Raw genomic sequence first — 57,516 nt, forward strand, 5'->3', positions numbered from 1 at the left:
CCTCCCCCATCAGGGGCAGGGCATCGGTACGGAGATGCGGGCCGCCGTCCTCCATCTGGCCTTCGAGGGGCTCGGCGCCCGGTACGCCGTCTCCGAGGCCACGACGGACAACGCCGGTTCGCTCGGCGTCTCGCGGCGGCTCGGGTACGAGCCCGACGGCCTCCAGATCCAGGTGATCCGCGGGGCGGCCACCACCATGCAGCGGCTGCGGCTGGACCGGGCCGGGTGGGAGAAGCACCGGAGCACCGACGTCACCGTGGCGGGACTCGACGCCTGCCGGGCCGACTTCGGGGTGTAGCCCTCGGAGGCCCCCGGCCCCGGACACACATGACCCCGGGGGCGGGGCCCGGGGCAGCCGCCCGTGCAGCCGGAACCCGGCGCAGCCGCGTATGGCGTCGGGAGCCCAGCGCAGAGGCGCGTGAAGCCGAGCGTCAGGGCCCGGCAAACGCGCAGGAAGCCGACGCCCGGCGCACCCGCGCACAGCGCAGGAAGCCGGTGCCGTGAGGGTCGGGCATCCGCCCCCGTCGCGCTGTCAGGGCCGACACCGCTGATCCCGGCCCCCACGACACCGTGACCGCCTAGCAAGGTTAGGCTAACCTTCCTTCGGACTGCCCTCGCCGGAGCCGGGCCCGTCCGCCCGCTGCTCCTGGCCTGTTCCGGAGGAGCCCTCGTTGACGACGACTGCCGCTGTCCCCCATGTCGCCCCGTTCCGCTTCTTCGACCTGACCGTCCTGCGGGTCAGGCGGCTCGGCCCCTCCATGCTCCGGATCACCCTGGGCGGGCCGGGGGCCGCCGGGTTCAGCGGCGGGGGGCGCGACCAGAGCCTGTCCATCTTCCTGCCGCACCCCGGGCAGAGCGAGGCCGTGGTGCCGGAGGGCGAGGACGGGGCCTGGTACCCGAAGTGGCGGGCGCTGCCCGAGGACGTACGGGCGGTGATGCGCTCGTACACCGTACGGGCCCAGCGCACATCGGCCGACGGCTCCACCGAGGTGGACATCGACTTCGCGCTCCACGGCGACGGCGGCCCCGCCTCCCGCTGGGCGCTCACGGCCGCGTCGGGCGACCGGCTCAAGGTGCTGGGGCCCGCCGTCCGGGACAACACCTCCGTGCGCTTCCGGCCGCCGAAGGACACCGACTGGGTGCTGATCTGGGCCGACGAGACGGCCCTGCCCGCCGCCTCCGCCGCGCTGGAGTGGCTGCCGGCGGGGATGCCGGCCCAGGTCTGGCTGGAGGTGCCGAAGACGGAGGACCGGCAGGCGCTCAACACCGCCGCCAAGGCCCGTATCCGCTGGCTCGTCCGGAGCGAGGGGGCCCTGCCCGCCGTGGACGCCGTACGCGCCGCCGAACTGCCGGAGGGCACCCCGTACGTCTGGATCGCGGGCGAGTCGTCCGAGGTGCGGGCGCTCCGCCGCCACCTGGTCCAGGAGCGCGGCTTCGACCGCAAGCGGGTGACCTTCGTCGGGTACTGGCGGCGCGGGCTCAGCGAGGAGCAGCTGCGGGCGGAGACGATCGCGCGGGGCGGGGCCCTGGACTAGGGCATGTCCGGCCCTGATCCGCCGGACACGCCCCAGGCCGTGTCGGCCCAGGGAGCCCGGCGAAGCCTCCCGCGCGCGGGGCAAGGCACTGGACCAGGAGGACCGGGCCAGCCCCGGCGGACCCGAGGCTCTGGGCCAGGAGGCCCGGCGGAGCCCCCGGCGGACCGGGCCCCCGGAGCAGCCACCCGACCCTCGCCCGAGGTGGCCCCAAAGCCCCCATAAAGGCACCCCCAGAAGGCCACCAAAGCGGACAAGCCCCGCACTCACCAAGGGGCAAGGGCAACGCGTGATCGAGTTAGGTTAGGCTAACCTCACTTCGACATCGCGTTCCTCGTCCCCCCTTTCTTCCCTGCCCGGAGGGACGCGATGAAGTTCCCCTCACCCGGGAGGACCCCTTCATGCGTTCGCACCTGCTCAACAACACGACTGCGGAGCACTACCGTCGCACCGTCACCGCAGGAGTGGAACGGGTCGCGGCCAAACTCGCCGCCACCGAGCGCCCCTTCAGCGGGGTCGGTGTCGACGAGCTCTCCCCCGTCGTCGACGCGATCGACCTCGACCGGCCGCTGGGCGATGCCACCGCCGCCCTCGACGAGCTCGGCGAGGTCTACCTCCGTGACGCCGTCTACTTCCACCACCCCCGTTACCTGGGCCACCTCAACTGCCCCGTCGTCATCCCCGCCGTGCTCGGCGAGGCCGTGCTCTCCGCGGTCAACTCCTCCCTGGACACCTGGGACCAGAGCGCGGGCGGCACCCTCATCGAGCGGCGGCTGATCGACTGGACGAACGAGCGCACCGGCCTCGGACCGGCCGCCGACGGGATCTTCACCAGCGGTGGTTCGCAGTCCAACCTCCAGGCCCTGCTGCTGGCCCGGGAGGAGGCGAAGGTCCGGCCCGAGCACCACACCCGGCTGCGGATCTTCACCTCCGAATGCAGCCACTTCAGCGTGCAGAAGTCCGCCAAACTGCTGGGCCTCGGGCCGGACGCGGTGGTCACCGTCCCCGTCGACAGCAACAAGCGCATGCAGACCCTGGCCCTCGCCCGCGCCCTGGAACAGTGCGTCGCCGAAGGCGCCGTGCCGATGGCCGTCGTCGCGACCGCCGGCACCACGGACTTCGGCTCCATCGACCCGCTGCCCGAGATCGCCGCCCTGTGCGAGCGGTTCGCCACCTGGATGCATGTGGACGCGGCGTACGGCTGCGGGCTGCTGGCCTCCCCTGAGCGGCGCGGGATGCTCGAAGGCATCGAGCACGCCGACTCGGTGACCGTCGACTACCACAAGTCCTTCTTCCAGCCCGTGAGTTCCTCGGCCCTGCTGGTCCGCGACCGGGCCACCCTGCGCCACGCCACGTACCACGCGGAGTATCTGAACCCGCGCCGGATGGCCGAGGAGCGGATACCCAACCAGGTCGACAAGTCCCTCCAGACGACCCGCCGGTTCGACGCGCTCAAGCTGTGGATGACGCTGCGCGTCATGGGCGCCGACGGCATCGGCGAGCTGTTCGACGAGGTCTGCGACCTGGCCGCCGAGGGGTGGAAGCTGCTCGCCGCCGACCCGCGCTTCGACGTGGTGGTGCAGCCGCAGCTCTCCACGCTCGTCTTCCGGTACATCCCGTCCGGGATCACGTCCCCGGACGGGATCGACCGCGCCAACCTCTACGCCCGCAAGGCCCTGTTCGCCTCCGGTGAGGCGATCGTCGCGGGCACGAAGGTCGGCGACCGCCAGTACCTGAAGTTCACCCTCCTCAACCCCGAAACGACCGTGGACGACATGGCCGCGGTCCTCGACCTAATCTCCGGCCACGCCGAGAAGTACCTGGGAGACTCCCTTGACCGCGCTTCCTGACCCCCACGACTTCATCGGGATCGGGCTCGGCCCGTTCAATCTCGGGCTGGCCTGCCTGACCGAGCCGATCGACGAACTCAACGGTGTCTTCCTGGAGTCCAAGCCGGACTTCGAGTGGCACTCCGGGATGTTCCTCGAAGGGGCCCATCTCCAGACGCCGTTCATGTCGGACCTGGTCACGATGGCCGACCCGACCTCGCCGTACTCGTTCCTCAACTACCTCAAAGAGCGCGGCAGGCTCTACTCGTTCTACATCCGGGAGAACTTCTACCCGCTGCGGACCGAGTACAACGACTACTGCCGCTGGGCCGCCGCCAAACTGAGCAGCATCCGGTTCAACGAGACCGTCGAGGCGGTGACGTACGACGAGGCTGACGAGCTCTACACCGTGACCACCGCCGCCGGTACCGTCCTGCGCTCCCGCCACCTCGTGCTCGGCACCGGGACCCCGCCGTACGTCCCCGAGGCGTGTCAGGGTCTCGGCGGGGACTTCCTGCACAACTCCCGTTATCTGGAGGGGAAAGCCGAGCTCCAGAAGAAGAAGTCGATCACCCTGGTCGGCAGCGGGCAGAGCGCGGCGGAGATCTACTACGACCTGCTCTCCGAGATCGACACCTACGGCTACCGGCTCAACTGGGTGACGCGTTCGCCGCGCTTCTTCCCGCTGGAGTACACGAAGCTCACGCTGGAGATGACCTCTCCGGAGTACATCGACTACTTCCACGCACTGCCCGAGGAGACCCGCTACCGGCTGGAGACCGGGCAGAAGGGGCTGTTCAAGGGCATCGACGGGGAGCTGATCGACGCGATCTTCGACCTGCTCTACCAGAAGAACCTGCCCGGCCCCGTGCCGACCCGGCTGCTCACCAACTCCGCCCTCGTCAGCGCGCGTTACGACGAGGAGGGCGGCGCGTACAACCTGGAGCTGCGCCAGGAGGAGCAGGGCAAGGAGTACGAGCTCGCCACCGAGGGGCTCATCCTCGCCACCGGCTACCGCTACGAGGCGCCCGCCTTCCTGGACCCGGTCCAGGGCCGGCTGCGCCACGACAGCAGGGGCCGCTTCGACGTGGCCCGCAACTACAGCATCGACACCACCGGGCGCGGGATCTTCCTCCAGAACGCCGGGGTGCACACCCACTCGATCACCTCGCCCGACCTGGGCATGGGTGCCTACCGCAACGCGTACATCATCGGCGAACTGCTCGGCCGTGAGTACTACCCGGTCGAGAAGTCCATCGCCTTCCAGGAGTTCGCGATATGAACCACCCCCACAGCAACGAAAACCCGGGAAAAATCGGTGACTTCACCGTCCGCCCGCTCGATCCCACCTCCGACGCCGAGCTGGTGCACGGCTGGGTGACCCACCCCAAAGCCGCCTTCTGGCTGATGGGCGGGGCGAAACTCCAGGACGTGGAGCGGGAGTACATGGCGATCGCCGCCCACCCGCACCACGAGGCGTTCATCGGTCTGCACGACGGTGAGCCCGCGTTCCTGATCGAGCGGTACGACCCCACCGAGGTGGAGCTGAAGGGGCTGTACGAGGCGGAGCCCGGCGATGTCGGGATGCACTTCCTGGTCGCGCCGTCCGGCACCCCGATCCACGGCTTCACCCGGGCCGTGATCACCGCCGTGATGCGCTTCCTCTTCGCCGATCCGTCGGTGCGCCGGGTCGTCGTCGAGCCCGATGTGACCAACAGCGCCGTACAGGCCCTCAACAAGGCCGTCGGCTTCGAGGTGGTGCGGGAGATCACCAAACCGGAGAAGACCGCGCTGCTCAGCGCCTGCACCCGCGAGCAGTTCGAAGCAGCAACCGGAGGAACCGACCGATGACGACCGCCCTCACCGACAGCGTCGCCCACCTCTCCCCGGGCCGCTGGGCCACCGCAAACCGACTGCTGGTGCGCAAAGCACTGGCGGAATTCAGCCACGAGCGACTTCTGGCCCCTGTGCCGCTCGGCGAGGACCGCTACACCCTCCGTAGTGACGACGCGGGGACGGAGTACCGTTTCACCGCACGCCTCTTCGCCCTGGACCACTGGCAGATCGAGGCCAAATCAATCACCCGGCACCGGCACGGGTCCGAAGTCCCGCTGGACGCGCTGGAGTTCTTCATCGAGCTGCGGACCGCGCTCGGGCTGAGCGAGGACATCCTGCCGGTCTACCTGGAGGAGGTCTCCTCCACCCTGGCCGGAACCGCCTACAAACTCACCAAGGAACCGGCCACCTCCGGCCAGCTCGTCGCCGCCGGTTTCCAGGCCATCGAGACCGGGATGACCGAGGGCCACCCCTGTTTCGTGGCCAACAACGGCCGGCTCGGTTTCGGGGTCGACGAGTACCGTGCGTACGCCCCCGAGACCGCCTCCCCGATCCGGCTGGTGTGGCTGGCCGCCCGCCGTGACCGGGCGACCTTCACGGCAGGCGTGGGACTGGACTACGACACGCTGGTCGAGGGCGAGTTGAGCGAGGAGACCCGGGAGCGGTTCGCCGCCGCCCTGCGCTCCCTGGGCCTGGACCCCGACGCGTACTTCCTCCTGCCCGTACACCCCTGGCAGTGGTGGAACAAACTCGCCGTCACCTTCGCCGGGGAGCTCGCCGAACGCCACCTCGTGGTGCTCGGCGAGGGCGAGGACGCCTACCTGGCCCAGCAGTCGATCCGTACGTTCTTCAACACCGACCACCCCGAGAAGCACTACGTCAAAACGGCCCTGTCCGTTCTGAACATGGGCTTCATGCGCGGCCTCTCCGCCGCCTACATGGAGGCCACGCCCGCCATCAACGACTGGCTGGCCGGGCTCATCGAGCGGGACAGCCTGCTGAGCGGGGCCCGGTTCTCGATCATCCGGGAGCGGGCCGCGATCGGCTACCACCACCGGGCGTACGAGGCGGCCACCGTCAAGGGTTCCCCGTACCGGAAGATGCTGGCCGCGCTCTGGCGCGAGAGCCCCGTCGCGGGTCTGGCGCCGGGCGAGCGGGTCGCGACCATGGCCTCCCTGCTCCACACCGACCACGAGGGCCGCTCGGTGGCCTCGGCGCTGATCGAGGAGTCGGGGCTCGACCCGCAGGTGTGGCTGCGGCACTACCTGGACGCCTATCTGGTGCCGGTGCTGCACAGCTTCTACGCCTACGACCTGGTCTACATGCCGCACGGCGAGAACGTGATCCTGGTCGTGGAGGACGGGGTCGTCACCCGCACGATCTTCAAGGACATCGCCGAGGAGATCGCGGTCATGGACCCGGACGCGGTGCTGCCGCCGAAGGTCGACCGCATCCGGGCCGATGTCCCCGACGACATGAAGCTGCTGTCGGTCTTCACCGATGTCTTCGACTGCTTCTTCCGCTTCCTGGGCGCGGGCCTGGCCACCGAAGGGGTCCTGGACGAGGACACCTTCTGGCGGACGGTCGCCGCCTGTGTGCGCGACTACCAGGAGTCGGTGCCCTACCTCGCGGAGAAGTTCCAGCAGTACGACCTGTTCGAGCCGGAGTTCGCGCTCTCCTGCCTCAACCGCCTCCAGCTGCGCGACAACCAGCAGATGGTCGACCTCAACGACCCTGCCGGAGCGCTCCAGTTGGTGGGCCGTCTGAAGAACCCGATCGCGAAGTTCTGAGCGGTCCCGATGAGCCGGTGAGCGCCCGGGGACGGTCCCCCGGGCGCTCACCCCTGTCACCATCAGCTCCAGGGCACCTGCGGGGAGCGGTGGAAGCCGATACCCAGCGCGGTCAGCCGGGGCCCCTGGGCGGCGAGCCGCTCCTTGTACGTCTCCCAGTCGCGGGCCTCCTCCGGTGACCAGCCGATCTCGGCGGCGCTCAACAGCCGCGGGAAAGCCATCTGTTCGAGCTCCGCGCGCGTGGCCAGCGTCTCGGTCCAGAGCGGCGCCTCGACCCCGAGGACGGCGTCCTGCGGGAGCCCCTCCAGATACGCCGCCGGGTCCCAGTCGTACGAGCGCTCCACCTCCACCAGACCGGCCCAGCGCAGGCCCAGCTCGGTCTCCTCGGTGTACTTCATGTCCAGGTAGATCCGGTCGGCCGGGGAGAGCACCACCTTGGCCCCGTTCCTGGCCGCGTCCACCACCTGCTGCCGCTCGGTGGGGCCCGTGCGGTCGAACCCCCAGTACTGCACCACCGCGCCTTCCACCGGCTCCGCGCGGGTCAGCTCGTGCCAGGCCATCACCGTCTTCCCGTGCCTGCCCACGATCGCCTGGGCCCTCGCCATGAAGAGCGCGTAGTCCTCGTCGCTGGTGGCGTCCGCCTCGTCGCCCCCGATGTGGAGGTACGGCCCCGGGGTCAGCTCCGCCACCTCGCGCAGCACGTCGTCCACGAAGTCGTACGTCACCGGCTTGTCCACGCAGAGCGAGCTGAAGCCGACCTCGATGCCGGTGTGGAGCGGCGGGGCGGTGCCGTCGCAGTTCAGCTCGGGGTAGGAGGCGAGGGCAGCGTTGGTGTGGCCGGGCAGGCCGATCTCCGGGACGACCTCCAGGAAGCGGGCGGAGGCGTAGCGGACGATCTCGCGGTACTGGTCCTTGGTGTAGTACCCGCCGGGGCCGCCCCCGACCTCGGTGGAGCCGCCGTATGCGGCGAGCCGGGGCCAGGAGTCGATGGCGATGCGCCAGCCCTGGTCGTCGGAGAGGTGCAGATGCAGCTTGTTGATCTTGTAGAGGGCGAGCCGGTCGATGTACCGCTTCACCTCCGCGACCGGGAAGAAGTGGCGCGAGACGTCCAGCATCGCGCCCCGGTAGCCGTAGCGCGGCGCGTCCGTGATCGTGCCGCCCGCCACCTTCCAGGGCCCCTCCTGGCGGCTCTGCGCCTCCACCCGGTCCGGGAGGAGCTGGCGCAGGGTCTGGACGCCGTGGAAGAGCCCCGCCGGGGCGCGGGCGGTGATGGTGAGCGCGGCAGGTGTGGAGTGCAGCCGGTACCCCTCCTCGCCCAGGCTCCGGTCCCGGGAGCCCAGCTCCAGCCGGATGCCGCCGGGGCCCGGCCGGTCGGTGACGGGCAGCGCGTAGCCGGTGGCGGGGCGCAGGAGCTCCGCCAGGTACGTTCCGATCCGCCGCACCTCGTCGGAGGCGGAGGCAGAGGCCGAGCCGGTGCCGGAGCCTGGTCCCGCGCCGGTGCCGGAACCTGGTCCTCCGGTCACCCTGATCGGGGTCGTGGAGGTGATGGCGTACGGGGAACCGCCCGGCACCACCTCGGCGGGGACGGGCACGAGCTGCCCCAGGGGCCGGGGCGCGGCGGCTTCCGTCCCGGCCCGGGCGGGGACCGCGCCCGGAGCGGAGAGCCCGACCGCGACGACGATCAGCAGGATGCCGAGGAGCCGGGGCAGAGGGATGGGCAGGGGCAGGGGTCCGCGCCGGGGCGTACGCCGTTCCCCCGGGGTCGTCCGTCGCTGTCGCACAAGCCTGTCCTTTCCGGCGGGTCCTCCCTGTGGGGCTCCGGGCAGTCGAACGCCGACCATCCGTTTCGCGGGGCCGCGTACGGGTCGAGGACCCGCCCCGCCCCCCTGCGCCCGGCTGGCAGAATCGCAGGTATGGCAGAAATCATCCAGCGTGACGGAACGTGGACGTTCGACGGGGACACGGTACGCATCGTGCCGGGGGGCAAGGCGCATCCGGTCCGGCTGGCGCTGGGTGAACTGTCCGTCCCCGTACAGGCTTTGGCGGGCATCGCGTTCGAGCCGGACCGCAAGGGGGGCCGGCTGCGGCTCCGACTGCGCGGTGGCGCCTGCCCGGTGCTCCAGGCTGCCGACGGCCGCCTCAAGGACGGCTCCGACCCGTACGTCCTGACCGTGGAGAAGAGCCGTACGGGGGTCGCGGAGTACTTCGTCGACGAGGTCCGCAACGCGCTGCTGATCGAACAGGTCCCCGAGGGTCCGGTGGACCGCTTCCTGCTGCCGGGACCCTCGCTGCCGGTCTCCGGCGGGGGCGGCGACGGCACCGCGTCCTTCGACGGCGAGACGGTCCGGCTCACCTGGAACTGGAAGGCCGAGGAGTCCAAGACCGCGAGCGGACCGGCGACCCTGCCGCTGGCGCGGATCGCGGGGGTGCGGTGGCTGCCCTCGATCGGCCTGGAGAACGGCTACCTGCGGTTCGAGCCGGTCGACGCACCGGTCTCGGCCCCGCCGAAGTACGACCCGTACTCCCTGGAGCTGTGGGGGCTCTCCAAGAAGGAGTACACGGCGGTCGCGGTTGCGGCGGCGGTGCTGGCCCGGCTGCCCCAGGCCCGCGCGGCGGTGGAGCCGCCCGCCGGACGTCCGGCCCTCACCAAGGAGCCCGCGCCCGCCGCTCCGGCCGCCGACGATCACGACGCGCTGCTGCGGCGGCTGCGGGAGCTGGGCGAGCTGCACCGGGCCGGGGTCCTCACCGACGAGGAGTTCAGCACGGCGAAGCAGGCGGTCCTGAGCCGTATGTGAGCCGGGCCACCCGTCCGTACACCCCGCATGCGACCGATTCGAGCAGCTTTCCTGGCCCTCCCTGCCCGATATCGGGCAGATTTCTTGCGTAAGGGCGCGCCGACCCGCAATATCGACGGGTGCTTGAACGCCGCTCGTCGCACGACGACCTCATCGACCATCTCGTACGCTCCACCGCGCTCCAGCGCGGCGAGGCGGCCCGGGTGGTCCTCGACGTGCTGGCGTACTTCGACGAGAGCACCGACGACTTCGTCCGGCGCCGCCACCGCGAACTGCAGTCCGGCGGCCTGGTCAACACGGAGATCTTCGAGCGGATCGCGGCCGAGCTGCCGCACCGCGCCGTGGCGCCGCCGGAGCTCTCGCTCCGCCAGCTGCGCCGCATCGTCTACGGCTGAGCGGGCCGGGGCGCCCATGTGCGGGGCGCCGGACGCAGGCAGGTACGGAATGTGTACGTCGATGGAGGGGCAGAGAATCCATGTGCGGGATCGTCGGATATATCGGGAAGCGTGACGTCGCACCGCTGCTGCTGGAGGGGCTGCAGCGGCTGGAGTACCGGGGGTACGACTCCGCGGGCATCGTGATCACCGGGAAGGCCGCGGCGGGCAGGCCGGGCACGCTGAAGATGGTCAAGGCCAAGGGCCGGGTCCGGGAGCTGGAGGCCAGGGTCCCCAAGCGGTTCGCCGGTACCACCGGTATCGCGCACACCCGCTGGGCCACCCACGGCGCCCCGAGCGACGAGAACGCCCACCCGCACCTGGACGCGGAGAACAAGGTCGCCGTCGTCCACAACGGGATCATCGACAACGCCTCCGAGCTGCGCGACAGGCTCACCGCCGACGGCGTCGTCTTCCTCTCCGAGACCGACACCGAGGTGCTGACCCACCTGATCGCCCGCGCCCAGGCCGACACCCTGGAGGAGAAGGTCCGCGAGGCGCTGCGCTCGGTCGAGGGCACGTACGGCATCGCCGTCCTGCACGCCGACTTCAACGACCGCATCGTGGTCGCCCGCAACGGCTCCCCGGTCGTCCTCGGCATCGGCGAGAAGGAGATGTTCGTCGCCTCCGACGTCGCCGCCCTGGTCACCCACACCCGCCAGGTCGTCACGCTGGACGACGGCGAGATGGCCACCCTGAAGGCCGACGACTTCCGTACGTACACGACGGAGGGCTCGACCACGACGGCCACGCCGACCACCGTGGAGTGGGAGGCCGAGTCGTACGACATGGGCGGCCACGACACGTACATGCACAAGGAGATCTCCGAGCAGGCCGACGCGGTGGACCGGGTGCTGCGCGGCCGGATCGACGACCGGTTCTCCACCGTGCACCTGGGCGGCCTCAACCTGGACGCCCGGGAGGCGCGCGGGGTGCGCCGGATCAAGATCCTCGGCTGCGGCACCTCGTACCACGCGGGCCAGATCGGCGCCCAGCTGATCGAGGAGCTCGCCCGTATCCCCGCCGATGCCGAGCCGGCCTCCGAGTTCCGCTACCGCAACCCGGTCGTGGACCCCGACACCCTGTACGTGGCGGTCTCCCAGTCGGGCGAGACGTACGACGTGCTGGCCGCCGTCCAGGAGCTGAAGCGCAAGGGCGCCCGCGTCCTCGGCGTGGTCAACGTGGTCGGCTCCGCCATCGCCCGGGAGGCCGACGGCGGTACGTACGTCCACGCGGGCCCGGAGGTCTGCGTGGTCTCCACCAAGTGCTTCACCAACACCGTGGTCGCCTTCGCGCTGCTCGCCCTGCACCTGGGCCGCATCCGGGACCTCTCGGTCGCCGACGGCAAGCGGATCATCGACGGGCTGCGCCGGCTGCCGGAGCAGATCAGCGAGATCCTGGCGGGCGAGGACGAGATCAAGCGGCTCGCGGCGGAGTACGCGGACGCCAAGTCGATGATGTTCATCGGCCGGGTGCGCGGCTACCCGGTGGCCCGTGAGGCGTCGCTGAAGCTCAAGGAGGTCTCGTACATCCACGCCGAGGCGTACCCCGCCTCCGAGCTGAAGCACGGCCCGCTGGCGCTCATCGAGCCCGCGATGCCGACGGTGGCGATCGTGCCGGACGACGAGCTGCTGGAGAAGAACCGGGCCGCGATGGAGGAGATCAAGGCGCGCAGCGGCCGCATCCTCGCCGTGGCGCACCAGGTCCAGGAGAAGGCCGACCACACCATCGTCGTACCGAAGAACGAGAACGAGCTGGACCCGATCCTGATGGGCATCCCGCTCCAGCTCTTCGCGTACCACACGGCCCTCGCGATGGGCCGGGACATCGACAAGCCGCGGAACCTGGCGAAGTCGGTCACGGTCGAGTAGTCGGCGTTACGTGAGTGAGTTGGGCCCCGGACTGTCGCGATGACGGTACGGGGCCCAACTCGTCGCTTCGCGGGGCCTTCTGGCCGACCGTCAGGAGCTGTTCAGGGGGTTCAGGGGCAGGTGGTTCAGGGGATCACGACGACGGGGCGCTGGGCGCGGCGGGCGAGGCGGCCCGCGACCGAGCCGAAGATGCGGCCGACGATGCCGTGGGTGGAGCCGACGACGATGGCGTCGGCGGAATACTCGCGGCCGACCTCCTCCAGCTCGTGGCAGATGTCGCCGCCGCGCTCCACCAGCACCCAGGGCACCTCGGAGAGGTAGTCCGCGCAGGCCAGCTCCAGGCCGAGGACCTCGGTGCGGTGGTCGGGGACATCGACGAAGACGGGGGGCTCGCAGCCCGCCCAGACCGTCGTGGGGAGCCGGTTGGCGACATGGACGATGATCAGGCCCGAGCCCGACCTGCCGGCCATGCCGATCGCGTAGGCGAGGGCCCGCTCGCTGGAGGTGGAGCCGTCGAAACCGACCACGACTCCGTGCCGGAAGGCGGGATCGCACGCATGGCGCGCTTCTTCGACCGCCTGCGGCTCCGACCAGGGGTCGGCGACCTGCTTGCGGTCTGCGGGTTCAGGGATTTCGTGACCGGCCATCGGTGTCTCGGCGAAGAGAGTCCTCGTGAGGAGGGAGCGGTTTCGAGAGGTGCGTCAGCAGAGGTGCGTCAGTACATCGGTGCATGGGCCACTCGGTGCATCGGCCAGGGATGCGTCGGGCGGGTGGTGAGCTCTGTCCGGGAATCATCTTCCCAACCCCATACCCACCAGGATACGACGCCACTCCCCCATCGCCCAGACCCCCGCAAAAGCACGCGTGACGCTGGATGGAGCATGCCCGAGGCGGTCCGGGATGGCAATGCCGGATGTGTCGTACACGGGCCTCGGCCGGGCCGGGCGGGGGTGATCGCCCTGTTTTCCACGGCACCCGGCGGCGGTGCGCCCCTCCGGGCGGACGCATCCGGTCGCATCCGGCAGGCGGTCCCCGTTGGCCACGCCGTCGCCGGACCGTCACCCCGGTGGGCGATGCTGCGACGGCCCCGCCGCGACACCCGACCGCAGGGGCGGTTCTCCGGATCGCGGTCCGCACCGGTCGGTAATCGGAACACCCCCTCCCCGGTGGCCGGCCGTGCGCCGACGGACCCCTGCCTCCCGCTCCGGCGGCCCGAACCCGCCATGCGCCGGGGCCGACCGGGAGAGCGCACGGGCGCAGCCGCCAAACGGCAGTTGTGCGCCCGGCGTGACTGGAACCAGCACACACAACCGGCGATTTTCAGCCAACTTCGCATCCCGGTCGGACCCTTCGCGGAATGGCCGGACAACCCACCTCCCGCCAGGCAGGAAGAGACCGGGCGGTACGCTTTCACCCGACGCGGACGGGCCACGTTGGCGAAGAGCACTTCCCTGTGCGCTTCACGGGTGAAACGCTTCGTGATCGAACGCTTCACGCCACGTTTCCTTATCGACATAACGCCGGTGGGGGAAGGTGTCACGGCAGGACCACGGGACGCAGTAGATTCGATCTTGAAAATCGGGGACTGGGGAAACGTGCGAAACCGAGGGGAAACGTGCAGGAGCGGCAGGCCCGTAAGGACCAGGGAGACGCGAACACCGAGGGGGGCTTAGCGTCATGAGCCAGGACTCCGCCACCGCGACGGAGGCCGCACGCAAGCTGACCGGGCGGCGACGCCGGGAAGTCGTTGCCGTGCTGCTCTTCAGCGGCGGCCCTATCTTCGAGAGCTCCATCCCGCTCTCCGTTTTCGGAATCGACCGGCAGGACGCGGGAGTTCCCCGCTACCGCCTGCTGGTCTGTGGTGGTGAGGACGGACCACTCCGCACCACCGGCGGGCTCGAACTGACCACGCCGTACGGCCTGGAGGCGATCAGCAGGGCAGGCACCGTGGTGGTGCCCGCCTGGCGGTCGATCACCTCGCCGCCGCCGGCCGAGGCACTGGACGCGCTGCGGCGCGCCCATGAGGAGGGTGCCCGCATCGTCGGCCTGTGCACGGGAGCCTTCGTGCTCGCGGCGGCGGGCCTGCTGGACGGCCGCCCCGCCACCACGCACTGGATGTACGCGCCGACGCTGGCCAAGCGCTATCCGTCGGTGCACGTCGATCCGCGCGAACTCTTCGTGGACGACGGCGATGTGCTCACCTCCGCCGGTACGGCCGCCGGCATCGATCTCTGCCTCCATATAGTCCGCACCGACCACGGCACCGAGGCGGCGGGCGCGCTCGCCCGCAGGCTCGTCGTACCGCCGCGGCGCAGTGGCGGACAGGAGCGCTACCTGGACAGGTCTTTACCGGAAGAGATCGGCTCCGACCCGCTCGCCGAGGTCGTGGCCTGGGCGCTGGAGCATCTGCACGAGCAGTTCGACGTGGAGACGCTCGCGGCGCGCGCCTACATGAGCAGGCGGACCTTCGACCGCAGGTTCCGCTCGCTCACGGGGAGCGCACCGCTCCAGTGGCTGATCACCCAGCGGGTGCTTCAGGCACAGCGGCTGCTGGAGACCTCCGACTACTCGGTCGACGAGGTCGCCGGACGCTGCGGCTTCCGCTCACCGGTCGCGCTGCGCGGGCACTTCCGCCGCCAGCTCGGCTCCTCCCCCGCCGCGTACCGGGCCGCCTACCGGGCCCGCCGTCCGCAGGGGGTGGCGGAGAGCGCCGCGACGGTGCTGGAGACGGTCGTGCCCAGCCAGGGCTCGCCGTCCGGCCGCAGGGGTGCGCCGGTGCCCGCCGCGCCGGTCCCGGTGGCGGCGGGAGGCTCCGCGGAGCCGTTCCCGCCGGGTCCTGACGCGTACGTTCCGGGGCGCCCGGCCCTGCCGGGACAGCGGAGCGCCCCGTAGGGTGGGGCGTATGAACGACCGCATGGTGTGGATCGACTGCGAGATGACCGGGCTCTCGTTGGCGGACGACGCACTCATCGAGGTGGCCGCCCTGGTCACCGACTCGGAGCTGAACGTGCTCGGCGAAGGGGTGGACATCGTGATCCGCCCGCCGGACGCGGCCCTGGAGACCATGCCCGAGGTGGTGCGGCAGATGCACACCACCTCGGGTCTCCTCGACGAGCTGGCCGGGGGCACCACCCTGGCCGACGCCGAGGAGCAGGTCCTGGCGTACGTACGCGAGCACGTGAAGGAGCCGGGGAAGGCCCCGCTCTGCGGAAACTCGGTCTCCACCGACCGCGGCTTCCTGGCGCGGGACATGCGGGAGCTGGAGGGCTACCTCCACTACCGGATCGTGGACGTGTCCTCGGTCAAGGAGCTGGCCCGCCGCTGGTACCCGCGGGCGTATTTCAACAGCCCCGACAAGAGCGGCAACCACCGGGCGCTGGCGGACATCCGTGAATCCATCGCGGAGCTGCGCTACTACCGGGAAGCGGTCTTCGTCCCGCAGCCCGGCCCGGACTCGGAGCGTGCCAAGGAGATCGCGGCACGCCATGTGGTCCCGGCCACACCGTAGAAACCTGCTGGTCACGGGCGTGCGAGCGCCCGTGACCCGGTCCCGGGAAACGGGGGCGCGAGCACCCTCCCGGACCCTGTACACTTTTTCTCGGCCGGTCGGAAACGACCGGACGACATGGTGGGTATAGCTCAGCTGGCAGAGCACCTGGTTGTGGTCCAGGATGTCGCGGGTTCAAGTCCCGTTACTCACCCTGAGGGAAGGGCCCCGGTCTGCGGACCGGGGCCCTTCTTCATGCCCTGGTGGCTCCTCCTGCCCTGGTGGCGGGGCTCAGAACGTGACGTCGGAGCAGGCGTAGAAGGCGTTGCCCGTGTTCGAGATGGTCCAGACGCCGAGGATCAGGTGCTTGCCGGACTTCTGCGGCAGGACACCCGCGTGGCTGACGGTCGAATCCGGGAGCCGCCCGCCGAACGGCACGGTGAGGAAGGGCTGCGGCTCCAGGTCGCCGCGCGCGAGCGGCTTCCTCGGGTCGTAGCCGTCCTTGGTGACGTAGTACCGGAAGTCGGTCGTGGCGTGCCGTACGGTGATCCGCCACCGGAATGTGTGGCTCTGCCCGGCCCGCACGGCGGAGGCGGGCCAGGCACCGCCACGCGGGTCGTCCAGCTCGGCGAACCGCTGGTTGCCTCCGGAGCAGATCAGCCCGTCACGGGGCCCTCCGGCCGGGAACCCCTTGGGCCCTTCGACGCTCTGCGGCTCCCACTGGATCTGCCCGCAGTTGCGGACGGTCCCGTTGCCGCAGAGCTGCTGCCGGCTGACGGGCGAATCGGCGTAACCGTGCCCCTGCGCGCTGCCGGAGGTGGCCAGCAGGGAGACCCCGGCGACGCCGAGGCCGAGGAGTAAGGCGGTGATCTTTCTGCGCATGTGGTGCTCCTGGGGTGAGGGGGGTGGAGCTTGCGGTCAGATGGATCGGGTGGGGCAGGTGGATCGGATGGTTCGGGTGGTGCGGGTGGCTGGACCGGGCGGCGGCTCACCGCTCCTGGTCTAGACCAAGGCGGAGATTAGTACTCCATCATGGTCATGTCCATACCAATGGGAGGGGGAACGGCACGCTTCCGACCCTCGGGGCCACACGATGTGCAGAACGCGTAGGTCGGCCCCGGTCCGAAGACCGGGGCCGACCTACTCGTTGCCTGTGGCCCGCCGTCAGCCGACCGGCTCCTCACTGCGGGAGCGGCGGGGCGCGGGCGCCTGCACCTGGGCGACAACCTGGGCGTGGAAGCGGTCCACCGCCTGGTCGACGCTGCGAATGAAGCCGGTCTCGGCGCTTCCGCGGCCATTGCCCATGCCCTTGAACAGGGAGAGGCGGAAGCCGGTGATCTGCGCCCCGTCCTTCGGCACGATGTCAGCGGGCTCCGGGCGCAGGCGCTCCAGTGTGCCGCGCGGGCCGGGACTCTGGCCGTCGACGAGCGTTTCGATGTGCAGATCGGCAGGGGCCTCGGCGAGCCGCCGGATCAGCCGCTTGACCCGGCTGAGGGGGTAGCCCGGTTCGGCGGCGGGGATCTCGATCGACGTACGGAGCTTGGCGGTGCGCAGGTCGGCGGTGATGGCCAGGACTCCCGGCGTGCCCTCGATCCGGATCTCCGCGTTCAGCCGCCCCTGCTCGCAGAGGTGGTCGGCCAACTCGGTGCGGCGGACGCGCGGGTCGGAGCCGCGCCGAGTGCGCTGGACCGGCAGCACCTTCTGTCCCAGCTCGCCGCCCAGCCGCAGGCAGACCTGCCGGACCAGGCGTTCCCAGTTCTCGATGACCTCCAGGGCCCGGGCGTCTCCCTGGCACAGGGTCTCGTCGTCGATCCCCCGGCGCACCGGGACCCAGGCCGCCCCCATGTTCTGGAAGCCGTGACAGCCGGAGTTCTCGTGCTGAAGGTAGGCGAGAAGCTCCTGGAGCAGCCAGGCATGCGCGGCGTTGCCCACCCCCTCGTGGCGGATCAGCATCTGCGCCTGGTGCACGACCTCCGCCCAGGACAGGTGCCACAGGGCCACTTTGTGCTTGCGCCGGCCGTCGATCCGTACGTCGACGAGCGGGCTGCCTTCGAGCGCGACGTCGTTGGACAGGGTGATCACGGCCTCGTAGCCCCGGCGGGCGGCGATGTCCATGTACGCCTGCACCTGGTCGGGCTTCAGCGCGTTGCCGTTGGTCTTCGTCTCGACGAGGGCGGTCCACAGCTTGCCCGCCCGCTCGACCCGGACGACTCCGTCCGGGCGCCGGGGCGATTCCCCGTGCGGCAAGGTCACCTCGGTGAACGTTTCCATACGGCCGGCCGGCGCGCCGAATCCGGCGGTGAGACGGCGGCCGAACTCCGGCACCTGGGCCATCACGGACAGGACGACGGAGGTGGCCCGCGTCTCGCGCTCCCGGTCGCTCTTGAGCGCCGACACGGGGAACAGCCGGGCCGACCGCCACGATTCGTTGTCGGCGAGGCTCTTCCTGGTCGTACGGGGAAGGGTCACCTTCTTCTTCGCCGTACGCGGACGGCGTGCGGGTTTGGGCGCAGCTGACTGCTCCGGGGCCGGGGGCACGGGCCCGGGGGTGTCGTCCACGCGGGGGCCGGTGGCCTGGGCGGGGACCCGCGATACGGGGGACTCCTCCACCGGCTCCTCCGGCCGCGGCGGCTCGGGCGCGGGCCGGTCGGGCTGCGGCCGCCCGTCCTCGGCAAGGTCCGCCGGCTCCGGGGCGTCCTCCTCCGTGTCGTCGATGTCGACGCCGTAGTCGGTCGCCAGCCCGGCGAGCCCCGATGCGTAACCCTGGCCCACGGCCCGGAACTTCCACTCCCCCGAGCGCCGGTACAGCTCGCCGAAGATCACCGCGCTGACCTCGTCCGCCCCGTCGACGGCGAACCGGACCAGGCCGTCGCCCGTACTGTCCGCGAGAGTCAGGCGGAGGTCGTCCAGCTCGCCGAAGCGCGATCCGCCGTAGCGGCTGGCAGCAACGACCACCTTGTCGATCTCCTGCGGCACGGCATCCAGATCGAAGCTGATCCGGTCCTCGCTGCCGTCGGCCGTCGGGGTCTTGCCGAGCAGCTGCACGCTCCCGTTGCCCGCCACGGGGTTGTTGTAGAAGCAGAAGTCGCCGTCGCTGCGGACCTTGCCGTCACCGTCGAGCAGGAGGACGGAGACGTCCGCGTCGCCCTCGCCCGTAGCGCTGCTCCAGCCCAGGCCCACCACCACCGAGCCGACGTTGTCGCTCAGCGCCGTGAGACCGACGTTGGCGCCCTTGACCATCTCGTGCACGAGGCCCCCCAGATGCACCGCCGCACGGAACGCACCCGGGCAGCTCGCTGCGTGACGTGTGTGGTGCGTCACACAATCGCCGTACCTCGCGAACAGTAGTCGCCAGAGCACGGGCGCGTGAAGAACTCGTGAAATCCGGAGGCTCGGCCCCCGGATTTCACGACGACTCCCGCACCACCAGCTCCGTAGGCAGCACCACCGTCGGCCGCTCCTCCCCCGCGCGCCCCGCGATCTCCTCCAGGAGGAGCTGGGTCATGCGGCGGCCCATCTCCTCGATGGGCTGGCGGACGCTGGTGAGGGGTGGGTGCATGTGGCGGGCGACCACCGAGTCGTCGAAGCCGATCAGGGCCACGTCCTCGGGGATGCGGCGGTCCGCCTCGCGGAGGACCTGGCGGGCGCCCGCCGCCATGACGTCGGAGGCCGCGAAGACCGCGTCCAGGTCGGGGCGGCGGGAGAGGAGTTCGCGCATCGCCCGGGCGCCGCCCTCCTCGGTGAAGTCGGCGGGGGCGATGAGGCGTTCGTCCGGGGGCAGGCCCGCGGCGGCGAGGGCGGCGCGGTAGCCGTCCAGGCGGCGCTGGGCACCGTAGACCTCCAGGCGGCCGGTGATCGTGGCGACCTGGCGGCGGCCCCTGGAGATCAGGTGGTCCACGGCGGCCCGCGCGCCCCCGAAGTTGTCCGAGTCGACCGAGGCCAGCGGTTCGGCCGCGTGCCGGGCGCCGCTGATCACACAGGGCATGCCGAGCTGTTCCAGCAGCTCCGGCAGCGGGTCGTCCGCGTGGACCGCGACCAGGAGGACCCCGTCGACCCGGTGCGCGGTCAGGTACTGGGCCAGCCTGCGGCGCTCCCGGTCGTTGCCCGCGAGGGTGAGGAGGAGCTGCATGTCGGTGTCGGCGAGCGCCGCGCCCACGCCCCGTACTATCGCGGAGAAGTACGGCTCCGCGAAGAAACGGGTCTCCGGCTCCGGCACCACGAGCGCGATGGCGTCGGTGCGGTTGCCCGCGAGGGCGCGGGCGGCGCGGTTGGGGACGTAGCCCAGTTCGGCAACGGCCGCCTCGACCGCCTCGCGGGTTGCTTCGCTGACCCGGGGCGAGCCGTTGATGACGCGGGAGGCGGTGCCCCGGCCGACTCCGGCGCGGGCCGCGACCTCTTCGAGCGTGGGCCGCCCGCCGTTCCGTACTCGCGCTGCCGCCATGGCTGCCTCCCCGTTCCCGGTCAATTTCTCACAGCCGTACAGTCAATCCAAGTCCTGGATCGATCACCCCGACGAGCGTACGGACAGTGTATTGGGAGCGCTCCCAGCAGCAGATGAAGGCAGCGGATGAAGCTGCGGGCCCCGGTATGCCGCTACCGGGGCCCGCAGCTCTCACCACGTCACGCCTCCGGCGGCAGGCCGTGCCGTGCGATCACCTCGCTGTACCAGTACGCGCTGGCCTTGGGCGTACGGCGCTGGGTCGCGTAGTCCACGTGGACCGCGCCGAACCGCTTCGCATAGCCGTACCCCCACTCGAAGTTGTCCATCAGCGACCAGAGGAAGTACCCGCGTACGTCCGCTCCGTCCGCCACCGCCCGCTGTACGGCGGCCAGATGGCCGTGCAGGTACGCGATCCGCTCCGGGTCGTGCACCTGGCCGTCCGCGTCCGGGACGTCCTCGAAGGCCGCCCCGTTCTCGGTGACCATCAGCGGCAGGCCCGGGTTCTCGCGGGAGACGTCCATGAGGAGGGCGTACAGGCCGTTCGGGTCGACCGACCAGTTCATCGCCGTACGCGGCTTGCCCTCGGCGAGATGGAAGGCGACGTGCTCCGAGCCGGGCCACGGGGAGTGGTCGCTGCTGCCGTGGCCGTCGTTGCGGGTGTCCCCGGCGCCGTCGGCGGGCGTGGAGACGATCGTGGGCGTGTAGTAGTTGACGCCCAGGACGTCGATCGGGTGCGCGATCGACGCCAGGTCGCCCTCGTGGACCAGCGCGGACCAGTTCACCAGGCGGTCCGAGTCGGCCAGGAGGTCTTCCGGGTACGCGCCCTTCAGCATCGGACCCGTGAAGATCCGGTTGCCCACCGCGTCGATCCGGCGCGCCGCGTCCGCGTCCGCCGCACCGCCGGTCAGCGGGCGCACCTGGTGGAGGTTGAGGGTGACCGAAGTCCGCGCGGCGGCGGGGAGGTTGGCACGCAGCGCCTCGGTCGCCCGGCCGTGGGCCAGGTTGAGGTGGTGGGCGGCCCGCAGCGCGGCGGCCGGTTCGGTGCGGCCGGGGGCGTGGACCCCGGAGCCGTAACCGAGGAAGGCCGAGCACCAGGGCTCGTTCAGCGTGGTCCACATCCCGACCCGGTCGCCGAGCGCGCGGGCCATGATGGCCGCGTAGTCCGCGAACCGTTCCGCCGTCGCGCGCTCCGGCCAGCCGCCCGCGTCCTCCAACTCCTGGGGCAGGTCCCAGTGGTAGAGCGTGGCGACGGGCTCGATGCCCGCCGCCAGGAGCTCATCGACGAGCGAGCGGTAGAAGTCCAGGCCGCGTTCGACGGCGGGGCCCCGGCCGGTGGGCTGGACGCGGGACCAGGAGACGGAGAAGCGGTACGCCTTGAGGCCGAGCCGCTTCATCAGGGCCACGTCGTCCCGGTAGCGGTGGAAGTGGTCGGCGGCCACGTCTCCGGTGTCGCCGTTCAGGACCTTGCCGGGGGTGTGGCTGAACGTGTCCCAGATGGAGGGCGTGCGGCCGTTCTCGGTCGCCGCCCCTTCCACCTGGTACGCGGCCGTCGCGGCGCCCCAGATGAAGCCCGTCGGGAAGGGGGCGGGGGCCGGGGCCGCCTGCTGCGGGGCTGTGTCGGGTCGTACTGCTGTCATGTGGGAGCGCTCCCAAGGAGGGTGGTGGAAGGGGGTGGTGGAAGGGGTGGGGTGAAGAGGGGAGGTAGGGCGCGGTCTTGTCGGCCGCGCCGCCCGTCGTGTCAGCCCTTGACCGCGCCCGACATGATCCCGCCCACGATCTTCTTGCCGAAGACCACGAAGACCACCAGCAGCGGCAGCGTGCTGATCAGCGCGCCCGCCATGACGATGGACTGGTCGGGGGTGTACGAGGCGCTGAGCTGGCCGAGGGCCACCTGCAGGGTCGGGTTCTGCTGGTTGAGGGCGAGGTAGGGCCAGAAGAAGTCGTTCCACGCCTGGACGAAGGTGAGCATCCCGAGCACCATCATCGCGGGGCGGGCCACCGGCAGCACCACGCTCACGACGATGCGGAAGTTGTTCGCCCCGTCGATCTTGGCCGCCTCGATGAGCTCGTACGGCAGCGCCTCGATCAGGTACTGGCGCATGAAGAACACGCCGAACGCGCTCACCAGCGTCGGGAAGATCACCGATTCGAGCTGCCCGCCCCAGCCGAGGCCGGACATCATCATGAAGAGCGGGACCACGCTGAGCTGCGGCGGGATCGTGAGCGTGGCGATGACGGCGGTCATCAGCCAGCCCCGGCCCCGGAAGCGCATCTTGGCGAACGCGTACCCGGCGAGCGTGCAGAAGAAGAGCGTCGCGGCCGTGATGGAGGACGAGACGATGACGCTGTTGACGATCGCCTTGCCGAGGTTGGCCTGTTCCCAGGCGGTGGCCACGTTCTCCAGCAGTCGGCCGCCCGGCAGGAACGGCGGTGTGGAGGCGAGGACTTCGTCCTGGGTGCGGGAGGCCGCCACCAGGGTCCAGTACAGCGGCAGCAGCGAGCCGAACCCGACGACGGCGAGCGTGAGATAGGCGAACGGGCCGCCCTTCATCTGCTGGCCCGCGCCCATCCTGAAGCGGCTCGGGCGGGTGGGCCCCGTGTTCTTCGGAGTCGGTGCGCGCTTCACGGGGGCGGTGGGGGTGGGGCTGGTCAGGGTCATCGGGTCGCTCCCCTTCGGACCGCGGAGTCGGACGTGCGGACAGCGCGGCCGATGAGCCAGTTGACGGCCGCGATCAGAAGCAGGAGCGCGAGCATCGCCCAGGCCACGGCCGCCGCCGGACCGAGGTGTCCGAGGTTCCAGCCGTAGTTGTAGAGATAGATGCTGAGCGTCTCGTACTGGTTCTCGTTGCCGCCGGTGGCGCCGAGCGTGCCGCCCTCCAGCAGAAGTGGCTCGCCGAACAGCTGCATGGACCCGATGGTCGAGATGACGATCGTGAACAGGATCGTGGGCCGCAGCGAGGGGATGGTCACCTTGAGGAACTGCTGCCAGCGCGACGCGCCGTCCAACGAGGCTGCCTCATAGAGGTCGTTGGGGACCGCCTGCATGGCCGCCAGGTAGATCAGCGCGTTGTAGCCGGTCCACCGCCAGATCACGATGACGGAGATCGCGAGCTTCGAAGTCCAGTGACCGTTGGCCCAGTTGACCGGGTCGAAGCCGACGAGGCCGAGTGTCCAGTTCAGCAGCCCGCCGTCCGCCCGGAAGACCAGCGCGAAGACGAGGGCGGCGGAGGCGACGGAGGTCGCGTACGGCGTGAGGATGATCGTGCGCCAGAACGTGCTGGCGCGCAGGCGGTAGTTGAGGAGGTGGGCGATGCCGAGCGCCATCAGGAGCTGCGGGACGGTCGAGATGACACCGATCAGGAAGGTGTTGCTGACCGAGGTCCAGAACTCCGGGTCGTGCAGGATCTTGTCGAAGTTCTCCCAGCCCACCCACTCCATGGAGTCCAGGCCGGTCATCGAGACCCGGTGCAGCGCGATCCAGCCGGTGTAGAGGAGCGGGTAGAGGCCGAAGGCCCCGAAGACGAGGAAGAACGGCGCGATGTACGCGTACGGGGACGCCTTGTCGTCGAACCGCCACAGCCGACTGCGCCACAACTGCCTTCGCTCGGAGGGTTTTTCCTTCTGCGGTCGGCGGGGCGGGGGTACGTACGCGTCCCGGGTGGGGGTCGTGGTTGCCACGGGCGGGGAGTCCTTCCCTGGAGGCGCCGACGGGCGGCCGGGGCGGCTGGTTCATGGAGTGGGCGGAGCGGGCGGGCTGGGCCGGGCTGGTCTGGGCTGGGCTGGGCTGGGCTGGGGACGGTGGCGGACCAGCGGGCGGAGGTGGCGGTGGCGGTGGCGGCCACGGTGGACCAGCGGGTGGTGGCGGCGGGGCGGTGGCGGTGGACCGGCGGGGTGGGCGGGCGTGGCAGGGGTCGCCCGTCCGCCCCGCCGGTCCGGGGCCGCGTCGGCTCAGCCGATCGCCTTGTCCACCGTCCGGACCGCCGCGTCCCACGCCGCGTCCGGCTCCGTACCGCGCTGCTCCATGTTGTTGATCTGCGTCGAGATCGAGTCCTTGATCACGCCGTCCTTCGGGCCGAGCACCGCCTCGGGGATGGACTTCGCCCCGTCCGCGTAGATCTGGCCGATGGGGGCGTCGTTGAAGTACGGGAGGGTGGCGCTCTTCACGTCCGGCAGCTCGTAGGCGCCCTGGTTGGAGGGGAAGACCCCGATCGCCTTGAAGACGGCGGCCTGCTGCTCGGGCGCGGTCAGCCACTTGACGAGCTTGGCGGCCTCCTCGACGTTCTTGCCGGACTTGGGTACGGCGAGGAAGGAGCCGCCCCAGTTGGCGGCGGTGGCGCCGGGGGCGCTGGTGATGTCCCACTTGCCCTTGTTGGCGTCACCGGCGTACGTGGAGATCTGACCGGCCATCCAGGCGGGGCAGACCACGGTGGCGACGGTGCTCTTGCGCAGGGCCGCCTGCCACTGGTCCTCGAACTGGGCCAGGCCCTGCGTCAGCTTCTTGGACGCGGCCTCGGCGGCGAGGTCCCAGCCCTTCTGGACGCTCGCGCTCTCCTTGTAGACCGGCTTGCCGCTCGCGTCGTAGTACTGCTCGGGGCTGGAGCTGACGACCGCGTTGAACATGGCGCTCGCGGAGTCCATGAAGTACGTGCCCGCGGGCGCCTTCTTCTTGTACTCCTCGCCCAGTGCGAGGTAGTCCTCCCAGCCGCCCGCCGTCCGCTTCGCGACCTCCGCGCGGTCGGTGGGCAGGCCGGCCTTCTCGAACAGCTCACGGTTGTAACAGAGGGACATGGGGCCGATGTCCGTGCCCGCGCCGATCACCGCGCCGCTGGGGGCGGTGGCCTGCTTGGCCTTCCAGGACACCCACTCGTTGACGTCGATCACCTTGGAGAGGTCGGCGAAGGAGTCCGCCTTGGTGTCGGCGATCTCCTTGATCCGGCCGACCTCGATGCCGTGGACGTCGGCGAGGCCACTGCCCGAGTTCAGCTGCTGGAGCAGCTTGGGGTAGTAGTTCTTCTCCTCGGCGGTGGTGTCCTCCTTGACCGTGATCTTCGGGTTGAGCTCGTGGTACTTCTCGAAGAGCCCGGCCTCCTTGTACCCGAACTGGCCGAAGTCGGCCACGGTCAGCGTGATGTTGCCGTCGGCGTCGGCGCCCTTGCTGCCGGAGTCGGACGAGCCGCCGCAGCCGGTGAGCAACAGGGCGGTGACCGTCAGGCCGGTGGTGGCCACGATCGCGGTTCTCCGGCGCCGGCCGGCGCCACTGCGGGTGATGCGCATTCCACTGCTCCTTGCTGTGAGGAAGTACTGCGGGAAGAGCTGTGAGGAAGTCCTGTGGGAAGACGGGGAGAGCGCGCGGGATCGCCTCCCCCGCGTTCATGGGAGCGCTCCCATGCGCCGATGCCGGAAGGTTCCTGCCTCAAGGGGGTGGGTGTCAAGAGTTGAAGACGATTCCGTTGCCGAGGGATGTCCGGCGCGTCACACGGGGGTCCGCGCCCGGACCGGCCGTCGAGAGGTGAACGGGCACCCCGGAGCCGAGCGGGCGCCGGACGAGGAGCCGGGCGAGGTGCCGGGCGAGGTGCCGGGCGAGGTGCCGGGCGGAAGCACTCCTGTTAATTTCGCCCTTATGTCACTGATGTCACCTATGAACGAATTTGGTGAGTGAGGCGGGATGGGCGTTCTGCGCGACCATCCCGAACTGACCCTCTTCCTCTGCCTCGCCGCCGGCTACCTCATCGGCAAGCTCCGCGTCGGCCCGATCACGCTCGGCGGCATCTGCGGCACGCTCATCGTGTCGCTGCTGCTCGGCACCCAGCACATCAGCGTCAACGACGACGTCAAGACCGTCTTCTTCGCGCTGTTCATCTTCTCGCTCGGCTACATGGCCGGGCCGCAGTTCTTCTCCAACCTCAACCGCAAGAGCCTGCGCTTCTTCGCGCTCTGCCTGATCGAAGTGGTCTGCGTCCTCGGGATCGCCTACGGGCTCGCCAAGGCGTTCGACCTGGACGTGGGCACGGCGGCCGGCATCCTGGCGGGGGCGGCCACCGAGTCCGCCGTCGTCGGTACGGCCACCGAGGCGATCGGCAAGCTCAGTGACCTGAGCGCCGAGCAGATCTCCCAGTACCAGGGGCATGTGGCGACCGCCTACACGGTCTGCTACCTGTTCGGCCTCATCACGATCGTCCTCTTCACCAGCCAGGTCATGCCGATGCTGCTCCGCATCAACCTGGCCGACGCCTCGCGCGAGCTGTGGGAGAAGATGCGCGGCGGCCAGGCCGGTCTGGAGTCCGACGAGCGCGAGGCGCAGCCCGGCACGGTCGGCCGCACCTATCTGGTGACGCTGGCCGACGGCCGTACGGTCGGGGATCTGGAGAGCTCGCTCGGCGGGCACATCACGGTCGAGGGGGTCAAACGCGGCAGCAAGCTGCTGACGCCCTCCCCGGAGCTGGAGCTGACGCTCAGCGACCTGGTCCAGATCGTCGGCCGGCGCTCGGCGATCATCGAGGCGGGGCGGGAGATCGGGCCGGAGACCCCGGCCGTGCCGGGGCTCGACGCCCCGCTCGCGACCCGCCAGGTCGCCGTCACCGAGAAGGCCACGCACGGCTCGACCATCGACCGGCTGGAGAAGAACCACCCGGAGTTCCGCGCGGACGGCGTCTACATCACCGATGTCCTCCGCAACGACCAGCACCTCCCCGCCAGCGGCGAGACCGTCCTCCAGCGGGGTGACGTCCTCACCCTGGTCGGCGCCCGGGGCGGGCTGAACAAGCTGGTCGAGAAGATCGGCGCGGTGGTCAAGAACGACTCCACCGACTTCATCTACATCGGTTTCGGCATCGTCGCGGGCTCCCTGCTCGGCCAGATCGTGGTCAAGCTCGGGGATGTGCCGATGTCGCTCGGCACGGGCGGCGGCTGCCTCATCTCCGGTCTGCTCTTCGGCTGGTTCCGCTCCCGCAGGCAGACCTTCGGCGCCTTCCCGCCGCAGGCCGCGAGCACGCTCAAGGACATGGGCCTGGCCGTCTTCATCGCCTGTACGGGACTGGCGGCGGGGCCCCAGGCCTGGCCGCTGCTCAAGGAGTACGGGGCGCTGCTGCCGTTCGCGGGCATCGCCATGGTGCTGGTTCCGGCGACGATCTCCCTGGTCGTCGGGCGCAAGCTGCTGAAGATCGAGAAGCCGCTGCTGATCGGGGCCATCGCCGGACAGCAGTGCTCGACCCCGGCGATCACCTCCATCACCCAGGTGGCCCAGAGCTCCGTACCGCTGCTCGGCTACACGATCACGTACACGCTCTCCAACTTCCTGCTGCCGCTGACCGGCCCCGTCCTCGTCGGCGTCCTGGGGGCCTGAGGTGATCGACTTCCTCAACCGGAACATCTTCCAGCCCCACCCCGAACTGCTCGTCTTCCTCGTCATCGCGCTCGGCTTCCTGCTGGGCAAGGTCCGCTACCGGACGATCGCCCTGGGCGCGGTGACGGGGTGTCTGGTGGCGGGGCTGGTGCTGGGCGCCCAGTTCAAGATCGACATCGACGACACGGTGAAGAACCTGTTCTTCATCATGTTCCTGTTCGCCCTGGGCTACCGGGTCGGCCCGCAGTTCTTCCGGGGGCTGAAGAAGGACGGCCTGCCCCAGGTCGCCAACGCCGTCGTGGTCTGTGTGACCGGGCTGCTGGTCTCCTGGCTCTTCGCGAGCCTGCTCGGTTACGGCCCCGGGCTCGGCGCCGGACTGATGAGCGGGGCCCTCACCCAGTCGGCCGCGATCGGGGTCGCCCAGGACGCCATCGGTACGCTGCCGGGGCTCTCGGCCGACGAGGCGAAGACCCAGCAGAACCTGGTGGCCGTCGGGTACGCGGTGACGTACCCGCTCGGCACCATCCTGTGCGCGATGCTCCTGGCCAACGTGCTGCCCAAGCTGTACCGCAGGGACCTGGCCAAGGAGAGCGCCGACCTCGCGGCCGAGCTGGACGCGCCGGACGAGAGCCCGGATGAAGGCGCCGGTTACTACGAGGTGGTGCTGCGCGCGTACCGCGTGGACCGCCCCGACCTGGTGGGCCGCTCGGTGGCCGACTTCGAGGAGCAGCAGAAGGAGCTGGGCCGCCGTGTCTACCTCACCGGCGTCCGCCGCGACGGGACGGTCCTGGAGCACGACCAGTCCCGTACGCTCCGGCTCGGCGACACCGTCGCGGTGAGCGCCGTCCGGGGCGACCTGGTCGACTTCGACCCCCGTACACACGTCGGCGCCGAGGCCGATGACGTGGAACTGCTCGGCTACCGCACCGAGACGCTGCACGTCGTCGTCTCCCAGAAGGCGTGCATCGGACGGACGGTCGGGGAGCTGCGCCGGGAGCCGTTCATGGTGGGCGTCTACATCGACAAGCTGTACCGGGCGGGCGCCGCGTTCCCCTACCGGCTCTCCACTCCCCTGGAGCGGGGCGACACCGTGATCCTCACCGGCCCGCAGCGGCTGGTCGGCCCTGCGGCACGGGCGCTCGGCAAGCCGGTGCCGACGAGCTTCGCCACCGACATGGTCTGGGTGGGGCTCGGCATCTTCCTCGGCGGCTGTATCGGCATCCCCGCGCTGACGGCGGGCGGGGTGCCGATCTCGCTCTCCACCTCGGGCGGCGGGCTGATCATGGGCCTGGTCTTCGGGTACATCCGCGGCAAGTATCCGACGTACGGGAACGTGCCGCCGGGCGCCCAGTGGTTCATGGACACCCTCGGCCTCTGCCTCTTCGTCGCCGTCGTCGGTATCAACGCCGGGCCGAGCTTCACGAGCGGTCTCGCCACGGCCGGCTGGGGACTGCTGGTCTTCGGGGCGGTCGCCACCGTGGTGCCCCTGATCGTGGGGTTCCTGGTCGGGCACTACATCCAGAAGATCCGGTTCCCGGTCCTGATGGGCGTCCTGGCGGGCGGCCAGACCACCACGGCGGCGATCGGTGCCGTCAACGAGACCTCGAAATCCCAGATCCCCACCCTTGGTTACACGATTCCGTACGCCGTCGGCAACGTCCTGCTGACGGTGTGGGGCGCCGTGATCGTCATCCTCAACCACTGACCCCGCACGGGACGGACACCACCATGCCCAAGACCAAGCTCAGCCGGGAAGAGATCCGGTCCTACGCCCAGCTCTCCCCCTTCGAGCTGAAGGACAAGTTCATCCAAATCGCCACGGAGGCGCAGAGCGGCAAGCCCGGCCAGAAGGGGAAAACAACCCGGGCGATGCTCAACGCGGGCCGGGGCAACCCCAATTGGACCGCCACCGGCCCCCGCGAGGCGTACCACGCGCTCGGCTACTTCGCGATCGGCGAGTCCCGCCGGGTGTGGACGGCGGACAACCTCGGCGGGATGCCGGAGGAGGCGGGGTGCGCGGAACGGTTCGAGCACTTCGTCCGTACGCACCCGGAGCTGCCCGGCATCGAGCTGCTGAAGGCGAGCGTGGACCTGGCGGTGAAGCGGTTCGGCTTCGGCCGGGACGCGTTCGTCCATGAGCTGGCGGACGCCTCGATCGGGGACAACTACCCGGTGCCGGACCGGATGCTGCGCCACACCGAGGAGATCGTGCGCGGCTACCTCGCGGACGAGATGTTCGACCACCGGCCGCCCGAGGGGCAGACGCTGAGCCTGTTCGCGACCGAGGGCGGCACGGCGGCGATGTGCTACATCTTCGACTCGCTGATGAAGAACGGGATTCTGGAGAAGGGCGACCGGATCGCCCTGATGGTCCCGGTGTTCACCCCGTACCTGGAGATCCCGGAGCTGGACACGTACGGATTCGACGTGGTCCACGTCGAGGCGAACCTGTTCACCGAGACCGGGGTGCGGCAGTGGCGCTATCCGCCGGAGGAGATCGCCAAGCTGGCGGACCCGTCGGTGAAGATGGTCTGCTGCGTCAACCCGAGCAACCCGCCCTCGCTGGCGCTCTCTTCGCGGGTGAGCGAGCAGATCGCCGCCATCGTCGCCGAGCAGAACCCGAACCTGATCGTCGTGACGGACGATGTGTACGGGACGTTCGTCGAGGGCTTCCGCTCGCTCGCCGCCGACCTGCCGCGCAACACGCTGCTCGTCTACTCCTACTCCAAGCACTACGGGGCGACCGGGTGGCGGCTCGGGGTGATCGGGCTGCACGACGACAACGTCATCGACGCGATGCTGAGGGAACAGGGCCAGGAGCAGAAGGACCGGCTCAACCGGCGTTACGGTTCCCTGTCGTTGGAGCCGGAGAAGATGCGGTTCATCGACCGGATGGTGGCGGACTCGCGGCAGGTGGCGCTCAACCACACGGCGGGGCTCTCGCTGCCGCAGCAGGTGATGATGGCGCTGTTCTCGCTCTTCGACATGCTGGACGAGGGCCAGGCGTACAAGCACCGCATCCGGGCCATCGTGCGGCAGCGGCTCGAACTCCTTCTGGAGGGCGTGCACATGAAGGTCTCGGACGATCCGAAGCGGGCCGCCTACTACATCGAGCTGGACCTGCTGGCGGAGGCGGAGCGCGTCCACGGGAAGCCGTTCGCGGACTTCCTGGAGGCCAACTACGAGCCGGTGGACCCGCTGTTCCGGCTGGCCGAGCAGACGTCGGTGGTCCTGCTGAACGGGGGCGGCTTCGACGGACCGGAGTGGTCGGTCCGGGTCTCCCTGGCCAACCTGGACGACCTGGACTACCTGAAGATCGGCCACCATCTGCGGGCGATCTTCGACGAGTACGCGGAGGAGTGGAAGGGCCGGTCGGAGTAGGCCCCCGAGGGCTGGGGCCCGGCGGGCCGGAGAGCCCGGGCGGAAGGGCGCGTCCCGGCCGGAGGTGGGGTGGGGTCCGGCCGGGACGCGCGCGTGGGGGGGCTCGATGCGGTTCGGGGAGGCCCCGAGGGGCCCGGGGGGGGGTGAGCCGGGTGCCGGTTTCCCCGCCGCCACCGGGGCGACCGGTGGCGGTGGGGGCCGGCGTGGGGGTCGGTGCGGCCGTGCTGGGGGCGCGGACGCGGTGGGGATGTGGGCGGGGTGTGGACACGGACCCGGGGGTGGAGGTCGTGAGAGAACGCTAGCGGCAGCGGAACCGGCAAACGGGGCGTTATGGACCGGAGTTGATGTTCTTAGGGTGGGCTTAAGGAGGGGATGGGGGCGGGTTAATGAAGGGCCCCGGGGTGGGGTGGCGTGGGGTGAGGTGGAGTGGGGTGGGGTGTCTGTCCCGGCCCAGGGCTCTCGGCGGTGCCTGAAGGGGCGGGGCGCTCTCGGCAGCGCTGAAGGGTCAGGGCGCTCTCGGCGGTGCCTGAAGGGCCGGGGCCGGGGTGCGGAAGTTCCCACCGCTCCCGGGGCCGTCCCCGCCCTGGGCTCCCGGCGGTACCGGAGGCGTCAGGGCCGGGCGGTGGGGCCCGTCGCCGTGCGGGGCTCCTTGCGGCGTTGCCAGGGGACTCGGCGGCCGACCCGGCGGCCGTGGCCGCGCCGCCCGCGCTCCGGGCTGCTGCCGTGCAGCCCGATCCAGATCCGGACCTCCGTGCCGCCGAGCACGGACCGGCCGATGCGCAGGTCACCGCCGGTGGATTCGGCGACCCGGCGCACGATGTCCAGGCCGAGGCCGGTGGAGCCGACCGCGCCCGCCTTCGTGGTGCCACTGGTGCCCCGGGCCAGGGCCGCCTCCGGGTCGGCGATGCCGGGGCCCGCGTCCGAGACGAGGACGATGACCGCGTCGCCGCTGTGGTGGACGTCCACGGCGAAGGCGGTGCCCTCGGGGGTGTGGCGGAAGACGTTGCCGAGCAACGCGTCGAGGGCGGCCGCCAGTTCGGGGCGGGCGACGGGGATGCGTACCGTACGGTCCACTCCCGCGAGCCGCACCTCGCGCCCCTGGTCCTCCGCGAGCGCCGACCAGAAGCCCATCCGCTCCCGGATCACCTCGGAGGCGTCGCACCCGGCTCCGGCCCCCGTCGGCACGGCCGTCCGGCCGCCCTGGGTCTGCGGGCGCTGTTCACGGGCGGTCCGGATGATCGTGTCGACCTCGTGCTCCAGCTGCTCGACCGCCGCCCGGGTCTGGTCGGCCGCCGGGCCCTCGCCGAGGGACGCGGCGTTCAGCCGGAGGACGGTGAGCGGGGTGCGCAGCCGGTGCGAGAGGTCGGCGGCGAGCTCGCGCTCGTTGGCCAGGAGCTGGACGACCTGGTCGGCCATGGAGTTGAACGCGACGGCGGCGGACCGGAGTTCGGTGGGGCCCTCCTCGGGCACCCGGGTGCCGAGCCGCCCCTCCCCCAGGTCCTGGGCGGCGCCCGCGAGGCGCTGGGCGGGCTGGACCATCCGTACGCCGAGCCGGTCGGCGACCGCCACCGAGCCGACGACCAGGGCGGCCCCGACGCCCGCCAGGATCAGCCAGGCGGTGGCGACCCCGTTGGAGACCTCGCCCTCGGGGACGAAGACCTCGACGACGGCGATGTCCCCGGTGGAGAGCGCGGTGGGCTGGAGCAGCGCGAAGCCGCCGGTCACCGCGGTGATGGAGGCGCGCCCGGCCTTGCGTACGGTCGCGATGTCCTTGGGGCTCGCCCGCCGGGTGCCGATGTCCAGGGCCTCGCCCCCGGTGCCGTCCGCGGCCTTCGCGGGGGCCGGTACGTGGACGGCGAGCCGCCCCCGGTCGCCCGGTTCGGTGGAGAGGACGGCCCGGGTCAGCTCCTCGCGGTCGGTGGTGATGGAGAGCGCCGGGGCGATCATCGCGGCCTGGCGTTCGGCGTCGGAGAAGGCCCGGTCGCTGGCCATCTCCCGGATGACGAGCCCGAGCGGTACGGCGAAGGCGATGACGACCATCGCGGTGACCGCCAGGCACACCTTGACCAGGGCCCACCTCATGCGGGCGGCTCCGCGGCCGGGGCGTCGGCGGGGGGCTGGAGCTTCACGCCGACGCCGCGCAGGGTGTGCAGATAGCGGGGGCGGGCGGCGGTCTCACCGAGCTTGCGGCGGAGCCAGGACAGGTGGACGTCGATCGTCTGGTCGTCGCCGTACGACTGCTGCCAGACCTCGGCCAGCAGCTCCTTGCGGGCGACGACCACTCCGGGCCGTCCGGCGAGGAAGGTCAGCAGATCGAACTCGCGCCGGGTCAGGTCGAGTTCGGCACCGTCCAGCTCGGCGCTGCGGCGCAGCGGGTCGATGGCGAGGCCGCCGACGCGGATGACCCGGGGCGGTGGCGCCTGGTCGCCGGCCGCGCGGGCGCGGCGCAGGACGGCGGCCATCCGGGCGGAGAGGTGCTCGACGGAGAAAGGTTTGGTCAGGTAGTCGTCGGCGCCGTCGTTGAGCAGCCGGACGATCTCGCTCTCGTCGTCCCGGGCGGTGGCGATGATGACCGGTACGTCGGTGATGGACCGCAGCATCTTGAGCGCCTCGCCGCCGTCCAGGTCGGGCAGCCCGAGGTCGAGGATGACCACGTCGAAGCGGAAGTGCGCGACCTCGCGCAGCGCTTCGAGGGCGGTACCCACGCTCCGTACCGTGTGGGCGGCCTCACTGAGGTGCCGGATGAGGGCGGAACGTACGAACTGGTCGTCCTCGACCACGAGCACACTTGCCATGGGCCGCACCGTACGCCATGGTGCGGGGCCCGGTCCCGCCGCCGCCGGAAACCTCCCCAAAGGCCGGGACGGGGGCCGGAGCCGGGGCGGAACAGCACGTACCGGAGGGGGACAGTCCAGGTCCGGGTGGTGCAGGATGTGCCCGATGCAACGAGGACTCGTACACGCGCTCGCGTGGTCGCTCGCCACCGGCGCGGCGGTCACGCTGTCGTGGTGGGGTGTCCACACGGTCATGACGGGGACGGCGTACGACCCGCCCCGGGCCGTGCCCATCTCCGTGGGTGCGGGAAGCCCGAAGCGGATCGGACAGTCCACCGAGGAGCCGGTGGTCTCGTCCACGTACCGTGCCTCGCCGTCACCCTCCCCGTCGGCGCGCGGCAGCACTCCGGACCCTTCGCCGTCGGCCGCGCGCCCCTCCCGTACGCCGTCGAGCGCCGCCGCGAAGCCGCTCGCGCCTTCCAGGGCGGCCACGGCCTCCGGCGAGGTGAAGGGGTACCGCACGGCGGGCGGCCGGGTCGTGTTCGAGCTGGGGAGCAGCTCGGCGAAGCTGGTGTCGGCGACGCCGGAGCCGGGCTGGTCGATGCAGGTGTGGACGAACGACGCCTGGATACGGGTCGACTTCAACGACGGGGGCGGGGTGGACGGGAAGACGTACTCCGTGTTCTGCACCTGGAACGGGACGCCGCCGATGGTCCAGGTCGTCGAACCGTAGACCTGGCCAGAGGTCCGTGGGCCCGATCATCAGGCAGGAGAACCGTGATGGGCCTGGTCAGGGGTGTTCGAAGACCGACGGCGGGGGTGCCGGTGAGGGCTTGGCCGCCGCGTCCGTGACGACCGCCGCGCCGCCGGTGAAGTCCCTGAGCTCCCGCCCGTGTTCGACCCGGCCGGGGTGCGGGTCGCCCGCCACCCGCCGGGTGAGGTCGGCGACCGCGAGGGGCAGGGCGGAGGCGAGCAGGACCGCGTTGCCGAAGCGCCGGCCGCGCCAGACCACGGGGTCGGCGGCGAGGGCCAGTTCGGGGAAGACTGCGGCGGCGGTGGCCACCTGGCCGCGCAGATGGGCCAGCGGCGGACCGTCGGCCAGGTTGGCGGCGTACTGCCCGGAGGGCTTCAGCACCCGGCGTACGTCGGTGAGGAATTCGGCCGACGTCAGGTGCGCGGGGGTCCGGGCGCCGCTGAAGACGTCCGCGACGACCAGGTCCGCCCAGCCGTCCGGGAGCTTGGCGAGCCCTTCGCGGGCGTCCAGCGCCCGGACCCGGACGCGGGCCTGCGGGTCCAGCGGGAGCCGTTCGCGGACGAGCCGGACGAGGGCCGCGTCGACCTCCACGACCTGCTGGGTGGAGCGGGGGCGGGTCGCGGCCACGTACCGGGCGAGGGTGAGGGCGCCGCCGCCGAGGTGCAGGACGTTCAGGGGCTGGAGCGGGGGCGCGGCGAGGTCGATGATGTGGCCGATCCTGCGCTGGTAGGCGAAGGAGAGGCGGGCGGGGTCGCCGAGGTCCACATGGGACTGCGGGGCGCCGTCGAGCAGCAGCGTCCAGCCGTCCGGGCGCTCCCGGTCGGGTATGAGCTCGGCGAGGCCGCTGTCGACGGGGCCGGAGAAGGGTTCGCGCTCCGCCCGGCCGCTCCGGCGCTCCTTGGTGCTGCCCTTGCCCTTGCCGTTGTCCTTGCCCCTGCCTCCGGCCTGCGCTCCTCGACGTGCCACGTGCGCTGGTCCTTGCTGGTGGGGGCCCGGGATACCGGCAGCGGCGGAGGTGTCCGCCCGTCCCGCCATTATGGGCTCCCGGCTCCGGGGCGCCCGCTCGCGGCCCGGTGGGCGGCGGCTCCCGGCTCAGTGGCAGTTGTCGGCCGCCTCCAGCAGGCGGGCCGCCTGGTCGAGGGCGGCACGGAGTACGGCGGGGTCGGTGACCGGGGCGTCCTGGGCGGGCGGGAGGAGCCAGCCGGAACCGGCGGGGGGCGGCTCGGCGGGGATGTGCAGCCCGCGCCCGTCCGTCCGCGTACAGGCGCTGCCCGGTACGTCCCAGGCGTCGGCGGTGCCGGGCGGGACGAGGAAGCCGAGGGTGTCGCAGGCGCCGTTGTGCAGGACCGGGCCGACGGCCTCCTGGTCCCGGCCCCGGCGGAGGATGTCGACGGCCTCCAGCCCCTGCCGGGCGGGGACGGTGACCAGGTCGCAGGGCCCCTCGGCGGGTGCCGGGGGCGCGGTGGGCGCCACGGGTGCCGGGTCCGTCGTCGTGGCCGTCGTGGCCGTCGTGGCCGTCGTCGCCATCGGGTTCGTCGTCGGGTTCGTCGCGGTCGTCCGTGAGCTGGTCTCCAGGCCGAGATGCAGCAAGGGAACCCCTCCTCTCATCGCCGAACGGAGCCACACTCCGTCTCCACATGGACCAACGGCACGGGGGCGTCAAGGGCTACGGGGCGACACCGCCGCAAAGGGTGGCAGTTCATGGCGGATCACGGGCGGGATGCCCCTCTTTGTCGCGAATCGCTGCGTGTGTTCCCTGTCACAGCAGGTACGTTCATGCTCCGCCGGGACACCGGAAATCAGGACCCGGCTCGCACCGCTTGCACCGCTTTGCACCAGAGAGGGGCCGGGCATGGTGTCGACAGGGGCAGTTCCCAACCTCGTCTTCCGCCAGCTGCGCGGACAGCGTTCGGCAGGAGAGTTCGCGGCGGCCGTCCGCAGGGCGGCGCGCGAGATCGGTGAACAGGTCGCGTGCGACGCCCGGTACATCGGACGCGTGGAGTCCGGCGAGATCCGCTGTCCCAACTACGCGTACGAACGGGTCTTCCTGCACATGTTCCCCGGGGCGTCCCTGGCCGACCTGGGGTTCTCGGCCCGCGAGAGCGTACGGGGGCGGGGGGCCCGGACCGTCTCCGGGCCGCCGCCCGGGCCCGGAGACGGTCCGCACGGCGGTACCGATGACACCGACCACACCGACGAGGAGAGCGACGTGCTGCGTCGCGTGTTCATGATGAGCGGCACGGCCACGGTGGCCGCCGCCTCCCTGGGGCTCGGCGGGACACCCGCCTCCGCCGCCTCCCTGACTTCCCTGGCCTCCCTGCCCGCGCAGCGCCGGGTCGGCGAGAGCGAGGTGAGCGCCGTGGAGCAGGCGGTACGGCGGATTCGTGTCCTGGACGACCGGCACGGGGCGGACGGGCTCTACCGGCAGGCCGCGCGGCCGTTGAAGGCGGCGTACGAGCTGCTGGACGCCGGGACCACCGCCCGGCGGGCGACGGCGGACCGGCTGCACGCGGGCGCGGGTGAGCTGGCCATCTCGGTGGGGTGGCTGGCCCATGACTCGGGGCGCTTCGACGACGCGCGCTCGCACTACGCGGAGGCGCTGGCCACGGCGCGGCTGGCGGGGGACGCGGGGCTGGAGGCGCACGCGTTCTGCAACACCTCGTTCCTGGCCCGGGACGCGGGTCGGCCCCGGGAGGCGGTACGGGCGGCCGAGGCCGGGCAGCGGGCGGCCCGCACGCTGGGCTCGCCCCGGCTGCTGGCGCTGCTCGCGCTGCGGGAGGCGGGGGGCCGGGCGGGGCTCGGGGACCGTACGGGGTGCGACCGGGCGATCGGGCGGGCCCGGGCGGCGTTCGAGCGGGGGCCCGCCGGGGGCGACCCGGAGTGGATGAGCTTCTTCCGGGAGGCGGAGCTGGAGCTGCTGGAGGCCCAGTGCTGGTCGGCGCTGGGCGACTGGTCCCGGGCGGCGCGGCACGGGCGGCGGGCGGCGGCGCTCCAGGACGCGCACTTCACCCGGAACCTGGCGCTGTACCGGGCGCAGCTGACGGGGGACCTGGCGCGGGCCGGGCGGGTGGACGAGGCGGCGGCGACGGGCCACCAGGTGCTGGACCTGCTGGGCCGGGTCCAGTCCTCGCGCATCCGGGGGATGCTGGCGGGGGCGGCCCGGGTGCTGGAGGCCCGGCCGGGCGGGGCGGCGGGGGCGGCGTCGTTCCTGACCCGTCACAAAGAGGTGGCGTCGGCCACGTGAGGCGGGTGCGGAGTCCCCGGCCTGCCCGGCGTCTGCGGGCGGAACCCTTGCCCCCGTGGAGCGGGCACCCCTCCTGACCCCGTCGCGCGGGAGACCGTACAGCGCGCCCGGAACGTGCTCGACGGTTCCGTCCTCAGACGCCGGACGGGCTGTGAAGCTCCAGGTGCCCCGTGTCGTTCCAGCGCTCCACCGCCGGCGCCCCGTACGCCCACCCCAGCACCGACAGCGACGTCGGCTCCAGGCGGATGCGGGCGCCGAAGAGCAGGTCCTCGCCCAGCCAGCGCGCGGCGAGGGCGCGCAGGATGTGGCCGTGGGCGAAGACCAGCACGTCCCGGTCGGCCGAGCGCGCCCAGCCGACCACCTCGTCGGCGCGGGCGGTGACCTCCGCGAGGCTCTCCCCCTCGGGGACCCCGTCGCGCCAGATCAGCCAGTCGGGCCGGTCCGCCTTGATCTGCGCCGGGGTCAGCCCCTCGTACGCCCCGTAGTCCCACTCCATCAGCGCGTCCCACCGCTCGGCCCGCTCCCCGAACCCGGCGATCTCGCAGGTCTCGGCGGCCCGGACGAGCGGGCTGGTGCGGACCTCGACGCCGGGCAGCCCCGCCCACGGCGCCCGGTGCAGCCGCTCGCCGAGCAGTTTCGCGCCCGCGCGGCCGGTGTCGAGGAGCGGGATGTCCGTCCTGCCGGTGTGGTTGCCCTGGACCGACCACTGGGTCTGGCCATGCCGGGCGAGCAGGATGCGCGGTGCCATGAAGGCTCTCCCTGGAACGGTGGTGCTGGGCCTTCCATCATCCCGCACCCCCTGCGGGGGCAACCTCCGGGGCGGTGACGGCGTCCCTCTCTGAACAGCCTGCCCGTGCGGTACGGGAGCCGCTTCGGGGCAGGCTGCGTACGGGGCGTCCACGAGGGGACCCCCGAAGGACGCGGCGGCCCGCCGCCGCCTTACGGTTGAACGCCCGCCGTCGGCCGCATGAACTTGGGGAGAGCCACCGGATGCCGCACGCCACCGCCCTGCCCGCGACCGGTCACCGGCCCCGCTGGTGGACGGAGCTCCCCCTGATCGCGGTGGTGTACGGCCTGTACTCGCTGGGCCGCCTCCTGGTGCGCGGGGACGTGTCGACGGCGGTCGACAACGGGCTGGCGATCCTCCGGTTCGAGCAGGCGCTGTACCTCAACGCCGAACACCCGCTGAATCGTCTCTTCACCAGCACCCCTGCCATAGGCATACCCGCCGACTTCGCCTACGCCACGCTGCACTACCTGGTCACCCCGGCGATCCTGGTCTGGATGTTCCGGCGCAGGTCGGCCGCGTACCGGGCGGCCCGGGTCTGGCTGATGAACTCGACCCTGCTCGGTCTGGTCGGCTTCACCCTCGTGCCGACCTGCCCGCCCCGGCTGCTGGAGGCGAGCCACGGTTTCGTCGACACGATGGCGCAGTACAGCGCGTACGGGTGGTGGGGCGAGGGGGCGAGCGCCCCGCGCGGGCTGAGCGGGATGACCAACCAGTACGCGGCCATGCCGAGCCTGCACGTCGGCTGGTCCCTGTGGTGCGGCATCCTGCTGTGGCGCCACGCCCGCCACCCGCTGCTGCGGGCCGCCGGTATCGCCTACCCCCTGGTCACCACGGTCGTCGTCATGGGCACCGCCAACCACTATTTCCTGGACGCGGTAGCGGGTGCCGCCGTGATGGGGCTCGGGGCCCTGCTGACCAGGCCGGTCATCCGGCTGGCCGACCGGGTGAAGGGGCGGCTGCGGACCGCTTTCGCCACCGTGCGTACGGCCTCCGAGCCGGTGAAGTCCCCGATTGTCAGTGCCGGATGCAAGACTTCCGCGGGTGAGCGAATCCCCGGCCAGCGGACCTCCTCCGCAGATTCCCCCGACGCGGCAGCCGACGGCGCGGCAGAGCGCGCAGGCACCGCAGGCACCACGCGCACCGCAAGCACCGCAGGAACCACAGGCGCCGCACGCAGCTCAGGTCCCGCACGCGCCTCGGGCACCCCAGACGTCACAGGCAGCTCGGACGTCTCGGCCGACGACGACGCTCCGGCAGCGGCTCGCTGAGCTGCGCGGCCCCTCCGTCGCACCGCACCCGCTCGACGCCCGCGCGCTGGCCGCCCTCGCCGCCAACCCCGGCTGCAAGCGCCGCGCTCTGCTGGACGGCGCCGGGGTGGACAAGGGCGTGCTGGCCCAGGCCCTCGGCTCCCCCGCCCCCTTCGGCCAGTCCCAGTTCGCCTTCATGCGGGGCAACGCGTTCGAGGCCAAGGTCAAGGCCGACGGCGGGGCGGAGCTGCTGCGCCTGCTGTACGAGCGGCTCGGCTCCTCCTCCCCCGCCCCGGGCCCGGAGGTCGCCACGCCCGATCTGAGCGCCGCCGGACCCGAGGGCCGGGCGGCCAGGACCGCGCTCGCCCTCCGGGAGGCCACGGCGGCGGGCGGCTGGGCGCTGCTGGACCACCCGATGCTGGCCCTGGAGGTGGCGGGCTCCCCCGCCTATCTGGAGCCGGACGCGGTGGTGGTGCACCCCGACGGCCGCTGGACGGTGGTCGAGATCAAGTCGTTCCCGATGATCGACGCCTCCGCCGACGCCGCGAAGGTCGGGGCCGCCGCCCGTCAGGCCGCCGTGTACGTGCTGGCGCTGGAGCGGGTCGCCGCGGTGACCGAGGGGGCCGAGGTCGGCCACCGGGTGCTGCTGGTCTGCCCCAAGGACTTCTCGAACCTGCCGACCGCCTCCGTCGTCGACGTACGCAAGCAGCGGGCCGTGACCCGCCGTCAGCTGACGCGGCTCACCCGTATCGAGGACATCGCCGGGGCCCTCCCGGAGGGGACGACGTTCGACCCGGCGTGCTCACCGCAGGAGCTGGAGTCGGCCGTCTCCGCCGTCACCGCCGCGTACGCCCCCGAGTGCCTGGCCGCCTGCGAGCTGGCCTTCCACTGCCGGGCGCGGTCCCGGGCCGAGGGGGCCGTGGAGACGCTCGGCCGGAGCGTGCGCGGGGAGCTGGGCGGGCTGACCACGGTGGCCGGGGTGCTGGCCGCCGCCGCGGGCAAGGAGGGCGACCCCGCCGACCCGACCGTGGCCGCGCTGCGCCGGGCCGCCGCCCTGCGCGCGGAGGCCCTGGAGAGCGCGGCGGCCCTGCGCGGACAAGCCCGGGAGGAGGCCGCCGTATGTCGCTGATCACCACCCTCGCCCGGCTGGAGGCGGTGGACTCCGGTCGCGCCCAGCCGCTGGCGACCGTCCGCCACCGCCATCTCACCGACCGCCCGCTGGTCCTGGTCCCGCTCACCACCGCCGGGGAGGCCGGGGCCCCGCTCGGCGCCCTGGTCGGCACGGACCGCGAGCGGCCCCGGCTGCTGGCCGTCGCCCAGCCGCGCGACCGGGACCTGCGGTTCGCGTTCCTCGCCGAGCTGGCGGAGGCGGTCCTTCCGCACATTGAGGCGTACGCGGACGTGGTCGAGCCCGCCGAGCGCAACGAGACCGACCCGGCCACCGGCAAGAAGACCAAGGTCGAGGTCGAGCTGTGCGCGGACGCCCCGCAGCTGATCGTGCCGAGCCGGGCGGGCATCGAGTTCGTGCGGCTGCTGGGCCGGTCGATGCGGTTCCGCCGGACCGCCGATGACGACCCGGAGACGCCGTATCCCGCCCCGGCGCGCGTCCCCCTGCTAGGCCGCTGGCTCACGCACTACGGGGAGCGGGCGCGGGTGCCCGGCTCCTGCTTGCTGCTCGCCGCCACGGACCTGCTGAACCGGCACTGGGCGACCGGCCAGAGCAGCCTGGAGGACCAGCACCTGGGGGCGCTGCTGGCCTGGATCGGCCCGCCGCGGGACACGAGCGGCGCGGAGGCCGCCCTCGCCGCCGAGCTCGCCCGGGACGCGGACGGCCAGCTCCGCTGCCCGCCCGCCGGGCCCGCCACCGACCCGGCCTTCGACAACGGGCTCCTGGCCCCCGCGATCGAGCGGTACGACCGGGCCCGGCAGGCGCTCGCGGCGGCCGAGGACGGGCTCGCGGCCGACGAGCGCCTCGGCGGGCTGAGCGGCGCCGAGCGGGAGATCCGGTCGCTACTGGCCGCGGTGATGCTGCCGACCTGGGACAAGGTGTGGCAGGGGCTCGACCTGCTGCGGGAGCTGCCCGAGGGGTCCCGGGCCGAGGACCGCTGGACCCGGGACCGCTGGTCGTTCACCGCCCACCGGGACCGGGTGCGCTCCGGCGAGCCGCCGCAGCCGCGGCGCGACGACGCGGTGACGGCCGCGCAGAAGCTGGCCTCCCGGGAGACCGCCCAGGCCCAGCTGGAGGCCCAGGAGGCGCTGGACGATCCGCTGGTGCTGGCCGGGCGGCGGCTGGCGGGCGAGGCGTTCCTGGCGGACGTGACCGGCGTCGAGATGGCGTACACGGAGTCCAGGCGTCCGTCCCCGCGCCCGCTGGTCACCCTCCGCACGGACGAGCGGCCGCATCTGGGCGAGCGGACCAAGGTGTACCGCTCGCTGGACGGCAAGCCGCAGACGGCCGAGTTCGTCCGGGCCGAGCAGGAGGAGGGCCCGGGCGGCGAGATCCTGATCGTGCTGCGGATCATGGACCGGATGGGCCGGGGCAAGGAGCCCGCGCCCGGTTCGCTGCCGGAGCCGGGCGAGCGGATCGCCTGGACCCTGTTCGAGCACGACCAGCGCGGCGGCCCGAAGCTCCCCGACCCGGAAGAGACCCCGTGGACCCACGGCGGCCCGCCGGGCGCGGACGCCGCCCTGCGCGCGGAGCACCCCGACCCCGTCACCCCGGAGGACCTGCTGTGACCGTCGTGTTCGATCCCGGTGCGGAGGCGGCGCGGGCGACCGGCGCGATCCTCGACGACACCCTGCGCGGCTCCGCCCGGGGCATCGTCGTGGACTCCCCGCCCGGCGCCGGGAAGTCGACCCTGGTGGTGCGGGCGGCCCTGGAGCTGGCCGCCGCCGGGCACCCGCTGATGGTGGTCGCGCAGACCAACGCGCAGGTCGACGACCTGGTGGTGCGGCTCGCAGAGAAGGAGCCGGAGCTTCCGGTGGGGCGGCTGCACAGCAGCGACTCCGACCCGTACGACAAGGTGCTGGACGGCCTCGACAACGTACGGAAGTCGGCGAAGGCGGCGGATCTGGCCGGGCTCGACATCGTGATCTCGACGGCCGCGAAGTGGGCGCACGTGAAGAACGTGGAGCCGTGGGGGCACGCGATCGTGGACGAGGCGTACCAGATGCGGTCCGACGCGCTGCTGGCCGTGGCCGGGCTGTTCGAGCGGGCGCTGTTCGTCGGGGACCCGGGGCAGCTGGACCCGTTCTCGATCGTCGGCGCGGACCAGTGGGCGGGGCTGAGCTACGACCCGTCGGCGAGCGCGGTCTCCACGCTGCTCGCGCACAACCCGGAGCTGCCGCAGCACCGGCTGCCGGTCTCCTGGCGGCTCCCGGCCTCGGCGGCACCGCTGGTGTCGGACGCGTTCTACCCGTACACCCCGTTCCGCAGCGGTACGGGCCACGGGGACCGGCGGCTCTCCTTCGGGGTGGCCTCGGACGGTTCGGGCCCGGACCGGGTGCTGGACGAGGCGGCCGAGGCCGGGTGGGGGCTGCTGGAGCTGCCGGCCCGGCACACCCCGCGTACGGACCCCGAGGCGGTACGGGCGGTGGCGCTGGTGGTCCGCCGACTGCTGGACCGGGGCGGCGTCGCCACCAGCGAGCGGGCGGAGGAGCCCGTTCCGGTGACGGCGGACCGGGTGGCGGTCGGCACGGCCCACCGCGACCAGGCGGCGGCGGTGCGGGCGGCCCTCGCGGAGCTGGGCGTCACGGGGGTCGCGGTGGACACGGCGAACCGCCTCCAGGGCCGCGAGTTCGACGTCACGGTGGTCCTGCACCCGCTGTCGGGCCGCCCCGACGCCACCGCGTTCCACCTGGAGACGGGCCGCCTGTGCGTGCTGGCCTCCCGCCACCGCCACGCGTGCGTCGTGGTGTGCCGGGAAGGGGTGGCGGACCTGCTGGACGAGCACCCGTCCACGGAGCCGGTCCAGCTCGGCGTCACGGTGAAGTTCCCCGACGGCTGGGAGGCGAACCACGCGGTCCTGGCCCACCTCGCGGAGCACCGGGTGCGGTGGAAGCCCCCGGCCTCCTGAGGTCCGTGGCCCGCTGAGGCCCGTGGGCCCCTGAGCTCCGGGTCCCTCAGCTCCGGGTCCCTGAGCTCCGGGTCCCTGAGGTCCGTGGCCCTCTTGCGCGGGGTTGGACAATGGAGGGTGGCCGTCCGGGCCGCCCGAGGGAGGAACAGCACATGACACAGTCCGAGCGGAACGAACGGCAGCGGCTGCGCCCCGCGCCGCTGCTCTTCGAGCCGTCTCAGGCGGCGGCCGATCCGGAGCACTTCTTCGACCTGGAGTCGATGGAGGACCCCCGTGAGCTGCTGGCCCGCGCGACCGAGCTGACGCAGGCGTTCCGCGCCGCCACGGACCGGTCGGTGGAGTTCCAGGCGATAGCGGCGGCGCAGCTCGCCGATCCGAGCCGGTTCGACCGGCTGACGGCGGCGGATGTCGCGGAGCGCGCGGAGTGGACCGAGGACTACGCGAAGAAGATGATCGAGTTCGGGCGGTCCCTGCTGGACGCCTCCAACGCCTGACACCTCCCGCGCCTCCCGCCGCCCGGTCGCCCGGTCGCCCCAGGACAGCAGCCGGGGCGGAGCCGGGCGGAGTGGGGCCGGAAGCGAACCGGAGCCGGGCCGGAGGTGCGGTCCCCAGGCCGGAGGTCAGGTCCGGTGGCATATTCCGGCGGGCAAGATACCCCCTCCGCTCCTACCGTGTCCCGGATTCCAGCAACTCTGGGAATCCTTTCCGTCACTCCCGGTAGACCTTTCCTCCATGAGCGCTTGGCTGAAAGACGAAACGACCCTGCAGGCCGGCGGAGCCGCGCCCCACGCCGTCGACATCTTCGCCCTGCTGCGGGACCAGACCGGGGCGCAGGCCGCCCAGGTGACCGCCGCCGGTGCCGCCTGGCTGGCGGGAGCCGCCGCCTACCCGCGCTCCACGCTCGCGCAGTGGCAGGAGCGCCCGGCCTCCCCCGGGGTGCTGCCGTGCGGCACCCAGTTCGACGTGGTCAACGTGCCCGCGCTGTTCGGGCGGCGGATGCTGGAGCGGCTCTGGGCCGAGGGCCCCGGCACCGGTCCCGTCGCCGTGCACCGGGGCCGGATGCTGCTCTTCGCCTCCCCCGGAACGGCCCAGCGACTGCCCTCGCTGCTGGCCTGGGAGGAGTGGGGCTCGGGCGGCGGCGGGCCCACCCGCACCCCTCCCCCGCTGCTCTGTCACGGCACCGGCGACGCCGTGACCGTACCGCCCCTGACCTGCCCGTCCGGTGGTTCCGGGCCGCGCTGGCTGGTGGCGCCCGACACCCGCAACCCGTGGCTGCCCGGGCCCGACGTGCTGCTCTGGGCGTGTGTGCGGGTGAGCCGGTCGGCGACGTCCCACGGGTCGGGGCATTCGATTTTTCCTCGGGCGGATCAGGGTGCTAATGTCTACGACGTCAGCAGGCGCCGTTAGCTCAGTTGGTTAGAGCAGCTGACTCTTAATCAGCGGGTCCGGGGTTCGAGTCCCTGACGGCGCACCGACGGAAGAAGCCCCTCGCGCAAGCGGGGGGCTTCTTCGTGTGCGCGGAGCGCCGTACGGCAGGGGCCGGGGCTTCAGACGCCGGCGGTGATCCGGACCGTCCAGGAGCCGGACGGGGTGCGGTCGGCCACCTCCACGCGGATGCGCTCGCCCGGCACGGTGAAGGTCTCGCCCTCCCCGAGCGGGGCGTCGGCAAGCGGCGGGTAGACCGAGCGGTCCCAGCAGGCTCCGGTCTCCGGGTGGGTGTCCACCACCTCGACCGGGCCGCCGCCGGAGGCCGTCTCGTTGCGGACCCGGTAGATCAGGATGCCCTCGGTGCAGGTCCCCCGGTCGTTCCCGGTGGCGCCGCGGGCCTCGATGGCGAGGACGCTGTTCCCGCCGGTACGGACGACGGCGAGCCGCGTCCCGATCGACCCGCCGGGCACGGGGGCGGCGGCGACCGGCTCCAGGGTGAGGTCGGCCGAGCCCTGGACGCAGACGACCTGGGCCCCGTCCAGCCAGCCGAGCTTCCACTTGTGCCAGCCGAAGAGGTCCGGGGCCAGGCCGAACTGGCTGCCCATGACGTCCCAGTCGCCGACGTACGTGTCCCAGTCGCCCTTGCCGTCGGTGGGCCGGTGGTAGAGGTCGGCCAGGTCGAAGACGTGCCCGGTCTCGTGGGCGAGGACGTTGCGGTCGGGCGGGTGCTGTTCGAAGACGGTGACGACGCGCCGGATGTCGGTGCCGTCGGCGCGCAGCGGGCGCTCGAAGTTGACGACCTTGGTGGCGTCGGAGTCGACGCCGGGGGCGTCCGGGTCGGCGACCAGGTAGACGATGTCGTACGCGGAGAAGTCGATGTCCCGGTCGGCGGCGGCGATGGCGTCGCGCAGGTAGGCGGTGCGCCGCTCGGCGCCCCAGTCGCGCTCTATGGCGTACCAGGTGGAGGCGCGGGGCATCTGGGTCCAGGTCCGCTGCGGGTGGGGGCGCAGGGTGAAGCGCCCGTAACTGGCCCGCTCGAAGAACCGGGTGGTCGAGGGGAAGTGGTCGGCGGCCAGCACCTCGGGGGTGAGCACGGGCTCGAAGTCCGGGAACGACAGGAAGATCATGACCGCGTCGAGGCTGCGGTCGGGGCGGGGGTAGGCCCCGTTCCAGTCGTCCAGGCCGAGCGAGTGGTGCGCCGAGGTGCGGGGCAGCGCGCACGGGGTCGCGTCGCGCGCGGCGGCCACGGCGGGGCCCGCGACGAGGGAGGTGGCGGCGAGCGCGAGCAGCGAGGTCAGAGCGGCCGCCAGACCGCGCAGCGAGGGGCGTTCCGACGCCTCGGGTCCGGTTCCGGGTCCGGGCTCACGCTGCACATCGACCTCCGGGTGGGGAAACGCGATACGTCTCGTCCACCCTGTGATGGTTTGCAGGGGTGCGCCCTGTTGTGCTGCCCCACACGGGTCACATGAGCCACATGGGTCACGGCGCCCGCCATCACACCCCACACCTTTACGGAGTGTCACCACCGGTCGGCCTGGCGACCCGATGCAACAGAAGAGCTCAGAAACCATCAGGATCGGGCAAACCGGAAGGGCGCAGACCAGCCGTCCGCACCACCCGTGGCCGGATGCGAGCTGGAACGCCCGATGTGCCACCCTCTATGCTTCACCACGCTTTCCCGCGTGGATCGGGCCCCTTCACGGGTTCACCACCCGGTGCCCTGTCCGACCCCACCTGTTCACGACAACCTTCACAGCGGGAGCGAGCGGTGAGCGGAACCTCCGAAGGGCCCCGGGCCCCGGCAGGCACATCCCCGGACGCCGTGCCCGCGCCGGTCACGGAGCGTCATTCGGTGGCGGCGCGTACGGTACCGCCGAGCGCGGCGGACCCCGCCGCCACCGAGCTGCGCGACCACCGCGCCGCCTTCAACGCCGCGACCCTCCCCATGGCCGTCGTGGACGGCCGGGGACACGTCGTCCGGGCCAATGACGCGCTCGGTGGCCTCCTGGGCACGACGCCCGGGTCCCTCGCCGAACGGCAGGCGTCCGAGCTCGTCGACCTCGCCTCCGACGACCGCACCTGGCACGCCTACCGCGAGGTGCTCCAGGGCCGCCGCTCCCGGTTCCGCTGCACCCGCCGCCTCAAACACCCCGACGGGCGCACCCTGTGGGCCGAGGTCACCGTCGTACCGATGACCGGGACGTCGGCGGCGGAGCCCGCGCGGGTCCTGCTGACGGTGGCGGACATCAGCGACCGGCGCGAGCTCCAGGACCGGCTGCGCCACCTCCAGATGCACGACCCGGTGACCCGGCTGCCCAACCGGACCCTCTTCTTCGAGCGGCTCTCGGTGGCCCTGGAGACCCCGCCGTACCAGGACGACTCGATGCTCCCCCGGCACGGCCGGATCGGCCTCGTCTACCTGGACCTGGACGGCTTCAAGGCGGTCAACGACACCCTCGGCCACCGGATCGGCGACCGGCTGCTCGCCGCCGTCGCCGGGCGGCTCACCGACTGCGCCGAGAGCGACGCGAGCCGCAACGTGGGCGGCAGCAGGCTGGTGGCGCGCATGGGCGGCGACGAGTTCGCGATCCTGGTGGAGGACTCCGGCGGTACGGAGGCCCTCACCGAACTGGCCCGCTCGGTCCTCGCCGCGCTCCAGCACCCCTTCGACCTGGCCGGTCAGCGGCTCTCGGTCTCCGCCTCGATCGGGGTGGTGGAGCGCCCGGTGGCGGGCACCTCGCCCACCGGTCTGATGCAGGCCGCCGACACCACGCTGTACTGGGCGAAGGCCGACGGCCGGGCCCGCTGGACCCTCTTCGACCCCGAGCGCAACGCCCACCGCATGACCCGCCAGGCCCTCTCCTCCACGCTCCGGCCCGCCGTGGAGCGCGGCGAGTTCACGCTGGAGTACCAGCCGCTGGTCGGGATGGCGGACGGGGTGGTGCGCGGGGTGGAGGCGCTGGTGCGCTGGAACCACCCGCAGTTCGGCGTGCTCTCGCCGAATCGGTTCGTCGGGATCGCCGAGGAGGACGGCTCGATCGTCCAGCTCGGCCGGTGGGTGCTGCGCACCGCGTGCCGCCAGGCGCGGCGCTGGCAGCTGGACCACCCGGACGAACCCGCGCTCTTCATCAGCGTCAACGTCGCCGTACGCCAGGTCTGGGACTCCGACCTGGTGGCGGACGTGGCGCAGATCCTCAACGAGACGGGCCTCGCCCCCGGCCTTCTCCAGCTGGAGCTGACGGAGTCGGCGGTGATGGGCTCCGGGGGCCGCCCGCTGCGGGCGCTCCAGGCGCTGAGCGACATGGGCGTACGGATCGCCATCGACGACTTCGGCACCGGGTACTCCAACCTCGCCTACCTCAGCCGGCTGCCCGTCTCCGTACTGAAGCTGGACGGGGCGTTCGTGAAGGGCTTCCGGTACGAGGACGGTACGCATCCCAGCCCCGCCGACGAGACGATCGTCGAGGCGATGGTGCAGCTGGCCCACCGCCTGGGCCTGACCGTCACCGCGGAGTGCGTGGAGACGGCCGGGCAGGCGGAGCGGCTGCGCCGGATCGGCTGCGACACGGGGCAGGGGTGGCTGTACTCGCGGGCGGTGGCGCCGGAGCGGATCGCGGCGCTGATCACGGCCCGGCCGGGGGCGGGTTAGCCGCCGTTCGGCAGCCCGTACGGATCGGGCAGCGGCCCGTACGGATCAGGAGCCGGACGGCAGCGGTCCGTACGGATCAGGCAGCGCTCGGCAGACCGTACGCGTCGGCGATCAGCTCGTAGCTGCGCAGCCGCGCCTCGCCGCCGTGCGCGTTGGCGGTGATCATCAGCTCGTCGGCGCCGGTGCGCTTGGCCAGGTCGTCCAGGCCGGTGCGGACCTCGTCGGCGGTGCCGTGGATCACGTTGGCGAGCCAGCCGTCGACGAACTCCCGCTCCATCGGGGAGAAGTCGTACGCGGCCGCCTCCTCCGGACTCGGGATCAGCCCCGGCCGCCCGGTGCGGAGCCGGACCATGGACAGCGCGCCGGTCAGCACCTGGCGGCGGGCCTCGCGCTCGTCGTCGGCGGCCAGCGCGGAGACGCCGATCAGGGCGTACGGGGTGTCCAGCACGGCGGAGGGCCGGAAGGACTCCCGGTACAGGTCGAGCGCCGGGATCGTGTTCCGTGCCGAGAAGTGGTGGGCGAACGCGAACGGCAGCCCGAGCGTGCCCGCCAGCCGGGCGCTGAAGCCGGAGGAGCCCAGCAGCCAGACGGGCGGCCGGTGCGCGGACTGCACCCCGCCGGGGGCGGTGGCCTGGACGGGGCCCGGTACGGCGTGGATGCGTGCGTACGGGTGCCCGTCGGGGAAGTCGTCGTCCAGGAACCGGATCAACTCGCTGAGCTGCTGCGGAAAATCCTCGGCCCCTTCGTTGAGCCGGTCGCTGCGGCGCAGGGCGGCGGCCGTCGCGCCGTCCGTGCCGGGGGCCCGGCCGAGGCCGAGGTCGACGCGGCCGGGGGCCATCGCCTCCAGGGTTCCGAACTGCTCGGCGATCACCAGCGGGGCGTGGTTGGGCAGCATCACGCCGCCGGAGCCGAGCCGGATGCGGTCGGTGTGGGCGGCGATATGGGCGAGGATCACGGCCGGGGAGGACGAGGCGACCCCGGGCATGGAGTGGTGCTCGGCGACCCAGTAGCGGTGGAAGCCGCGGCGTTCGGTGAGCCGGGCGATCTCGACCCCGGTGCGCAGAGCCTGGGTGGCGGTGCGGCCCTGCCCCACGGTGACCAGGTCGAGGACGGAGAGGGGGACGGGGGCGGTGCCCGCGGCCGTCCCCCGGATTCCGTCGCCGTCCGTCCGGTCGCCCTGGATCTCGTTCACGTGTCGGCCCTCTCCCGGTGGTGCTCGTCGTACGCGGTCGTACGCATCGGAGGCGTACAACAGGAGGTGGGCTCCGCTTATTCCGGAGCCGGGCTCCGGGAGGGGCGCGGTCCGGGAGAAGCCGCCCACCGGGAGGGACCGCCGGGGCCGGTGGCGGCAGCTACTCCCGCACCTCGATGCCCTTCGGCTCCACCGCCCCCGGCACCGGCCGGTGGGTGGCGAAGAGGGTGCCGAGCGTCGGGGCCCAGACCCGGCGGTCGGTGAGCCGCAGCCCCTCCCGGACCGTCACCTGGCTCGCCGTGAGGACCGGCTTGCCAAGCGCCTCCTCCAGCTCCGGGATGTACGCGGCCGTGTGCAGGGCCGCGTCCGGGAGCAGCAGCACCTCGGCGTCCGGGTGGTCCGCGGCGAGGGCGAGCTCCTTGACCTGGCCCGGCTCCCACCCCGCGGCCTCGGCGGCGGTGGCGAGGCCGGCGCTCCGGGAGGCCACCACCTCCGTACCGCCCGCCGCCAGGAAGTCGGCGAAGAGCGCGGTGACGTCCTCGGGCCAGGCGGCGGCGACCGCGACCCGGCCCGCGCCCAGCTCCCGTACCGCGTGGACGAAGCCGAAGGCGGTGCTGGAGGCGGGCAGGCCCGCGCTCCGGGCGAGGGTGGCGATCTGGTTGTGGGCGCCCGCCCAGCCGTAGACGAAGCTGCCGCCGGGGCTCGCCCAGACGAGTGCCTCCGCGCCCGCGAGGCGCAGTTCCTCGACGCCCTCGGTGAGCCGCTCGGGCGCCCCGCTCCCGCGCAGCGCGTCGGGGCGGTACGCGCCCTCGCCCGCGTCGGTGGAGAACAGGGGCAGCCTGACGTCCGTGTCGAGCGTGATCTCGATCCGTGGGAAGTCGTCCTCGGCGGCGTGGCCCGGGTAGAGAAGTCCTACGGTCGTCATGTTCACCCTTCCTTCGCGTCGGGCGCGGGAAGCCACTGGTGCCCCTGTCACTGTCAAGTATTCCCCCGGCGGGGCGGGGACGGCGGGTGGGCGGGGGCCGTCCGGGCCGTGTTGACGGGGGCGGGGGCGGCTGCGAGCGTGAGCGGGAGCCGAGATCACGTGAGCGGGACCCGAGATCAGCAGCTGAGATCAGGAGCTGAGATCGCGCCCCACCCACCTGCCCCACCTGCGACGTTGCGGAGTGATGAGCCACCGATGCCGGAACCCGTCGTCCTCGTCCTCGACGCCGATCCGCCCCCGCGCCTGGGGCGGCTGACCGGCCGGGCCCGGGTCCTGCGCACCGACGGGGCGGGGCTGGCCGACCGGCTGCCCGGGGCCGATGTGCTGCTGGTGTGGGACTTCACCTCCGACGCGGTGCGCCGCGCCTGGCCCGGGGAGGGGCCCCGGCCGCGCTGGGTGCACGCGGCGAGCGCGGGCGTGGACCGGCTGCTCTGTCCGGAGCTGGCCGCGTCCGGCACCGTACTGACCAACGCCCGGGGCATCTTCGAGCGGCCGATCGCGGAGTACGTGGCCGGGCTGGTGCTGGCCCTCGCCAAGGATCTGCCCACCACCCTGGCCCTCCAGCGGGAGCGGCGCTGGCACCACCGGGAGGGGCAGCAGGTGGCCGGTTCGCGGGCGGTGGTCGTCGGCGCGGGCCCCATCGGGCGGGAGATCACCCGGCTGCTGCACGGCCTGGGCGTCCAGGTGGCGCTGGTGGGCCGGACCGCCCGGCGCACGATCCACGGCATCGAGGACCTGGGCCCGCTGGCGGCGCGCGCGGACTGGGTGATCTCGGCGGTGCCGCTGACCCCGGCCACGTACGGCATGTTCGACGCCCGCTTCTTCGGGCTGCTCCAGCCCTCGGCCCGGTTCATCAACGTGGGGCGCGGGGCGAGCGTGGTGGAGGCGGACCTCGTGGACGCGCTGAACCGCCGCTGGCTGGCGGGGGCGGCGCTGGATGTGTTCGCGGACGAACCCCTGGGCGAGCAGAGCCCGTTGTGGGAGGTGCCGGGGCTGCTGGTCTCACCGCATCTGAGCGGGGACACGGTCGGCTGGCGGGACCGGCTGAGCGAGCAGTTCGTGGCGATGTACGAACTATGGGCGGAAGGCGAGCCGTTGCCCAACGTGGTGGACAAGGAACGGGGTTACGTCCCGTCCGCCGACAACTCCGCGGAGAAATCCGCGGAGACAGAAGACACCTCCCCGGAGTGAGACCGTCACCCTCCGCCCGTCCGGGCCACGGGAAGGTCACCTTCCGGCCACTGTTGGGTTACATGCCCCGGCTTCCTGCATAGACGTACGGGATCGGGCAGGCGCTCACCCTGTCCGGACTGTTCGACCTCCAGGAGACCGCGAACCATGGCTGACTATCCTCACCTTTCCCGCCGGGGCTTCCTCAATCGATCGGCGGCCGTGGGTGGCCTGTTGGTCGTGCCGGGGCTGCTGACCGCGTGCAGCAAGACCGACGCGGGCTCCGTGACCGGCGAGGGCGCCCTCGCCAAGCTGCGCGAGCAAGGCTTCGTCCGGGTGGCGTACGCCAACGAGGCGCCGTACGGCTACCTGGAGGGCAAGGAGCTGAAGGGCGAGGCGCCGACCCTGCACCGGGAGATCTTCAAGGCGCTGGGGGTGGAGGAGCTGAAGCCGACGCTCTCCGAGTGGGACGGGCTGATCCCGGGGCTCCAGGCGGGGAAGTACGACGTGGTCAGCGCGGGGATGGCGATCACCCCGGAGCGCTGCGGCAACGCGATCTTCTCCGAGCCGGAGTTCATCTCGCCGACCGCGCTGATGGTACGGAAGGGCAACCCGAAGAAGGTCACCGATCTGGAGTCCGCCAAGGAGGCCGGGATCACCATCGGCGTCATGTCCGGTGCGGTGGAGGGCAGTTACGCCAAGGGGGCGGGCATCCCCGAGGGGAGGATCAAGACGGTGCAGAAGCCGCAGGACGGGGCCGACGCCGTCAAGGGCGGCCGGATCGACGCGTTCCTGCTCACCGGGATCTCGCTGCGCTGGCTGGCGAAGACCAACCCCGCCACCGAAGTCACCGAGGCGTTCGTGCCGCAGATCGACGGCAAGGCGCAGTTCTCGCCGGGCGGCGCGGTGTTCCGCAAGGGCAACGAGGATCTGCGGGACTCCTTCAACCGCGAGCTGAAGAAGATCGTGTCGGACCGTTCGCGCTATGTGCAGCTGCTGGAGCCGTACGGCTTCGGGGAGTCGGAGATCCCGCCGGAGGACCTGAGGACGGCGGACCTGTGCAAGGGCTGACGGGGCGGGCGGACGCACGCATATGAGTGACTTCTTCTCCCTCCTCGCCGAGGAGTTCCCCCAGGTGCGGTCAGGGCTGTGGGTGACGCTGGAGGCCACGGTCCTCGGCGCGCTGCTCGCTCTCGTCCTGGCCTTCGCGCTGGGTCTGATGGCGGGCAGCCGGCTGCTCCTGGCGCGCGGGGTCTCCCGGGTGGTCGTGGAGTTCTTCCGGGGCACCTCCCTCTACGTCCAGCTGTTCTGGCTCTACTACGCGATGCCGCCGCTGACGGGGTACGAACTCACCCCGCTGGTCTGCGGGGTGGTCGCGTTCGGCCTCAACTTCGGTGCGTACGGCGCTGAAGTGGTGCGCGGTGCCGTCAACTCCGTACCACGCGGGCAGTACGAGGCGGCGATCGCGCTCAATCTGAGCCCGGCCCGGCGGCTGTGGAAGGTGATCCTGCCGCAGGCGTGGGTGCAGATGATCCCGAGCTTCACCAATCTGCTGATCCAGCTGCTGAAGGCGACCCCGCTGCTCTGGCTGATCTCGGCCGCCGATCTGATGACGGTGGTCCAGACGCTGCGCGACCGTACCGGTGAGACACTCACCGCCTATCTGACCCTGCTGGCCGCCTACTTCGTGCTGGCCTACGCGCTGACGCTGCTGATGAACCTGCTGGAGCGGACCGCCAAGCGGCGGCTCGGCCTGGAGCCCGGCGCGAAGAGCCTGTTCAAGAGCCGCAGCGCGACCACCGCCACCACGGGAGGTGCCGCGTGAACGGCTTCGACTGGGAAGCTGCCGGGGATGTCCTGCCCCTGGTGCTCCAGGGCTTCAAGGTCACTCTGCTGGCCACCGTGCTGGGCACCCTGGTGGCGGCCGTGCTGGGGCTGGCGGTCGCGATGGCCGGGCGGGCGCCGAGCAGGTTCGTGACGGTCCCGGTGCGGGTCGTCATGGAGTTCGTCCGCTCCACCCCGCTGCTGGTCCAACTGGTGGGCGCGGCGGCCCTGTTCAACACGGTCGAGCCGCTGGTCATCGGCATCGCGGTGCTGGGCGTCCACTACGCCGCGTACACCTCCGAGGTCTACCGGGCCGGGATCGACGGCGTACCGAAGGGCCAGTGGGAGGCGTGCCGCGCGCTGTCGCTGCCGCCCCGGCGGGCCTGGCAGGCCGTGATCCTGCCGCAGGCGGTGCGCAACGTGCTGCCCGCCCTCGGGAACTACGCGATCTCGATGTTCAAGGAGACCCCGTTCCTCGCCGTGATCATGGTGCAGGAGATGGTCTTCGAGGCCCGGAAGTACGGGGCCGAGCACTTCGCGTACACCGAGGCGTTCACCCTCGCGGGTCTGGTCTTCCTGGTCGCGAGCTACCCCACGTCGCTGTTGATGAGAAAGCTGGAGAAGCGCCTTGGCCACTGAACCCCTCCCCCTGAAGAAGACAGCGGCCCCGGCCCCCGAGGACGCGGTCCCGGCGGCCGGGAGCACGGACGGGCCGCTGGTCCGCTTCGACAAGGTGGTCAAGCGGTACGGCGACCATGTGGTGCTGGACCAGCTGGACTTCACGGTCGACCGCGGCGAGCACGTCACCCTGATCGGGCCCAGCGGCTCGGGCAAGACCACGATCCTGCGGCTGCTGATGACGCTGGAGAAGGTCAGCGACGGGGTGATCTGGGTGAACGGCTCCCCGCTCTCCCACGTCCGCACCCCGGGCGGGGCGCTGAAGCCCGCGGGCGAGAAGCAGCTGCGGGAGTCCCGGAAGAAGATCGGGATGGTCTTCCAGCAGTTCAACCTCTTCCCCAACATGAAGGTGCTCCAGAACATCACCGAGGCGCCCGTCAGCGTCCTGGGCAAGAGCCGCGAGGAGGCGGAGACCCGGGCCCGGGAGCTGCTGGAGCTGGTGGGGCTCTCCGACAAGGTCGACGCGCACCCCTCCCAGCTCTCCGGCGGCCAGCAGCAGCGGGTGGCCATCGCGCGGGCGCTGGCGATGGAGCCGGAGATCCTGCTGCTGGACGAGGTGACGTCGGCGCTGGACCCGGAGCTGGTGGCGGGGGTGCTGGAGCTGCTCGGCGACATCGCCCGGAACACCGACATCACCATGCTCTGCGTCACCCATGAGATGAACTTCGCCCGGGACGTCTCCGAGAAGGTGCTGATGTTCGACGCGGGGCGGGTCGTGGAGTCCGGGACCCCGGAGAAAATCTTCTCCGATCCCTCGCACGAACGTACGCGCGAGTTCCTCAACGCGGTGCTGTGACCTCGCGGTTGAAGCATCGACCATGACGCTGGCATATGCCAGAAGGGTGCGCCCCAGCTGACGGGGCCGGGGCGCCCCTACTGACTCGTCAACTGGCGCCCCGAAAGCGGGGCCCGGCCGCTATCGTGGGGCCGAAGCTTGCGGTCACAACCTTGTAGGGGGACACCGTGGCGTTGAAGCCCGAGCCGACCGCACCGTTCCACTCGGTGCAGTACGCCCTGCGCGTGCTCGAATCGGTCTCCCGGCACGGCGACGGTGTGACCGAGGCCCGGATCTCCCGCGAGACAGGGCTGCCGGCCGGACACCTCGCTCCCCTGCTCCTGACGCTGCGCCGCGAGGGGTACGTCGAGCAGGTCGGCGACGGCGCGTACGTCATAGGGGCCTCGCTGCTCCTCCTCGGCTCCGGGGCGGCCCGCCGCCAGGCCCTGGAGAGCAGGCTCCAGCTCGCCATGGACCAGCTGCGCGACGCGGTCGGCGCCGCCGTCTACCTCAGCCGGTACGTGGACGGCGAGGTCAGCGTCGTCCAGGTCGCCGACGGCCCGCTCACCCCGGCGGTCAACGAGTGGGTGGACTTCCGCTCCTCCGCACACGCCAGCGCGGTCGGCAAGTGCCTGCTGGGCCAGCTCGACCACGAGGGGCGGCGCGACCACCTCTCCCGGCACCGGATCGCCCGGCTCACCTCGCGGACGATCACCAGCGAGAAGGTCCTCTTCGCCAAGCTGGACGCCCAGCCCGCCACGGTCCCGGTGCTGGACCTCCAGGAGTACGCGTTGGGCACCGTCTGCGCGGCGGTCCCGCTGACGGCCGGGGCCACCGCAGGCTGCCTCGCCCTCTCCCTGCCCATCGAGGAGGCCCACCGCCTCCGCGAGGCGGCGGACACCCTGAACCGGCGCGCGGCCCCGGTCCTGCTGTCACTGGCGCTGTAGCCGCCGGGGGCCTTCTCCTCCGGCACCGCGGGCGGCCGGGCGCCCTGGTTCCGTGGCCGCCAGGCCCGGTCCCCGGCAGCGGGTAACGTCGCCGCCATGCACCCACCGATACCGCTGCTGGAGCTGCTCAAGGAGTTCGACGGCAGCGTCGACGACTACTACGCCCCCGGTTTCGAGCTGCTCCCGTCCGACGAGGACGACGGCGGCTACCCCCCGCTCTCCAGCCAGGTCCGGCCCTTCGCCCAGGCGAACGGCTCCGGCTCCACGTACGCGATCTGGCTGCGGGACGACCGCGCCGACCTCGCGACGCTGCCGGTCCTCCTCCTCGGCGACGAGGGCGGGGTCCATGTCGTGGCCCGCGATCTGCCCGAGCTGCTGCGCGTCGTCGCCGCCGGCTGGTCCCCGATGTGCGCATGGGACAGCCTCGACTACTACGACGAGCGCGAGGAGGAGGAAGAGGAGGGCGAGGAGTGGGACCCCTGCCCGGAGAACCCGGCGTTCCGCGTCTGGCTGCGGGAGCACCTCGGCCTCGAGGCCGCCGAGGACCCCAACGAGATCGTCCGGGCGGCGGGGGCGGAGCTGTGGGAGCCGTTCGCCGCCTGGATCGGCCCGCTGATCCCGGACGCCGTCGGCTCCCGCCGGGGCGCGTAGGGGCCTCGGCGGGCGGGTGTCATCAGCACCCCTCCGGACCAGGTATTATTTTCGAGTCAGCAGGCGCCGTTAGCTCAGTTGGTTAGAGCAGCTGACTCTTAATCAGCGGGTCCGGGGTTCGAGTCCCTGACGGCGCACGACACACCAGTGGGCGGTCTCCTTCACGGAGACCGCCCACTGTGCTGTTCCCACCCCGCTCACGCCGCGGCGGACGCCAACGGCGGCCCCGGCTCAGGGCCGCCGTTTCGAGCCACAGCGGAAGGTCAGGGCAGTCGTACGGCTACCCCGGGAGGCGTCAGAACCTGACGTCCGAGCACGCGTAGAACGCGTTCGCGGTGTCCGCGACGTCCCAGACGGCGAGGATGATGTGCTTGCCGGTCTTCTGGGTGGGGATCGTGCCCTGGTGGGTCAGCGTGGCCGGCGGCTGCTGGCCCCCGTACGGCACGGTCATGAAGGGCTGCGATTCGAGCGCGGCCCGGGTGAGCGGCTTGGTGGAGTCCCAGCCGTTCTTGGTGATGAAGTAGCGGAAGTCGCTGGTCCGGTGGCGGGCGGTGAACTGCCAGCGGAAGTTGTAGCCCTGTCCGCCGGTGACCT

48 protein-coding genes and 3 tRNA genes (2 of these 51 only partly in view) are annotated in these 57,516 nt (G+C 71.9%); 33 read left to right on the forward strand and 18 right to left on the reverse strand.

Features of this window, described 5'->3' with window-relative positions:
• The 6 genes from B7C62_10660 to B7C62_10685 form a co-directional block, all read left to right on the forward strand.
• On the forward strand, nt 1-298 hold the 3' end of the coding sequence (locus tag B7C62_10660) for a GNAT family N-acetyltransferase (protein ARF72682.1). It extends 344 nt beyond the left edge of the window; only the last 298 of its 642 coding nucleotides appear in the window; its start codon lies off the left edge, out of view; the stop codon is at nt 296-298.
• A gap of 373 nt (nt 299-671) precedes the next feature.
• On the forward strand, nt 672-1,535 hold the full coding sequence (locus B7C62_10665) for an NADPH-dependent ferric siderophore reductase (GenBank protein ID ARF72683.1): 864 nt from the start codon (nt 672-674) through the stop codon (nt 1,533-1,535).
• Between the two features lie 398 nt (nt 1,536-1,933).
• The gene (locus B7C62_10670; protein ARF72684.1) at nt 1,934-3,382 is read left to right on the forward strand and encodes a pyridoxal-dependent decarboxylase; all 1,449 of its coding nucleotides are present in this window, start codon (nt 1,934-1,936) and stop codon (nt 3,380-3,382) included.
• On the forward strand, nt 3,366-4,643 hold the full coding sequence (locus B7C62_10675) for an alcaligin biosynthesis protein (GenBank protein ARF72685.1): 1,278 nt from the start codon (nt 3,366-3,368) through the stop codon (nt 4,641-4,643). The genes B7C62_10670 and B7C62_10675 overlap by 17 nt, the downstream gene beginning before the upstream one ends.
• A complete protein-coding gene (locus B7C62_10680) occupies nt 4,640-5,212 on the forward strand; it encodes a GNAT family N-acetyltransferase (GenBank protein ARF72686.1) in 573 nt (190 codons plus the stop codon). The genes B7C62_10675 and B7C62_10680 overlap by 4 nt, the downstream gene beginning before the upstream one ends.
• Nucleotides 5,209-6,987: an IucA/IucC family protein gene (locus B7C62_10685; GenBank protein ID ARF72687.1), complete on the forward strand. Its 1,779-nt coding sequence runs from the start codon at nt 5,209-5,211 to the stop codon at nt 6,985-6,987. Before B7C62_10680 ends, B7C62_10685 begins: the two co-directional genes overlap by 4 nt.
• 62 nt (nt 6,988-7,049) lie before the next feature.
• On the opposite strand, the gene B7C62_10690 is transcribed toward B7C62_10685, so the two are convergent.
• The gene (locus tag B7C62_10690) at nt 7,050-8,828 is read right to left on the reverse strand and encodes a beta-N-acetylhexosaminidase (GenBank protein ID ARF72688.1); all 1,779 of its coding nucleotides are present in this window, start codon (nt 8,826-8,828) and stop codon (nt 7,050-7,052) included.
• A gap of 72 nt (nt 8,829-8,900) precedes the next feature.
• Between B7C62_10690 and B7C62_10695 the strand changes: the two genes are divergently transcribed.
• The 3 genes from B7C62_10695 to B7C62_10705 all read left to right on the forward strand — a co-directional run bounded on the left by B7C62_10695 (nt 8,901) and on the right by B7C62_10705 (nt 12,087).
• On the forward strand, nt 8,901-9,782 hold the full coding sequence (locus tag B7C62_10695) for a Tat pathway signal sequence domain protein (protein ID ARF72689.1): 882 nt from the start codon (nt 8,901-8,903) through the stop codon (nt 9,780-9,782).
• A 119-nt stretch (nt 9,783-9,901) separates the two neighbouring features.
• Nucleotides 9,902-10,177: a hypothetical protein gene (locus tag B7C62_10700; protein ARF72690.1), complete on the forward strand. Its 276-nt coding sequence runs from the start codon at nt 9,902-9,904 to the stop codon at nt 10,175-10,177.
• Between the two features lie 80 nt (nt 10,178-10,257).
• Complete coding sequence (locus B7C62_10705; protein ARF72691.1) at nt 10,258-12,087, forward strand: glutamine--fructose-6-phosphate transaminase (isomerizing); 1,830 nt, start codon at nt 10,258-10,260, stop codon at nt 12,085-12,087.
• 125 nt (nt 12,088-12,212) lie between these two features.
• On the opposite strand, the gene B7C62_10710 is transcribed toward B7C62_10705, so the two are convergent.
• Nucleotides 12,213-12,734, reverse strand: coding sequence for a universal stress protein UspA (locus B7C62_10710; GenBank protein ID ARF72692.1), 522 nt, complete (start codon nt 12,732-12,734; stop codon nt 12,213-12,215).
• Between the two features lie 1,030 nt (nt 12,735-13,764).
• Here B7C62_10710 and B7C62_10715 point away from each other — a divergent pair.
• The 3 genes from B7C62_10715 (at nt 13,765) to B7C62_10725 (ending at nt 15,788) form a co-directional block, all read left to right on the forward strand.
• Nucleotides 13,765-14,979, forward strand: a complete 1,215-nt coding sequence (locus B7C62_10715) for an AraC family transcriptional regulator (protein ARF72693.1) — start codon at nt 13,765-13,767, stop codon at nt 14,977-14,979.
• A gap of 10 nt (nt 14,980-14,989) precedes the next feature.
• On the forward strand, nt 14,990-15,595 hold the full coding sequence (locus B7C62_10720; GenBank protein ID ARF72694.1) for an oligoribonuclease: 606 nt from the start codon (nt 14,990-14,992) through the stop codon (nt 15,593-15,595).
• Nucleotides 15,596-15,715: 120 nt separating this feature from the next.
• Nucleotides 15,716-15,788 (forward strand) — tRNA-His (locus tag B7C62_10725).
• A gap of 77 nt (nt 15,789-15,865) precedes the next feature.
• Here the strand turns inward: B7C62_10725 and B7C62_10730 are convergent.
• The 7 genes from B7C62_10730 to B7C62_10760 all read right to left on the reverse strand — a co-directional run bounded on the left by B7C62_10730 (nt 15,866) and on the right by B7C62_10760 (nt 25,289).
• Nucleotides 15,866-16,456, reverse strand: coding sequence for a chitin-binding protein (locus tag B7C62_10730; GenBank protein ARF72695.1), 591 nt, complete (start codon nt 16,454-16,456; stop codon nt 15,866-15,868).
• 282 nt (nt 16,457-16,738) lie between these two features.
• Nucleotides 16,739-18,841 carry a stress response protein TerZ gene (locus B7C62_10735; protein ID ARF72696.1) on the reverse strand — a complete coding sequence of 701 codons (2,103 nt, stop codon included), beginning with the start codon at nt 18,839-18,841 and terminating at the stop codon, nt 16,739-16,741.
• Nucleotides 18,842-18,980: 139 nt separating this feature from the next.
• Complete coding sequence (locus tag B7C62_10740; GenBank protein ID ARF72697.1) at nt 18,981-20,015, reverse strand: LacI family transcriptional regulator; 1,035 nt, start codon at nt 20,013-20,015, stop codon at nt 18,981-18,983.
• 179 nt (nt 20,016-20,194) lie between these two features.
• A complete protein-coding gene (locus B7C62_10745) occupies nt 20,195-21,652 on the reverse strand; it encodes a beta-glucosidase (GenBank protein ID ARF72698.1) in 1,458 nt (485 codons plus the stop codon).
• 101 nt (nt 21,653-21,753) lie between these two features.
• A complete protein-coding gene (locus tag B7C62_10750; GenBank protein ARF72699.1) occupies nt 21,754-22,674 on the reverse strand; it encodes a sugar ABC transporter permease in 921 nt (306 codons plus the stop codon).
• Nucleotides 22,671-23,693 carry an ABC transporter permease gene (locus B7C62_10755; GenBank protein ARF72700.1) on the reverse strand — a complete coding sequence of 341 codons (1,023 nt, stop codon included), beginning with the start codon at nt 23,691-23,693 and terminating at the stop codon, nt 22,671-22,673. The genes B7C62_10750 and B7C62_10755 overlap by 4 nt, the downstream gene beginning before the upstream one ends.
• A gap of 270 nt (nt 23,694-23,963) precedes the next feature.
• Nucleotides 23,964-25,289 (reverse strand): sugar-binding protein, encoded by a 1,326-nt coding sequence (locus tag B7C62_10760; GenBank protein ID ARF72701.1) that lies wholly within the window; start codon nt 25,287-25,289, stop codon nt 23,964-23,966.
• Nucleotides 25,290-25,680: 391 nt separating this feature from the next.
• Between B7C62_10760 and B7C62_10765 the strand changes: the two genes are divergently transcribed.
• The 3 genes from B7C62_10765 to B7C62_10775 are packed head-to-tail and all read left to right on the forward strand — an operon-like array spanning nt 25,681 to nt 30,738.
• On the forward strand, nt 25,681-27,357 hold the full coding sequence (locus tag B7C62_10765; GenBank protein ID ARF72702.1) for an aspartate-alanine antiporter: 1,677 nt from the start codon (nt 25,681-25,683) through the stop codon (nt 27,355-27,357).
• Nucleotide 27,358: 1 nt separating this feature from the next.
• The gene (locus tag B7C62_10770; GenBank protein ID ARF72703.1) at nt 27,359-29,062 is read left to right on the forward strand and encodes an aspartate-alanine antiporter; all 1,704 of its coding nucleotides are present in this window, start codon (nt 27,359-27,361) and stop codon (nt 29,060-29,062) included.
• A gap of 23 nt (nt 29,063-29,085) precedes the next feature.
• Nucleotides 29,086-30,738, forward strand: coding sequence for an aspartate 4-decarboxylase (locus B7C62_10775; GenBank protein ARF72704.1), 1,653 nt, complete (start codon nt 29,086-29,088; stop codon nt 30,736-30,738).
• Between the two features lie 609 nt (nt 30,739-31,347).
• Here B7C62_10775 and B7C62_10780 read toward each other — a convergent pair.
• A complete protein-coding gene (locus tag B7C62_10780) occupies nt 31,348-32,820 on the reverse strand; it encodes a two-component sensor histidine kinase (protein ARF72705.1) in 1,473 nt (490 codons plus the stop codon).
• Nucleotides 32,817-33,533 carry a DNA-binding response regulator gene (locus B7C62_10785; protein ARF72706.1) on the reverse strand — a complete coding sequence of 239 codons (717 nt, stop codon included), beginning with the start codon at nt 33,531-33,533 and terminating at the stop codon, nt 32,817-32,819. Before B7C62_10785 ends, B7C62_10780 begins: the two co-directional genes overlap by 4 nt.
• Before the next feature lie 145 nt (nt 33,534-33,678).
• Here B7C62_10785 and B7C62_10790 point away from each other — a divergent pair, with 145 nt between their 5' ends.
• Complete coding sequence (locus B7C62_10790; GenBank protein ARF72707.1) at nt 33,679-34,245, forward strand: hypothetical protein; 567 nt, start codon at nt 33,679-33,681, stop codon at nt 34,243-34,245.
• Between the two features lie 57 nt (nt 34,246-34,302).
• On the opposite strand, the gene B7C62_10795 is transcribed toward B7C62_10790, so the two are convergent.
• Complete coding sequence (locus B7C62_10795; GenBank protein ARF72708.1) at nt 34,303-35,232, reverse strand: spermine synthase; 930 nt, start codon at nt 35,230-35,232, stop codon at nt 34,303-34,305.
• A gap of 126 nt (nt 35,233-35,358) precedes the next feature.
• Entirely contained in the window at nt 35,359-35,739 is a 381-nt protein-coding gene (locus B7C62_10800) for a hypothetical protein (protein ARF77092.1), read from the reverse strand.
• Nucleotides 35,740-36,118: 379 nt separating this feature from the next.
• Between B7C62_10800 and B7C62_10805 the strand changes: the two genes are divergently transcribed.
• Complete coding sequence (locus B7C62_10805; GenBank protein ARF72709.1) at nt 36,119-37,510, forward strand: transcriptional regulator; 1,392 nt, start codon at nt 36,119-36,121, stop codon at nt 37,508-37,510.
• A 133-nt stretch (nt 37,511-37,643) separates the two neighbouring features.
• On the opposite strand, the gene B7C62_10810 is transcribed toward B7C62_10805, so the two are convergent.
• A complete protein-coding gene (locus B7C62_10810) occupies nt 37,644-38,258 on the reverse strand; it encodes a histidine phosphatase family protein (protein ID ARF72710.1) in 615 nt (204 codons plus the stop codon).
• Between the two features lie 242 nt (nt 38,259-38,500).
• Between B7C62_10810 and B7C62_10815 the strand changes: the two genes are divergently transcribed.
• The 7 genes from B7C62_10815 (at nt 38,501) to B7C62_10845 (ending at nt 45,097) form a co-directional block, all read left to right on the forward strand.
• Nucleotides 38,501-39,568, forward strand: coding sequence for a hypothetical protein (locus B7C62_10815; GenBank protein ARF72711.1), 1,068 nt, complete (start codon nt 38,501-38,503; stop codon nt 39,566-39,568).
• Nucleotides 39,569-39,674: 106 nt separating this feature from the next.
• On the forward strand, nt 39,675-40,676 hold the full coding sequence (locus B7C62_10820; protein ID ARF72712.1) for a hypothetical protein: 1,002 nt from the start codon (nt 39,675-39,677) through the stop codon (nt 40,674-40,676).
• Nucleotides 40,667-42,283 (forward strand): hypothetical protein, encoded by a 1,617-nt coding sequence (locus tag B7C62_10825; GenBank protein ID ARF72713.1) that lies wholly within the window; start codon nt 40,667-40,669, stop codon nt 42,281-42,283. The genes B7C62_10820 and B7C62_10825 overlap by 10 nt, the downstream gene beginning before the upstream one ends.
• Nucleotides 42,280-43,623, forward strand: a complete 1,344-nt coding sequence (locus B7C62_10830) for a helicase (GenBank protein ARF72714.1) — start codon at nt 42,280-42,282, stop codon at nt 43,621-43,623. The genes B7C62_10825 and B7C62_10830 overlap by 4 nt, the downstream gene beginning before the upstream one ends.
• Before the next feature lie 152 nt (nt 43,624-43,775).
• Entirely contained in the window at nt 43,776-44,117 is a 342-nt protein-coding gene (locus B7C62_10835) for a hypothetical protein (protein ID ARF72715.1), read from the forward strand.
• A gap of 238 nt (nt 44,118-44,355) precedes the next feature.
• A complete protein-coding gene (locus B7C62_10840) occupies nt 44,356-45,030 on the forward strand; it encodes a hypothetical protein (GenBank protein ID ARF72716.1) in 675 nt (224 codons plus the stop codon).
• Nucleotides 45,021-45,097 (forward strand) — tRNA-Lys (locus B7C62_10845). The genes B7C62_10840 and B7C62_10845 overlap by 10 nt, the downstream gene beginning before the upstream one ends.
• A 73-nt stretch (nt 45,098-45,170) precedes the next feature.
• On the opposite strand, the gene B7C62_10850 is transcribed toward B7C62_10845, so the two are convergent.
• The gene (locus tag B7C62_10850; GenBank protein ID ARF72717.1) at nt 45,171-46,424 is read right to left on the reverse strand and encodes a peptidase M6; all 1,254 of its coding nucleotides are present in this window, start codon (nt 46,422-46,424) and stop codon (nt 45,171-45,173) included.
• 395 nt (nt 46,425-46,819) lie between these two features.
• On the opposite strand from B7C62_10850, the gene B7C62_10855 reads away from it, so the two are divergent.
• The gene (locus B7C62_10855; GenBank protein ARF72718.1) at nt 46,820-48,700 is read left to right on the forward strand and encodes a histidine kinase; all 1,881 of its coding nucleotides are present in this window, start codon (nt 46,820-46,822) and stop codon (nt 48,698-48,700) included.
• Between the two features lie 76 nt (nt 48,701-48,776).
• Here the strand turns inward: B7C62_10855 and B7C62_10860 are convergent, their stop codons facing one another.
• A complete protein-coding gene (locus B7C62_10860) occupies nt 48,777-49,892 on the reverse strand; it encodes an alkanal monooxygenase (protein ID ARF72719.1) in 1,116 nt (371 codons plus the stop codon).
• Nucleotides 49,893-50,052: 160 nt separating this feature from the next.
• Complete coding sequence (locus B7C62_10865; protein ARF72720.1) at nt 50,053-50,817, reverse strand: decarboxylase; 765 nt, start codon at nt 50,815-50,817, stop codon at nt 50,053-50,055.
• A gap of 255 nt (nt 50,818-51,072) precedes the next feature.
• On the opposite strand from B7C62_10865, the gene B7C62_10870 reads away from it, so the two are divergent.
• From B7C62_10870 to B7C62_10905, 8 genes are all read left to right on the forward strand, one after another.
• The gene (locus B7C62_10870; GenBank protein ID ARF72721.1) at nt 51,073-52,068 is read left to right on the forward strand and encodes a hydroxyacid dehydrogenase; all 996 of its coding nucleotides are present in this window, start codon (nt 51,073-51,075) and stop codon (nt 52,066-52,068) included.
• Between the two features lie 147 nt (nt 52,069-52,215).
• Nucleotides 52,216-53,118, forward strand: coding sequence for an ectoine/hydroxyectoine ABC transporter substrate-binding protein EhuB (locus B7C62_10875; GenBank protein ARF72722.1), 903 nt, complete (start codon nt 52,216-52,218; stop codon nt 53,116-53,118).
• 22 nt (nt 53,119-53,140) lie between these two features.
• On the forward strand, nt 53,141-53,872 hold the full coding sequence (locus tag B7C62_10880) for an ectoine/hydroxyectoine ABC transporter permease subunit EhuC (protein ID ARF72723.1): 732 nt from the start codon (nt 53,141-53,143) through the stop codon (nt 53,870-53,872).
• The gene (locus B7C62_10885; GenBank protein ID ARF72724.1) at nt 53,869-54,510 is read left to right on the forward strand and encodes an ectoine/hydroxyectoine ABC transporter permease subunit EhuD; all 642 of its coding nucleotides are present in this window, start codon (nt 53,869-53,871) and stop codon (nt 54,508-54,510) included. Before B7C62_10880 ends, B7C62_10885 begins: the two co-directional genes overlap by 4 nt.
• Complete coding sequence (locus B7C62_10890; protein ID ARF72725.1) at nt 54,500-55,345, forward strand: ectoine/hydroxyectoine ABC transporter ATP-binding protein EhuA; 846 nt, start codon at nt 54,500-54,502, stop codon at nt 55,343-55,345. The genes B7C62_10885 and B7C62_10890 overlap by 11 nt, the downstream gene beginning before the upstream one ends.
• Before the next feature lie 167 nt (nt 55,346-55,512).
• On the forward strand, nt 55,513-56,271 hold the full coding sequence (locus tag B7C62_10895) for an IclR family transcriptional regulator (GenBank protein ID ARF72726.1): 759 nt from the start codon (nt 55,513-55,515) through the stop codon (nt 56,269-56,271).
• A 96-nt stretch (nt 56,272-56,367) separates the two neighbouring features.
• Entirely contained in the window at nt 56,368-56,922 is a 555-nt protein-coding gene (locus B7C62_10900) for a hypothetical protein (GenBank protein ARF72727.1), read from the forward strand.
• A 63-nt stretch (nt 56,923-56,985) separates the two neighbouring features.
• Nucleotides 56,986-57,062 (forward strand) — tRNA-Lys (locus B7C62_10905).
• A 155-nt stretch (nt 57,063-57,217) separates the two neighbouring features.
• Here the strand turns inward: B7C62_10905 and B7C62_10910 are convergent.
• Nucleotides 57,218-57,516 carry the 3' portion of a chitin-binding protein gene (locus tag B7C62_10910; GenBank protein ID ARF72728.1) on the reverse strand. 292 nt of this gene lie beyond the right edge of the window, so the window shows 299 of its 591 coding nt (coding positions 293-591); the start codon falls outside the window, past its right edge; the stop codon is at nt 57,218-57,220.

This window comes from Kitasatospora albolonga (assembly GCA_002082585.1).
Taxonomy (GTDB): Bacteria; Actinomycetota; Actinomycetes; order Streptomycetales; family Streptomycetaceae; genus Streptomyces; species Streptomyces stephensoniae.

Bases quoted from the DNA above. Each gene is read 5' to 3' on its own strand.
- B7C62_10670 (ARF72684.1), top strand. From the start codon at position 1,934: ATGCGTTCGCACCTGCTCAACAACACGACTGCGGAGCACTACCGTCGC.
- B7C62_10680 (ARF72686.1), top strand. From the start codon at position 4,640: ATGAACCACCCCCACAGCAACGAAAACCCGGGAAAAATCGGTGACTTC.
- B7C62_10685 (ARF72687.1), top strand. From the start codon at position 5,209: ATGACGACCGCCCTCACCGACAGCGTCGCCCACCTCTCCCCGGGCCGC.
- B7C62_10690 (ARF72688.1), bottom strand. From the start codon at position 8,828: ATGGTCGGCGTTCGACTGCCCGGAGCCCCACAGGGAGGACCCGCCGGA.
- B7C62_10695 (ARF72689.1), top strand. From the start codon at position 8,901: ATGGCAGAAATCATCCAGCGTGACGGAACGTGGACGTTCGACGGGGAC.
- B7C62_10705 (ARF72691.1), top strand. From the start codon at position 10,258: ATGTGCGGGATCGTCGGATATATCGGGAAGCGTGACGTCGCACCGCTG.
- B7C62_10710 (ARF72692.1), bottom strand. From the start codon at position 12,734: ATGGCCGGTCACGAAATCCCTGAACCCGCAGACCGCAAGCAGGTCGCC.
- B7C62_10715 (ARF72693.1), top strand. From the start codon at position 13,765: ATGAGCCAGGACTCCGCCACCGCGACGGAGGCCGCACGCAAGCTGACC.
- B7C62_10720 (ARF72694.1), top strand. From the start codon at position 14,990: ATGAACGACCGCATGGTGTGGATCGACTGCGAGATGACCGGGCTCTCG.
- B7C62_10730 (ARF72695.1), bottom strand. From the start codon at position 16,456: ATGCGCAGAAAGATCACCGCCTTACTCCTCGGCCTCGGCGTCGCCGGG.
- B7C62_10740 (ARF72697.1), bottom strand. From the start codon at position 20,015: ATGGCGGCAGCGCGAGTACGGAACGGCGGGCGGCCCACGCTCGAAGAG.
- B7C62_10745 (ARF72698.1), bottom strand. From the start codon at position 21,652: ATGACAGCAGTACGACCCGACACAGCCCCGCAGCAGGCGGCCCCGGCC.
- B7C62_10750 (ARF72699.1), bottom strand. From the start codon at position 22,674: ATGACCCTGACCAGCCCCACCCCCACCGCCCCCGTGAAGCGCGCACCG.
- B7C62_10760 (ARF72701.1), bottom strand. From the start codon at position 25,289: ATGCGCATCACCCGCAGTGGCGCCGGCCGGCGCCGGAGAACCGCGATC.
- B7C62_10765 (ARF72702.1), top strand. From the start codon at position 25,681: ATGGGCGTTCTGCGCGACCATCCCGAACTGACCCTCTTCCTCTGCCTC.
- B7C62_10775 (ARF72704.1), top strand. From the start codon at position 29,086: ATGCCCAAGACCAAGCTCAGCCGGGAAGAGATCCGGTCCTACGCCCAG.
- B7C62_10780 (ARF72705.1), bottom strand. From the start codon at position 32,820: ATGAGGTGGGCCCTGGTCAAGGTGTGCCTGGCGGTCACCGCGATGGTC.
- B7C62_10785 (ARF72706.1), bottom strand. From the start codon at position 33,533: ATGGCAAGTGTGCTCGTGGTCGAGGACGACCAGTTCGTACGTTCCGCC.
- B7C62_10790 (ARF72707.1), top strand. From the start codon at position 33,679: ATGCAACGAGGACTCGTACACGCGCTCGCGTGGTCGCTCGCCACCGGC.
- B7C62_10805 (ARF72709.1), top strand. From the start codon at position 36,119: ATGGTGTCGACAGGGGCAGTTCCCAACCTCGTCTTCCGCCAGCTGCGC.
- B7C62_10810 (ARF72710.1), bottom strand. From the start codon at position 38,258: ATGGCACCGCGCATCCTGCTCGCCCGGCATGGCCAGACCCAGTGGTCG.
- B7C62_10815 (ARF72711.1), top strand. From the start codon at position 38,501: ATGCCGCACGCCACCGCCCTGCCCGCGACCGGTCACCGGCCCCGCTGG.
- B7C62_10825 (ARF72713.1), top strand. From the start codon at position 40,667: ATGTCGCTGATCACCACCCTCGCCCGGCTGGAGGCGGTGGACTCCGGT.
- B7C62_10835 (ARF72715.1), top strand. From the start codon at position 43,776: ATGACACAGTCCGAGCGGAACGAACGGCAGCGGCTGCGCCCCGCGCCG.
- B7C62_10840 (ARF72716.1), top strand. From the start codon at position 44,356: ATGAGCGCTTGGCTGAAAGACGAAACGACCCTGCAGGCCGGCGGAGCC.
- B7C62_10865 (ARF72720.1), bottom strand. From the start codon at position 50,817: ATGACGACCGTAGGACTTCTCTACCCGGGCCACGCCGCCGAGGACGAC.
- B7C62_10870 (ARF72721.1), top strand. From the start codon at position 51,073: ATGCCGGAACCCGTCGTCCTCGTCCTCGACGCCGATCCGCCCCCGCGC.
- B7C62_10875 (ARF72722.1), top strand. From the start codon at position 52,216: ATGGCTGACTATCCTCACCTTTCCCGCCGGGGCTTCCTCAATCGATCG.
- B7C62_10880 (ARF72723.1), top strand. From the start codon at position 53,141: ATGAGTGACTTCTTCTCCCTCCTCGCCGAGGAGTTCCCCCAGGTGCGG.
- B7C62_10900 (ARF72727.1), top strand. From the start codon at position 56,368: ATGCACCCACCGATACCGCTGCTGGAGCTGCTCAAGGAGTTCGACGGC.